Origin of the sequence: Amycolatopsis sp. NPDC049252, assembly GCF_043197175.1 — a bacterium.
Taxonomy (GTDB): domain Bacteria; phylum Actinomycetota; class Actinomycetes; order Mycobacteriales; family Pseudonocardiaceae; genus Amycolatopsis.
Map to the genome: position 1 here is coordinate 1 of NZ_JBICSQ010000053.1, position 56,348 is coordinate 56,348.

A 56,348-nucleotide genomic window follows, 5' to 3' on the forward strand; every position below is an offset into this window, starting at 1 on the left:
CGCACCGAACGCCGAGCCGACGTGCATCGAGCCATCCTCAGCCTGGCCTGCTCCATGATCTGCCTACGCAAACTCATTCTGAACTGACCCCTTAGTGCCGTGGCCACACTTCGTGATGGCTGCGTCGTCGGTAGTGGCTGGCACGCGCTCGGGCTTGGCTTATTCGCCGCCATCGCGACCAGTGCATCGCATGCTGGGTTGCGTGCCGGATCTGTGCGGTGACGCGGTTGAACAGCCTGCGGATTTCGCTGGAGGTGAGTGATATCAGGCCGGGTACGGACCCCCTTTTTTCGCGGCGTCTCGAGTGAGGACAAGGAATACCGCCGCTGCCATGGAGAAGGTGATCCTGTCTCGTTCTTCGCGGTTTGGAAACTTTCCTCGATCGCCCAGCGGCTTCCGGCGACGCGCACCAGTTCGCGAAGGTCGGTGCCGGCGGGGCCGAAGCAGATGTAGGCGATTTCTTTGGGGTGACTGACGGAGCGGCGGGCAAGTAGCCAGTGGCCAACGTCCGGTCGGCGCAGCGGGCGGATATCGACCGCGGCCCAATCGTAAATCCGCTGTCCGTGGGCGCCATCACCACAGGACAGGCGCCGCCAGGCGGCCGGCTCGACATCCGCGATGCCGGCGTGGGCGCGCCGTTGTCGCAGATCCATGGAAATCACCATTTGGGACTTGGGTACTGCGAGAACATGTGCGATGTCGTGCTCTTCCAGCCACAGCCGCAACCGCCCGACCTGCCCGTAGGCTTCGTCATCGGTGAACCATGCAAACGGGATCCTCGCGGCGAGCGCGCGTTCCACCATCCATTGTGCAAGTTCAGGTTTGGTCGCGAATCCGACGTCATCGGGAATGCCGGCCGCAGCGCACCGATCCCGATCCATGGCCCGCTCTTTCGGTAGATACAAATCCCGGTCAATCAAGGCCCTTCCTTGATCCGAAGCGTACGCCAAGAAAACGCCAACCTGTGAATTCTCGATTCGCCCGGCCGTACCCGAATGCTGGCGCGCCACGCCGGCGGATTTCGTGCCCTTCTTCACGACTCCGGTCTCGTCGGCGATCAACACGCCGCGTTCGGCGTCCGCCGGCGCTTCGACCACCGCGTCACGCACATCGTCACGCACGCCATCGGCGTCCCAGGCGTAGAAGTTCAGCAGCCGCTGCATGCCCTGCGGACCCGCCTCGCCGGCCGTCTCCGCCATGGTCCAGCCGTTCTGGCCTATGCCATCGCTATGAGGCTCAGCTACCGATGGTCCACTGTTGGCTGGGGTTGCCGGGTTGGGTGGTGGCGATGATGACGGTGGCGCCGGCGGCGTTGGTGCCGATGTCCATGGCGAGGCCGTTGTAGTTGCGGAGTGTGCCGTCGGGCAGGGCGCGCCACTGCTGGCTGATCCAGCCGCCCGGTTGGCACGTGGCGGTTTTGATAGCGGTGCCGGGGGTGTTGGAGCCGAGGTCGAGGCAGAGGCCGTTGGTATTGCGGATGGTGCCGTCGATCGTGGCGGTCCATTGCTGGCTGGCCAAGCCTGCCGGTTGGCAGGCGGCGGTGATCATTGAGGTGCCGGGGGTGTTGGAGGTCAGGTCGGCGCACAGGCCGTTGTGGTTGCGGATCTTGCCGGTGACTGGGCGCAGTTCGGCTGTTGTCCACTGCTGGCTGGCATTGCCGGGAACGCAGGTCGCCGTGCTGACCGGGGTGCCGGTGGCGTTGGCTCCGATGTCGGCGCAGAGGCCGTTGGCGTTGCGGATGGTGTCGTCGGCCGGTACTTGCCAGCGCTGAGTGGCGTTGCCCGGTTGCACGAGGGCGGTGATCACCAGGTCGCCGGGGTTGTTGGAGCTGGTGTCCATGGCGAGGCCGTTGTAGTTGCGGATCGTGCCGTCGGGCAGCACGTGCCACTGCTGGCTGGTGGCGCCGGCTTGGCAGGTGACGGTGATGACCTTGGTGCCGGGAGCGTTGGAGCCGAGATCCATGCAGAGACCGTTGGCGTTCCGCATGCTGACTGTCGCGATGGTGATCTGCTGGCGGATCCAGTCGGTGATGTTGTCGAGGCGAGTGTCGGTGCTGCCTTGGCGGGTTTCGTGGCTGACCAGGCAGCCGTGCTGCCAGGACGTGCTGTGCAGCGCGACAAGCTCCACGGCGTTCGAGCGCTGGCGCAGGGCGGGCCCGCCGGCGTCGCCCTGGCAGATATCGACGCCGTCGGCACCGGTCAGAGCTGTGGTGGTGTCGGTGGTGGCGTTCACGGTGAAGGGCGCGACGCGGGCCTGGTCGGGGACCCAGGTGTCGGCGGTGCGGCCGTAGCCGACGGCCAGCAGGTTTTCGCCTACGGCGGGCGCTGTGGCGCTGACCGCGGCCGGTGTGACGCCGGGGACCGGTGCGTTGAGCAATCCGAGGGTCACATCCCTGTCGGGTCTCGGTGCCAAGTAAGTCACCTGGGCTGCGTAGCCGGCGCTGGTTGCGGTGCGTCCCAGGGTGACTGTCGTCGGCTTGGGCGGTGCGCCTGCTTGCAGTCCTGTGCCGCCGAAACAGGAGGTGGCGGTGATGATCCAGAAGTTGTCGATCAGTGCGGCGCTGCACTCGTGGCCGTCGATGCCGGGAGGCCCGACGTCGAGGCGGCCGACGAAGGCGTAGGAGCTATCGGAAACCTGGTTGCCGCCGCTGAGCGCGGAGGCAGGGGCGCAGGTCAGCAAACCCGCGCCCAAGACCACAGCCAGGGTAGCCGTGACGGCTCTGCCCTGGTGTCAAAGAAATGACATGAAGATCCCCTGTGCAGAGTTGTACTATTGGCCGGTCGGTCGCAGAGTGGATCTGCCCGGCGCGATTTCTGCTCCGGGTTCGCACTGTCGTCAGGACTTGGCGACTAGTTCCAGCAAAGTGGTCGGGTTGCCGTTCGGATTGGCGTCGACGCTGCGCTAGCGGGGCAGGCGGCGGTAATGACGAGAATTATCCGATAAAGCGTTCGCATTATTACTTTTTCGATTATTCGAAAAAGTAATTACCTCACCGGCAATGCGGTCAATATCCGCTTCCAGGTGCCATCACGCAGCCACCGCCGAAGCAGCCCATACGCCGCCGCCCACGAGCCAGATCTGGCGGGGATGTCGTGCCACGGCGCACCAGCATGCACCCGCTGCCGGAGCGCGTCGATCAACCTGCCGCTTGGTCCATGTCGACGGTCGCCCAGGCCGCTTCGGCTCGGGCAGTACCGGCTCCGGCGCTGCCTGCTGAGCGTCGGTCAGTCACACCGCCCCGCTATCGCTAGGTGTCCACGAGGTCTGCGGTGTCCAGGTTCTTCTTGGTCGACGAAACAACTGCTGAAGACCTCACCTACTTCGACCGCCGACAGGCCCGGCGCACGTTCAACTCCAGCTCAGCCTGCCGAAGACAACTTCGAAAAGGCCCTAGGACGAGGCGTCCAGCTGCAACAGTGTGGTCGGATCTCCGGGCGGGGTCGTGGTGATCCCGACCTGTGTAGTGCCGCTCGGATTGACGTCGACTGTCGAGTGCTCCCCCGCGTCCGTGGTCAGGCCGGCTTTGAGCTTGTGCCCTTGCCCGGGGTTGAGGCCGTCTCCCTTGATCGAGTAGACACCCGGGATCTTCAACGTCAGGTGCCCGCTCGGGCCGGTGATCTGGAAGCAAGCCCACGTCGAGCGTGAACCGACCTCTTCTGTGGTGCGGACGATGATGAGACCGACCGTGTCCGGGCCCTGCGGGCAGGCGGTGTAGAGGATGTGGCCGTCGCCACTGATCAGCTGTACGTGGTCAGTAGCAAGAATTCTGTCGGCGCCCGGGTAGCTGAAGTCCTCCACCACGGACGGTTGACTGTCGTCCGTGGTTTCGGTGCCGCTGGCGGTCACGGCCGCTACCGTGCCGATCGTGGTGGCGCCGGCTATCGAGGCGATGACAAGTAACGTCCGATTGAGTAAGCGCATTGCTCCCCCTGCTGGATGACTCCCTGGAACGTCGCGAATGCGACATTCACGACAACGGTTCGTGTCGTGTTGCCTGCTGTTGACGCGGCGACCTGACAGTAGATCATCGAATCCCCGGTCGGTCCTGTGATTTCGGACACAGCTATTTGGGCGTTGACGGGACAACTGAGCGTTTGATACTTCTGAACCGGAAGGAATGTTCCGGTCGTCGACCATTTCCTTCCTGTGGTCCAAATGAGGGGGACTCCACGTGCTTGCGGCAGGTCTCAGATTTCGTGCTGTCCTGATTCTGGTTTTGACGGTGACGGTGGCCGCCGGCATGCTCACCGCTCCGCGGTCCGCTGCTGCGGCGTCCACGCACGTGGAGAGTGCCCGGATCGCTGCGGCGTCGGGCGTGGGTTCGGATCGTGCGAAGGTAGCGCTGCTGTGGCGATTCGGTGGCCCCGTGACCCGCCGCGACGCGGCGCTGGCGTTGGCGGGTACCGATGCGGACGTGGCGCGATTCTTGACTACGCAGAAGGATCCCGACGCGGCAGTCGACCGGGACATTCAGGTCAATCAACTGATGTCTGCCGGGGGCCCGGCCACTCGCAGTGCGGCGCAGCAGGCGTTGAACGCGGGGACCGACGACGCGTTGAGGGCGTTCCTGGACGCCGGGTGGGAGACGCCGCACGGCACCGACCTCGATGTTCGGGTCAACCAGGTGATGTCGGCCGGTGGTCCGCAGGTGAAGAAGGTGGCGCAGCAGGCGCTGAACGCGGGTACGCCAGAGGCGTTGCAGAACTTCCTGGATTCCGGGTGGCAGGTTTCGTTCGAGACCGACCAGACCGTAAAGGTCAACCAGGCGATGTCCAGCGGCGGACCCGAGGTACGGAAAGCCGCGCAGCAGGCGTTGGACGCGGGCACTCTCGACGCGCTGAACCAGTTCCTCGGTATCGATCTGCCTATCGCGCAGGCGCGGGACGCCGAAACTGCGTCGATCAGCCAGCTGGTGTCCACGGCGCAGGCGGCGTCGGCGCAGGCGGCGACCGAGACGCAGGCGGCGAAGCAGGAGTCGGACCGGGCGGTGGTCGAGGCGGCAGCGGCGCAGGCAGCGGCGCAGGCGGCCAAGGAAGCGGCGGCCGCAGCGCAGGGTCATGCGGGTCAGGCCACTGACGCTGCGAACCGCGCGGCCTACGCGGCGGATCAGGCGGCGTTTACCGCACGGCAGGCGATCGGCGCGGCGAACGCGGCTTCGAACGCGGCACACACGGCGGCGTTGGCGGCGTCGCGGGCGGCGGGCGCGGCGTCGCAGGCCGGCCGGGCCGCCTCGCGGGCCTACGATGCGGCCGCGGCGGCGATCGGTGACGGCACCAAGGCCAACGATGCGAAGGTCGCCGCGCAGACCGCGCGGGCCGCGGCGCTGGGTGCGGCCACGGCGGCGGATGCAGCGAGGTCTGCCAAGACCGCTTCACAGCAGGCCGAAGCAGCGGGATCGGCGGCCAAGGATGCTGCGACGCAGTCCCGTACCGCGGCTGTAGCCGCAGCCGACGCGGCGGACGCGGCAGGAGCCGCGGGAGCGGACGCGCGGCAGGCGAAGGCCGCCGCTGCGACCGCCCGGACACAAGCCGATCGCGCGACGGCCGCTGCGAACGCGAGCCAAGCGTGGGCGCATCAGGCCTCCGGCGCCGCCGGGCAGGCAGCCGACCTTGCTGCCGCTGCCGCGGCCGATGCGACGAACGCGGCGGCGGCGGCGGAAGACGCGTTCGTCCATGCCGGTCAGGCCGCGGACGCGGCGGCGCAAGCCACGGCGCACGCGAACGCGGCGACGGCGGCAGCGAACGCGGCGGTCACTGCGGCGAGCCAGGCTACACAGATCGCGCAAGCCGCACGTAAGGCCGACGACGACCGGATCACCCTGACCGGGCAAACCGCCGATGATGCCGCCAAAGCGGCGTTGGCCGCCTACGTGAACCGGCAGGTGCCGCTGCGCTGGGACCTGGATCAGGCCAGCACCTGGGACAGCGAAACCACCCGGTTGATCGGTGAGGCGACAGCGCCCGGGACGGTGCGCGCAACAGCGGTGAGCGATGCGCGCAAGGTCGCGCTCACACTGGCCGACAAGGGCGGGTCGTGGACGAAGACCGCCGCGGGTGCGGCGCTCTCGGCGAGCGACGACGAGGTTATCGACTTCATCACCACCGGTCTGGCCGCCGCCGCCGGCCAGGATGATCGGGTCGTCCTTGGTGAGCTCAGCGAAGCCGGCACCCCGGCGTTCAAGACTGCAGCGGACACGGCGCTGGCCGGGCCGGACACTGCGGTACGGGACTTCCTGCGCAATCGGAATTACCCCGCCCGGGAGCAGGACGACTCGATCCAGGTCAACCAGATCATGTCCGCTGCTCGCGGTTCCGGGCGGGCAGTGGTGGTGCAGCAGGCCCAGCACGCGCTGGACGCGAACAGCGACCAAGCACTGCGGACATTCCTGGACACCGGCCAGTACACCGCTCTCAGCACGGACGACAACGTCAAGGTCAACCAGGTCATGTCGGCCGCCCGCGCCGCCGGCACGCGCGAAGTCATGGCCGGCGCGCAAGCCGCGCTGGACGGGCCGCCGATCCTGGTGCGCGAGTTCTTGACCGTTGGGCAGTATTCTGCGGCACGGCGCGACCAGAACACGGCCGCGCACAACGCCGCGATCGACGCCCTGCTCGCCCAGGCGGCAAGCGCGGCCGCGAGCGCCACCCACGACGCCAACGAGGCCCAAGCTACCGCCGCCCGGGCACGCAACGCCGCCCAGGAAGCCCAGGGCTACGCCGACCAAGCTGCTGCTGCCGCCACTCAGGCCACTGACTACGCCAACCAGGCCCAGGCTGCCGCGGATCGCGCTGCAGTCTCAGCTCAGCAGGCACAGGTGTCGGCCAACACCGCCAGGGCTGCGGCGGCGTCCGCGGTCGTCTCCGCCGACAAGGCCAGCCGCTCCGCCGCCTGGGCGCAACGCTCCGCGCACGACGCTGCAGGCTTCGCCCAAGATGCGGCCTCCTCTGCGAAGAAGGCCTACGACACTGCTATCCAGGCCGGCTTGGACGCCCATGACGCCGCCCTGGCGGCACAGGACGCCTGGCAGAGCGTCGTCACCAAAGCCGAGGCCGAAAAGCAAAAGGCCGTTCAGCAGCGAACGGCGGACTGCGACGACAATGCCCGGGACCCTGAAGCAGTCAACCTGCTCAGTAACCAGGACTGTGTACTGCTGTTTGCCGGCAGCAAGACCGACCAAGAACGGGTGATCGCTCACCTGCAGGACATCTGCAGGCAGCACATTCCTCAGGGCGACCCCAACCTCGGCCGGTGTTTGGACCCGAGCAACCTCCTCAGCCCAGACTTCATGGCCGACCTCCGAGACGGGTTCACGAACTACGTGACGTCCGGCGATGGCTCGGGTCTCGCCTTGCTCCTCAACCTGCTGAGTGTTCTGGCCTGCCCGGAATGCGAACTGGCGGGCCTCCTCGGAAATGCCGGCGCCGAACTCGGTGAATCCGCAGGATCGGCCGAACTCGCGGGACTGGTCGACGCCGCGGCCGCGGGCAAGGGCCTGCTCGATGCCGCGGAGGCCAAGGTCGTCGCCGAACTCGGCGAAGCCCAGAGCCTGGCGCGCGAAGCCTATGTGATGGACGGCCGGCTGGCTGAACAAGCAGGAGGATTAGCCGGCCCCTCTCTCGAACGAGAGATGGAGATAGGGCGCATGCTCAACGACGCTGCCCGCAACAAGGGATATACTGGCATGGGAATCGCCACTCAAGAAGAGGCTGCTATGATGGGCGAAGCCTGGGTAGGGCCGGGGTATACTTTTGCCAGTGATGGGAAAATTATGATTAGCGCGAATAAGCTTCGGATGTACCGGCCTCCTACATTCAAGCCGCGTCGTCCTGCCAAGTTCGGCGGCCCAGGTTATCAGGCAAACTTCTCATGGCGAAATATTCCTGAAAAGGAGTGGCAAGCCAACGCTCACCTCGATATCGTCGACATGTCATGAGGGCTGTCGTCCGTCATTTCATCAGTCCGGACGTCGACCTCGACGACTTCCGGCCAGGGGATCCAGTCGACTTCTCCTTTCTTCTCCAAGTACTAGTCGGGCCAAGTGACTCAGAAGGTGAGGAGTCTCTCGAGTTGATTGTCTGCACGCCCCGTGCGCTGGAGCGACGGGTCGCGGCGGAGGGGGTTGTCTTCGGTCGCCCGCTGGTGATTGTCGAGTCGCCGGACATCTCTCGGGTATTGAAGGCGGTAAGGGCTGCGGTGGAGCGCGCTGAGGCTCCGTCTTGGGAGGCGTTGGCCAGACGCCTGGAGCGTCTGGGAATCTACGAGTTCGAAGACTGCTGATGAGTGATCCTACCTTGAGTTGTTACCGGTGACGTCCCATTCTCTATGCGGTGAGGGATACGGGCGACCGCGACCGATGATGTCGTTCCTAGGTGGGTCGGAACCGTGAAGGTGCGTCGGCGCTCGGTGTGAAGCCGTCGACGTGGCGGCGAAGGCCGCGAGGTTCGTAACGGCGCTCGACGCGGCCGCTACGCGACGGCATGACGCTCGAAGCGATGTCGTTGTCCATCCAGGTGAACTCGTCGGCCGCAAGCCCCCGGTGGCGTTGCCGGAGGCGTCGGAATCGACCTTTCGGCGGTCGCGATCGAGCATGCCAGCGCGTGTCCCGTGCAAACTATCAACCAGTGGTGGTGCTCGGCTGCGAAGACCTGCGCCGAGCCAGTTGTCGGCTGGTCACGCTGGTCGTTCAGGCCCGCACAGCGGTTTTCTTGTGAGCGCAATAGACGTGGCGATCGACGTTTCTGCGGCGCGTGTTCCGCCCCGCGGTCGAAGGCAGCGAGGCATCCGGGACGAAGGCGGGCTGTGCGGCGGTGCGGCCCGGGTTGACCTTCGACGGGCTGCGGCACAGCCACAAGACCTGGCTGATCGCGGGCGGCGCACCGGAGATCGCCCAGGCTCGCCGGCTCGGGCATCACCTGGACAACCGGGTCATCGAGACCTACTCCCACGTCGCCCTGGAGGTCCTCCAGCGGCTGCTGGAAGACCTCGAGCGCCACTGGCACGCGGCGGTCCCGCCGCCACTGACACCATCACCGAGTGTGGTCGATAGTAGGCTGGTGGCGCCGGTTGTCCCCTTTTCGCCACGGAGGGGGTCACCCGCCGGGAGACCCCGGGAGCAGCAGGAACACCGCGCCGACGCCGGATCGAGGGTGGGATACTGCTCCAGTTCTGCCCCAGCAGGGGCACAAGATCACGCCGCAAACCGATCACGGAAGATCGAACCCGGTACGCAGAAACCCCTCCGCCCAGCCCGAAGAGCTGAAACGAAGGGGTTCGTTGCACTGTGGAGCTAAGGGGACTCGAACCCCTGACCCCCTCACTGCCAGTGAGGGTCGATCATGGCCCTGACCTGCGACGATAGAGAATCGCCTAGTGAAATGATGCGCTTGGTCGCCGTTGCTTGCAACAGTGTGTTGTTGAGTGCAGTTGTGACAGGGGTTTTGCCCCAGCTGTGCCCCAGTGAAATTAGTGAGAGGACCGCCCGCATTCGTTTCGAACGAACGTGCGGTCGGCACACGACCCGGGTTCGGAGCCGTCGACCAGAGCTCAAGTCGAGCGGCGCCGTCCAGTCGGAACCTGCACTGATGAGCTATCTCGGTCGCGTAGTCGGTCCCCGCATTGAGCTGCCGAGCGCTGCTTGCCGAGGCGCACGGTCTGTGGCGTGAGCGAGCACTGGAGGTAAGCCATTTGCGGATGGGCAGACGTCCGGCCATAGAGGCGCCCTGTGGTCGGCCGGGTTAGTCGGGACGCGCTGGCACGTCCCTCTCCCATAGCCTGTTGCCATGGTGTCGAAGGCGTGGCCGTCCAGGTCGTGGAGCGGCATCTGGCCGGGTGGCCGGCAGCGGGCGGGCCGAAGATGGTGATCACGGACGTCTACCCACACCGGCTTGGCTGGGTGACCTGCAGTCAAAGCGAACGGTACGTGCGTACCCGCGACGTCTTCGACGTGGTGGTGGGCCACGGGCCGTTCTTGGTCGATGGGGTGGACGGTAGCTCGCATATGGTGCATGGGACCGCTGACCTTGAGGCCGGCGAGTGGATCGAGGGTTATCTCGAGCAGGTTCGCGGGCTTGAGCGGTTTGACCCACTTCGGTCGCGGATCGTTGAGCTGATCGAATCCGGTCAACGCCTGGACGCGATCCGGTTGGTGCGGGCGTCTGTGGCTGATCTCGGAGTACAGGGGCCAAGGAGTACGTCGAGGCCGCTGCAGCCGGCGTGCCGGTTCCGGAGCACGTACGCGCCTGCTTACCGCGACCACCGGCCGTACGCAGGGTGTGGAGGCGCTTGTCGGACCCTGACCAGGAGCCGCGACCCACAGGCTCTTGACTTGCGTGCTGCTCCTACCGGCAAGGGCGGGTGCTACGGCAGGTTGGCCACGCTCGGCGGCATGACAGCGCGTCTGCGATGTGTTCCGATCTGGCACTCGTCTCGTCCCGGAAGTCCTTCGACACGAGGTCTCAGCTGCAGCGGTATGCCTGGCGGGGATCGTGGTCGTAGCGCAGGCTGCTGCGTCCGACGGCGTGAATGAGGTTCCGCCAGAAGCGTTCGGGCGTCAGTGGCGCCCGCACGGACTCGAGCATTTCCCGATCAGGTGAGCAGGCGAAGATGCCGCGGATCGCTTCGATGCTGGTGTCCACGACGTCGCCGTAGACGGCCGGGCTCTGGGGCGCCGAAGAGGATCAGGCCGGTCCGTGTCGTCTGGCCGGCACAGCCTATTCAACCGTGAGTCAGTGACAAGCTGGAGCTACATACAACCGGGCTGATTTGCAGGCCGGACGTTAACGGGCGCGGAAACCCCAAGGCGTGGTTCCAGACCCGTCGCCGAGCAGGAGTGGCTCTGATGACCGAAAGTCGAAGCTGCCGCCTGCCGCGATATGTCCGCTACCTCGACGCCAACGAACTTGCCTCCGCGGCATGGTCGTGGAGGTCGGTTTTGTTCACATTCCGCAGTCGTATCAGCGTCGTTTGCTAGCAGTGCTCCAACCGGTTTTGGTGGAGGTAGCGCGTTGGGGCCGAGCATGCGATTGATGCTTCGAAGCCGGTGCCATCATCGGTTACTTGCCCCCTGCCTGCCTCACCAAGCTACATAACGCTCCGCTTCGCCCGGCGGTGTTAGGCCGTTCGGGGGAATGTGGTTGCTATTTGATGACCTTCGGTAACCGGACGGCCTGGGTTTGCGACCTTTAGGTGAGGTTGGGTTAGACGGGGATGGGGAACTATGGAGCGGCCGGTTGTCTTCGTGTACGGCACGGGAGTGCGCGCCAAGTCGCACAACGCAATCTTCGTGGTGGTGCGGGCTGCGATAGGCGAGCCAGGTCGTGAGGTGCGCGGCTGCTTCTGGAAGTTGGAGGAAGGCGCACTGTTCGTCTGCAGCGTGACTTCGGTTCCGGGCTACAGAGCGTCAGGTGGCGGGAAGGCCGAGACTGATGATCAGAACATCGCTGCGGTTACGGTGAATGAGAACGGTTACGAGCGTCGGCAGGCCGTGGCGCGTGCGATCGTGGCCGTGACTCTATCGGCGGCGTCCGAGCCTGGAGCTGACGCAGTGGACAGGCTTGCCCCCAACGCGTTGCTCGCCGCGCTCAGTTCCGAACTGCATTCGCAGAGCAGGGCTCTCACTGACAAGGTGTGGAAAGCTGCGGCCACGCCCGCCTTACGGATTCTGTCGCGCGTTATCGCGAATCGTCATGGTGCACTCAGTGATGGTATGTTGGCGATGGCCGGGGATATCTCTCGCTATCAGGTCCGCGGTGAGGCCGTGCGGCAGCTAGCCGTTACACGTATTTACCGGGAAGGGGAAGGGAGATGGACTTTACGAAGACGCGGGCACGTCGGCTCTCGAAACTCATGGTCGACCGCGTTCGAATGTGTGGAGGTAGGCTGGGATGAATCCCTCCGATGACGATGCGCACGAGTTCCTGGTCGAATGGGAGAAGTACGCCCACCTGCCTATCTTCGAGCACCTCAGCTCCATCAACTACTTCCAGTTGTCGGTGCAGTTCCCGCGGTTCCGGGCATGGTCGAGCGCGGATCAGATGCACGGGGTCGCCGATTGTCTCTACGAAGAGGCCTACGAACTGCTGACCCGGTCGAAGTTGTATCGATACGACGAACTCCGTCGTACCACAGGCTCCCACTTCGTCGGCGTGCACTACGAGGACGCGGACACCGACTTCCATCTCGAACTGACCACCGGTGCGGAGTTGATCCTGCGCCGGCAGGGCTCGTCGATGGAGCGCTTCTACCAGTGGTACATGCGGATCATGCCGGAGGTGCACAAGCTCTACGTCAAGGTACGTGAGTACCTCGAACGGCTCTCCGTGCCGCTGCGCGACATCGGGCCAGCGCGTGCGGGCTTCGTCTTCCGGTTTATCCTCTACGACTTCCGCACCGTGGGCCGCGCCAGTGAACCGGTGAAGAACTCCACCATCCTCGGTTCCAGCCTCGCGAAAGTTCCGGGCGTGGATGGAAAGCTGCTCGACCTGGGCAGCAGCCGACTCGGCGATCTCGGCCGCATCGATCTCGCGGTCAGCAGGTGGATCGACGCACCGGGCGGGAGTGTGCGCGAGATCTACAAAGTCGAGGCGCCGGGCAACCTCGACTACGGGGCGCTCTGGGTCGAGTTCACCTACATCGCGGAGACACGCGATGATTCATCAGGCAAGCGCCAGCAGCCCGATTTCTCAGAGTTCTTGAGACGTTACGACCATCCGGTTACCGATTTCCTACGTGATCGTGCCCTGAACGGCTTCTTGTCGGACCTGACCAGTCACGTCTCGTTCAATTCGACCCCAGGCCTACTGCCGTAGACGAGGAGAGCCGAACCATGGTGGCGCCGCCTAGGACCGCGTTTGTGATATCTCCGTTCGAGGAGCCGTACAATTCCTACTGGACTGATCTGTTCCGGCCGGCGCTGGTCGAGGTCGGTCTGTCGCCGAAGCGCGGCGACTCGATGTTCCGCGCGGGTAACGTCGTCCGCCAGATCTGGGAGCTGATCTCCGAGAGCGTGGTAGTGCTGGCCGAGGTCTCCGAGGAGAACGCCAACGTGTACTACGAGCTGGGGTTGGCGCACGCGATCGGTAAGCCTTGCGTGCTGGTCACCCGTGACGCGTCCTCAATCCCGTTCGATCTGCGCAGCCAGCGCCACATCATCTACAACACGCAACGGGTCCGGTGGAGCGAGGAGTTGCTCGCCGACATTGCCCGCTCAGTTGAGGAGACGCTCGCGGCGCCGGAGTTGTCGACCGTGTTCCCACAGCACGTGCGGGGACTCGTAGACGACGACCAATCTGTCACGACCGCTCACCTGCGGATGCTTCAAGCGTCCGTCGACTCCCTCCGCCGGCAACTGGAGCCAGCGGCGCCTCCGGGATATCAGGCCGACCAGGGCCTTGGCACGGCCGACGAATTGCGGTCGCTCGCCGAAGACCTCATCGAGTCGGGCTTCGGTTCGGAGTCGGTGGTCGAAGCCCTGAGGGCTCGTGGCGCGCCTCACGTGTGGGCATCGGAGATCGTCCGCGAACTGAGTGCCGGAGGTGGCCGACATGGATGAAGCGGCACGGCAGACTGGAAGCGTGGACGGGGCCGACGTCCTCGCCGTGACTTCGCTCGTGGCAGCTTGGAGCGAAAAGGACCAAACCCACCGCTCGGACTTCTCGATCAAGCTCTATGAGATGGCGGCCAGGTTGTCGGTCGACGAGCGCCTCGTCATCAGGATCCAGTCGGACAGCTCCAACACACTTGGCCTGATGTTCGCGATTACGCGAGCCGACGGCACGCCGTCATCCGGCATGTTGGGACTTCAACACCTACTTGGCGAGCCGGACAGCCCCGTCCTGGTGCGTCCCGCCGCACAACCGGCGCAACTTCCTGTCGAGCCGGGTCACCGGTACGTGATCCGCAGGTTCGTCTTCTCGGCGGACACGCCTTCCCGGCGCCGCCCGCTGGCGCTGGACTACAACCCGGCAGTGAACCTGCGAGGTCTGTGCGCTGCGCTGCTGGACCAGGTGTCTAGCAGCCTGGAGTTGACGGTGGCGCCGGTTGAGGCGAAGTACCGGAGCCTGGAGGAGGTGTTCCGTGAGGCCAGCGGTCCACAGAGCACGATTCCCGAGACGATCGGTCAGGCGCTGCGAGACGGCGGGAACTTCGTGCAGGCTTCCCTGGTCCTGACGTCGGTAGCCGCGCCGTCGGCACGGCTACTGTCGGAGATCTCGGCGATCTCCCGGCCCGTGGAGATCATCCAGTGGGCGGAGGGCCAACTGCCGCCGAGTGAGGTCGTCGGCACCCGCACGCTTGCCGCGATGTTCAGGATACCGGTCGCGCACAGTGCTTCGTTTCCCGGCTTCGCGGTTTCCTCAGCCCCGGTCATCCGAGCGCCGCAAGCGGTGTGCGCGGGGGAGCAGGACGACGGGTTGCGCCTCGGTCGCGCCAGCGATGCCCGCGGCGTGTCGGTCGACGTCCACCTCCCCTTAGCCGACTTCTCACGGCACATCTACGTGCCCGGTCAGACCGGCGCGGGCAAGTCAACTATCCTGCGCTCGATGGCCTGCGAGGTCGCGCGGTCAGGGCACGGAATGCTCTTCATCGACCCACACGGGGATGCGGCCCGCCAACTGCTCCGCGAACTGCCAGCGGAGCGAGTCCGGGACGTCCACTTCGTGAACGCCGCCGACCTGGAGGCGCCGGCGCCCATCAATCCGTTCAGTGTCACGGACCTGCTGCAGCGGGATACGGCCCTGGCGAACGTCACGGCCATGTTCCAGGACCTCTTCGACCCGACTCAACAAGGCATTGTCGGGCCGCGGTGGGAATCGTGGTTCCGGATGGGCATGCTGACCTTGATCGCCGCACGTGGGCGACACGCGTCGATCCTCGACGTACCTAGGCTGTTCATGGACAACGCGTTCATGAAGAAGCAGCGCGACACCGTCGTTGACGAGTACCTGGTCGACTTCTGGGATCAAGAGATGGCGCAGACGAATGCCCACACCCGCTCTGAAATCCTCGGCTGGTTCACCAGCAAGTTCACTGCCTTCCGGACCAACGCAGTACTCCGCGCCGTCCTGGGCAGCGGCCGGGACATGCTCGAAGCGAGCGATGTGATGGACCAGGGGAAGATCATCGTGGTCTCGCTGCAGAAGGGTGAGATAGGTGCGCCTATCGCGCAGTTGTTGGGTTACCTCTACCTGACCCGGTACTGGACCGCGGCGCTGAAGCGGAAGACTGCTCGACCGTTCGCGCTGTTCGTCGACGAGGCGCAGACGTTCTCGCGGGGTGCGCTGGCCGACATCCTGGCCGAGGGGCGGAAGTTCGGTTTATACGCGGTGCTGGCGAACCAGTACCTGGAACAACTTCCGGAACAGTTGCAGCACGCGTTGCTCGGGAACGTCGGCACCCTCGTCGCTTTCCGGATGGGCGATCGGGACGCCGACCAGTTCGCCGGACGGCTCGGGCCCGAGTTCTCCGCCGAGTCCCTGCGGCGCCTCCCGAACCACCAGGCAGCGTGCTCGTTGCTGCTGGACGGCGCGATCCAGCCGGCATTCAGCCTGGACGGGGACCACATCGAGCGGTTGGCGTCGCGGTCCGACCGACAGATGACGGACCAGGCCGAGTCCATCATCAAGGCCAGTCAGTCCTACTTCAGGCGTTCCGAGGAAATGCAGTTGCCGACCGGATCGGCTAACAGCACCGGTCCGGCCTCCATGCCGGGGCGACCACCTGACGCGCGCCCCTCGGTGGGTGCCACTTTCACGCAGGCCAACATTCCCTCCTTTGTGGAGGCGCTGCGGCAGAAGCGCAATGGTCGTCCCGGGGGAACGTCGTGATTACCCTGGACGATTCGCTGCTGCTGGAGCTTGGTCTCGGTGATCTGCCTGCCGAGGTGCGCAAGCTGGTACTCGCGACGATCTACGAGCAGATTGAGTTGAGGGTTGGTTACCGACTGGCCGGGCAGATGTCGTCCGGCCAGCTAGACGAGTTCGAAGGCTTCATCGACCGCAACGACGAGGCAGGCGCCCTCGAGTGGCTCCAGGAGAACGCCCCGGGATACCCGGTCGTAGTCCAGGAAACCTTCGACAACCTCAAACAGGAGATCCTCGACAATCGGATCGATGTCCGAGCCGTCCTGGTGCAGGCCGCACCGAAGTCGCTGGTCAACTTCCTGACTCGCGTCCAGGACACTCCGGACGAGCGGCTCGCGTGCGACATCTTCGTGTACGTGGGCGGCGTCGACGCGCTTTGTGGTGCCTCCGAGGATCTGCTCGGAGCCGTTCCCGGCATGACCGAGTCGTTGGTAGCAAAGATCGTCGAAGGATGCCGTGACGAGATGGACGTACGCGGCGTCCAAACGCCGAAAGGTCTGTCCGCGGCGGTCTCCAATCGGCTGCTAAGCGCCTTCGGCGACTGGGACGGCGTGCGCCGGGCAACGGACGTGGACATCCTCGGCATCGTCGGAGTGGGCCCCGCGACGCTGCGGAAGATCCGCGGCGCAAAGTGGTAACTATACGCTTTAGCAGAACGGCCGTCAGCCTCGAGCGCGACAACCAGATCGCCCGCTGATCTGTCGCGCTCGGCGAATGTCGACAAAGTTGACCGTGTTTGCCGCGGCGTGATGCCGGACTGGTGCCTGACGTTGGCGGCCGGGCCGCGATGCGTGCCCGGCAACCGATGCTCCCAACTCTCAGACTGAGCATGCCGACTTGCCGCGGCTGGCCAGTCTCCGGGGTGGTTCCGGGTGTCGGCCTAGACACGGGGGAGGACGCGAGCTCTGCCCGTGGTTCACCCGATTGCTTTGTGTAGGAAGACGATCGCGCCCCCGGTTGCCGTTAGGCTCGCGAGCAATGCGGCTGGGACGTTCCCGCTAGCGAGGTATGCCAGTGTCCCAACCGCGACGCCGCAGATGAAGCTGAGCAGCAGGACCACCGCGGCCACGATGCTCAGCAGCGGAGGCGGGACGGGGACGGCTTCGGCATCGGGACTGCGGGACGATGGGGCGGTTGTCTCGATGGCGTGCTCGCGCCAGCGATCCTGTTCTGCCTTACTGTGGCCGCGGTCAGCGTCGCGAAGGCATTGCGTCGAGAAGCCTTGGGCGATCCGTTGGTCGGGCAGCTGTCGCGCGCCCCTTGTGCCCCCGTTTCGTCGCCGTCCACGCGATGCGCCAGCCGCCGTTGTGCCGCGGGGGCACCAGTGCTGCACACCGTGGGTTTACGCGGTGCCCGTCGGCGTGCCCTCGAAGCGGGACTCTTCGTGTCCTAGCCTGCCTGGCCCCCGTATCGTCGTCGCCGTGACGGCTCGGTACGACTTCAGCGCGGTTGCACAACGACGACCCGCCGTAACATGTGTTGTCGCATCACCGATACTTCGTCGATGAACCACGAATTCGAAGCACCGTCCAACTCGGTGTCCGGGTCGGTGTCCGGCTCCGTGGTTCAAGTCGGAAACATAACCGGCCTCGTGGTCGTACACGGGGCCCCGAGCAGCTGCCCTATCGGTTCGGGTCGGTGCCCCCGTTGGCAGGCGCCTTCCAGGACCGCGGCGTGCGCTGATCCGCACCGACGTGAGCGGCTGGGACCTGACTTCCGAGCAGACAGCCCTCGCCGCGGTGCTGGGCGTCGCGACAGGTGCGCAGGAGACCAGCCACAGCAGTGCCTCCCGGCACGAGGTGGTAGCCGCGCTGCGCGAGGTGTCTCCGCTGGTCCTGGTGATCGACGAGGCAGACAAGGCCCTGCTTGCCCAGTGGGGCGCGGGTTTCTTCGGGTTCCTCCGCTGGCTGGACGACAGCCATCTGCGCCAAGGCATCGGCATCCTGTTGGTCGGAGGTCCGGTCCTCACCTCGTTCCGGGATCCTGACGACAAAGGATCGCCGCCGTTGAACACTGCGGAATCGCACTTCATCGACCCGCTGGACCGGGAAGCGGTCGAGAAGCTGGCAGCCCGGCGTGCCCGGCATCGACATCGACACGCTGATGGAACTGTGCGGCGGCCATGCCTGGCTGACGACACGGATGCTGGCCGCGCTGTATGCGGGGACGTCGTTCTAGGACGCGCAGGACGACGTCTTCGACATGGCGTCGAAGACGTTCCAGGTGTGGGAACGGCAGCTCGGTGAAGGTGGTCGAGCCCTGCTGCGCTGCCTGCCCCCGGAGGGTGTCACCCGTGACCAGCTCCGGCGGCGGCCCTGGGCGAAGCATCGCGAGGCCGCGCGCCTGAGCCGTAGCATCGGCACGTTGCGAATCGATGCCGACCGCCTGCGGCTCGGGCCGAAGCTGTTCAGCGACTGGTTCCTGGACCGCGACCCCGGCGAGCTGCAATGGGACCTCGCGATCTCCTACGCCTCGGAGGACGAGACACTGGCCCGCGAGATCCACCGGCGGCTGCGCACCGAGTTCAAGGTCTTCTACGCTCCCGAGGAAGACGCGGCACTCTGGGGCACCAACCTCAGCAAGGTACTGCCCAACACCTACGGCGTCAGCAGCCGCTACGTGCTGGTGATCAGCACCGAGATCTACGCGACGAAGTACTGGACGCAGATCGAGTACGAAGAAGCGGCGAGCAAGGCCTCGGATCGGATTCTGCTGCTGGACTGCGGGAAGTTGCCGGACCATATCCCCGACGGTGTCGTGTACCGAGGAAGTACGCCCGCACAGATGGTAGGTCTCGTTGACGCTCTGCGCGAGAAGCTTGCCTGTTGACTTCGGGGGCTGATCTCGACTAAACATCCTCGTCGATGCCGAGTTTTGCCATCCATCCCTCGTTCTCGATGGAGATGACGCGTTCGCACGCCTGCACGAAGGCGTCATCGTCTAGGCCGTTGGCGCTGGAACGGCGGGCCAGAAGCCGCTCCAGCTCGTCCGCCGTCCGGGTGAATTCGATTTGCTGGTGTTCGTAGCGAGCCGCGCTGACGTGCGCGGCGATCGCGGTCGCGACCGTGGTGACCACACCGATCCAGGCTGACACCGCGGTGGCGGGGAACACTGCCACGATGGCGCCCAGGGCGGCCGCGAACGCCCCGAGCCCGACCTCGAACCGGCGTCCCCACCGCACTCGTTCGGCCATCTTGCGCGCCTTCGGCCGGTAGTAGGTCTCGAGCTGGCTCAGCACGCGCTCTTCGGCGTACGAATCGGTGCCGTTCACGAGCGGCAGCTGCCGCCGGACGGGCTCGATCCCGGCGACGTGCTTGAGCAGGTCACCCGCTGAGGAGGTCAGCTCTTCCAGTCGCCGCTGCCCGATCGCCTCGCGGTTCCCGTCTCGGTAAGCCCCGGCCCCGGCGAGGTAGCAGTAGACATCGGCCTTGAGCGCTTCCGACACCGATCGCGCGCGCGTCCAATCCCGGACCACCTGCGGTCCGGCTCCGGCGATGACGTACGAGGCGAGCGCGAGGGCGATACAGGAACAGGCGGCGAGAACCCGCCCGGGAACGGCAGCGGCCTCGAGCAGCTCGGCTGACGCGGTTCCGAGTACCGCCCCGGTGATCGTGAGCGTGAGGGCGGTCGTCCGAGCACGAGAGACGCGCGCCTTCAGCTGGCCGGCCGCCTGGGACCAGACGCTCTGCCGGCGCCAGAGCAGGGTGACAGTGGGGTCGGTCATGGGATCATCGTGGCTGCCCGGAGGTCCCAGGCCAAGCTTCTTGTGGCCTCAGAAACTCGAGTCTGGACCCGACTGGCCGAAACGGTCGCGGACGGACTCGACCGCGGTCTCCGCCGATGCTTGCCGAGGGTGCGGAACTTCCGCGCAAGGTCGGTGAACGCGCAATCACCGTCACTGTGCGTTGCGGCAAGCACACCGATCGCAGGACGTCGCGGTGCGGCGGCATATTCGGCGGTTTTGTCGGCGGCTGGGTGCCGATGCGGGATCGCCGCAGTCGCCGTGTAGCCCCGGTCCGGCCTCCGAGAGATGAACTGGGACCTGGGATGCTGGATGACGTGAGTGGGGAGAACCCGGCGCGGCGGGTGTTCATCAGCCACACGTCGGAGCTGCGGCGGCTGCCGGCCGGGCGGTCGTTCGTCGCCGCGGCCGAGTTGGCTATCCACTGTGCGGGTGACACGCCGGCCGATATGAAGTACTTTCCGGCCAGGGACGAGACGTCCGCCCGGGTGTGCGAGGAAGCAGTGGCCGCGGCGGATGTTTCGTACTCATCGTGGGCTTTAGCTACGGCTCCCCGGTGCACGAACGCCCCGAGCTCTCCTACGCCGAATTGGAATTCGAAGCTGCGGCCGAAGCCTGTTTGCCGCGGCTGGTGTTCTTCCTCGATCCTGACACGGGTGACCGCCGAGCTGTTCCGCGACACCTAAGGGATGTCTCGTAACCCCGGCGCCGGGCTGGCGGGCCGGTAGTTGATCATGTTGTTGTGGTGCAGGTGATCACAGCGTCGCGGCCGGAGTGGTGCCCCGTTCACCGGCTTGGAACCGGGCCAGTTCCGCAAGCTGGTACGGCTGGTCGCGAAGCGCGGCGGGGACGAGATCGCGGATGGGCGCCCGGGCCGGCAGTGGGCATTGCCGCTGGCCGACCGGGTGCTGCTGGTCGCGACGTACTGGCGGAGGAACCTGACGATGCGCCAGATCGGGCCGTTGTTCGGGGTGTCGCATTCCGCAGCGCACCGGGTGATCGACACGATCGGGCCACTGCTGGCGCTGGCCCCGGTCCGCACACGCCGGGTGGATGCGGTCGCGATCGTGGACGGCACCCTGGTCCCGACCCGCGATCATCAGCTGGCGACCCCGTCGAAGAACTACCGCTACTCCACCAACGTGCAGGTCGTGATCGACGCCGAGACCAGACTGGTCATCGCCACCGGCGACCCGCAGCCGGGCAGCCGCAACGACTGCACCGTCTACCGCGACTCCGGCATCGCCGAGCAACTCGCTGGTCGGCCGGTGATGGCCGATGGCGGCTACCAGGGTAACCCCGAGGTCGTCATGCCCTACCACAAACCCCGCGACGGCAGCGAGTTACCGGACTGGAAGGAAGAACTCAACGCCACCCACCGCAAAGTCCGCGCCCGCGTCGAGCATGTCCTGTCCCGCATGAAGAACTTCAAGATCCTCCGCGACTACCGTCGCGCCGCCAGCACGTTGGCCGACACGGTGTCCGGAATCGCGAACCTGCACAACATCCTCCTTACCGACTGACCGCAACACCAGCCCCACCAACCACACCACCAGTTACGAGACATCTCTTAGTGCGGGAGCCGCAAGACGATTTCCGACGAAGGCTGAGGGACTGCGGGCTGACTGTGACGACGGTCTCGTCGCCGGATCAGCCCGGGAGCGCCGTTGCACGCGTTGACCGGTTTGCCGCGGCCGGGTTCGGCGGCGCAGTCCCCTCCTGTGTGGGGCGTGCCGGGCCGTTCCGTGCAGTTCGCCGGGGGTGAAGAACTGCTGGAGGCGCTGCGGACCGCGCTCGTAACCAGCCGCCGAGCGATCGTCCAGGCTGTCCATGGCATGGGCGGGGTCGACAAGACCAAAGCCGCGCTGGAGTATGGCGACGACCACGACGTGGTGTGGTGGATACCAGCTGACGTCGCGTTGATTCCGGACGGCTCGCCGAACTGGCCCGTGCCCTTGGCCTGGCTGGCACGACCGACAGTGGAGACGTGGCGCTCGCTCGGCTGCTCGGTGAGCTGCGGCGCCGAGAACGGTGGTTGCTGGTGTTGACAACGCAGACCAGCCGGCGACCGTGGGCAAGTTCCTGCCGTGCGGCCGCGGTCACGTCATCGTCACATCCCGCAACCCGGATTGGAACGGTACGGCCAAGCCCTTGGCCATGGGTGACTTCACCCGATCGGGATCGGTCCAGATTCTCTGCTCCCGAGCTGTCCAGCTGGCCCAGGACGACGCCGGCCGGATCGCGGCGGCCCTGGGGGATCTGCCGCTGGCCGTGGACCAGGCGGCCGCTCTGCTGGCCGAGACGGGCTGGACCGCACGGTAGGGCGATGTTCCGCAGCGAACTGCATCGAGTCCGGCCTGGAGGTGGTCGGCGCTTGCGGCCCACGTGCCGGGTTCCAGCCAACAACCTCATGTGTTGGGCTCAGTCAACCTCGCCTACCGCCGGTAGTTGGGCTTCTCATAGATGAACCTGGTCTGCAACTACGGACCCCACGGCAAGGCCGAGGTCAAGATCTGGTGCGCAACCAACGACACCGAGCTGGTCTGAACACCCACCCACGTGTTCTGGTGAACTGGATCGAGTGCGAGTTCACCGCGATCAGCTACTTCACCCTTCGACGGCAGTGACTACCCCAGCCACGCCGCGCAAGAGGCAGCGATCGCCGGCTACCTCCGCTGGCGCAGCCGCCACTGCGATCCCAAACGTCACTTCGCCGTCAACTCCAAGATCCGCCAACCGGATTACCAACCTAAAGGCGCTTAATGCGGTACTAGGAGAAATCGCGAAAGGACTCCGAAGCGCGCGGCCCTACGGAGCCCTGGTATTTGCCGTCGTACAGCTTGACTTCGCCTTCGGGTGTCCAGAACGTGACCTGTCCGATTCGCATGCCGGGATAGATGCGGAGCGGTTGGACTGCGTGGAACTGCAATGTCCACTGGTTGTGCGAACCGATGTCGATCAGGTCCGCTGTGATGTTTACGAAGAGCCCCAGCCGCCCCAAAGACGACTTTCCCCTGATGATGGGAACATAGTGATCGCTCCCCATTTTCTCCACCGTGGAGCCGAGGTACACCTTGTCAGGCGCCAGGACAAAACCGCTGTCAGGGAGGGCTATCTCGGCCGTCGGCTGTGGGGCGCGGGCGTCGAGCAGGTGGTTGCGGTACACCAGCAGCTTCGGGCCCAACCGGAAATCGTAGCTGTTGGGGTTGACCTGCCCGTGGCAAAACGGGGCGATCTCGATACGGCGGAGTGCAGTCTGGCGGCAGATCTCGGTTCCGGTGAGTATCATGCGTGGTCCTATTTTGACTAGGTCAGGCTAGCGGGCTCGAAAGGCATCGGCGCCATGCCGAGACCGTAGTTGCCGTCGTATTCGGTGATGTCTCCGCTGCTGCGCCAGAAGCTGACCTGTCCCAGTCGCATGCCGGCGTAGACGCGGAGCGGCTGAACCACGGTGAGTTCGAGAGTCCATCGGTGAATGGCGCCGTGATGCCCGAGGTCTGCGGTTACCTGCGTGAACAAGCCGAGACGCCCCAGCGATGACCGTCCGATCAGGCTGGTGACGAGGGAGGTGCTTCCGATGATTTCGACGGTGCCTGCCAGGTAGACCCGCCTGGGGTTGAGCACATACCCCTCAGTTGTTATGTCCAGCCTGCTCCACTTGGCCGGATGTCGAGCGTCCAAAATATCCGCGTCGGCAATCTTTATCTCGCGTCCGAGCCGGTAGTTGTAGCTGTTCGGGTTGAGCTGATCGTGCTCGAACGGCTCGATGGAGATCTCGCCGCGTCGAACGCAGGCGGCGATCTCCGGCCCTGTGAGTATCATGCAGTGACCGAATCGAGAAGTCTCCGGACGGACCTGGCGTACGCCGCCATTGACCCCTCGTTCTCAATGCGCATGTCCACCTGCTGAGAGTCGAGACCGGTTTCGGTACTGTGCTGGGTCGCTCCGAGTGAAAGGTCGCCGCGGGCAATGCGTCTTCTTGTAGACTTCTCGGGCGAAACCGAAATAAGGACGGTTCTGAAGTTTTCCCGTCGCAAGTAGGCGATGTCCAGAGGTCGGGCGTCCGGGCAGACAAGCAGTGCCCGGCGGTTGGCGGGTGATCTCACTTGGGAAAGCCGGTGGAGGAAGCGCTGCTGGAGTACATCGGGATTGACTTTCCGCATGTGCGCTCCGAGGAAGTTGAGCAGTTCGCCGTCCTGGGTGCCTTCCTTGAGGGGGACGTCGCATATCCGGTAGATTTCCGCCTGCGCCTCGTAAAGCGGGCTTGCGAGGATGATGGTCTGGGTTGTGAAACTGTGCTCCGCGGACCACTTCGACGCGATCTCGACAAAGGTGCTCTTGCCCGCGCCGGGCAGGCCGAGCAGTGCCAGCTTGACCAGGTGCCCGTCGTCGCCGGGAGAATTCACTGTTCTTCTTCCTTCTGTTCGGAATCTATTTTTCGGAGAGCTGCGTCGATGGTTGCACTGAAATCAGAGTCGGTTGCCTTTTCGAGCACGGTTCCGGTGAATGGGGGAGCGTTCATGTCCAGGAGTGCCCATGGCACGTTGGCTAGCTCGCGGTGGGGATGCACGGAAACCGGTACCACTGGGTAGTCGGCTGGTTTGTGGATCCGCCGGTCGTGCATGGTGCGGATCTCGTGCATGATGTTCCCGTTCAGCTGGGTTTGGCATCGATCCTGGTAAGAGCGGGAGGCGACCACGATCGCCGCGTCGGTCAGCAGGACCCCGTCGATGCTGTTTTGTGCGGTAGTGCCGCCGATTCCTTGATTTGGCTCGATGATCGCGTAGTACCTTCGCCGGCGGCGATGGAGTTCCGTTACGAGGCGTCGGACGGTCACGATGTCATCAACGCAATATGATACGAATATGGCTGGACCGTCGAAGCCTGCGGTTTTTCTGGTGTCGGCGGGAAGCCCGTTCCAGTCGCCGTGTGCCTTATTTAGGAGGGTGGCGCGCAGCGTCCTCTCGCCGAAAGCGCGCTTCAGTAAGGACAGGTCGCGGCCGCGCCCGTTGCCGGGGTAGAAGACCAGGATGTCCCCGGGTATCGGTAGCGTCGCTCGGCTGCTGGTCGCGACCTCAAAATAGGGTCCATTGACATCGGTGATTCCCACAAGGTCGGTCGTCCCGAGCGGGGTTGGCATGGAGAAACGGATCCCGCTCTTTTTGGGGTTGCTCGACTCAAACACCTCGAAGAACACGTCCTGCGGCACCGAGATTTGACCAGGCTGGCCTTCGCCCTCGTACGAGTGGTTGCTCTCGCGAAGCCAGAAGTGTTCGTAGGAGTTAGCCGACGCGGTGAATTCGGTGAGTGCGATCGAGGTCCGCTTGTTCATTCGTGCGCGGAGTGGACCGCGGGTGAGTGCGGTAATCTCCGCCTCGAGTGAGACGTCATCCAATTGCAGGAAGGGCTCGATGCCGATGTGCCGCCCCGCGAGCATGGGAAACTGTTCCGCTACCGGCGACTCGCGTACGCCTTGCAGGATGCACTTGAGCAGCATCACGCGGAACCGGTTGTGCGGTGCGAAGTACACACTGGAGTAGAGGTGGGCACGCATGGCGAGGAAGTTGCCCAGCTGAGCGGGGTCCGAGCAGATCGGGCCCAGTTCGTCGTACGACATGATGGCTGAGATGACATCACCCGATTTTCCCAGTACGCCGATGGTGTGCTGGGCGTCTCGGTGCACGTAATCCAGCCGATCCGCATCGATCTCCCCGTCCAGCATGTGCCGCAACGGTCGAAATCTCATTCGCCAGTCGCTGTCGTGCCAGTATTCTGCCGTGGTCAGAAATGCGATGAAGTGGATGTTCAACTGCTCGAGGATGCTTTGTATCTCGTCATCATACAGGCAGGCTAGTGTGAAAACAGGCTTCGCGGGCCAGAGCGACACGTCCTGCTCGATCTTCGAGCTCACCCACTCACGCAGATCGTCGTCAGGCACGAAGAAGTCACGGGTAGCGTTTTGATAGGGGAGTTCACCCAAGTCCTGTAGCAGTGCCGCGACGAGCAGGTGCTCGTGCAGAACTGCGACCGAGGCGGGTGATTCCGCTTCATAGGTTTCGGCGTACTCGGCTTCCAGCGCGGCGGCCAGGTCTGTTCGCGGGCCACCGACGTGGCCGAGGAGCTTGCGCATCACGTGCATGGTGCCTATCGAATGCGCGTACCGGCTGTGGTCGGCGGCGACATAGCTCTGCGAAGCGAAGCCTAGCTGCTTGATGCGTCGGAGACGTTGCACCGGTCGTGACTGGATGAGCCGGCCGAGGACCGGCGACGAGAAGCTCGCAGTATCGGACACGTCGATCGGGCCGTGGACGGCATCCCGGATCATGGGCTGAGACGCGGTCTGACCCCCGCTGACCGGTTCGGTCATCAATCCTCCGATCGGTGGATCACTTGAGCGGATCCTATGGTGTTTTCGCCTTCTGCGAGCACCCTTGGGGATCACAAGTCCGCTGCGGCAACCATTGGCCGATGGGCCGCGCTTCTCGTCGCAACCGGCACTGACTCTCTATCGGCACGCCACGCTGGTGCTGAACTGGTTCCGTGGACCTGGCCGGCGCGATCGGGGGGACTGGTAACCGGCGGGATCAACCGGCTGGCTGAGATCGCCACCCGGCCGATGGACACCCTGGCCAGTTTTCGGGATACCAAGGGGCTGATGAACGACCCTCGACTGACCGGCGGCAAGTGGCTACAGGCGGTCAACCTGTGGCCGCGCCGGCGAGGCGCCCGCCGGCCGCAAGCTGACCGAGGTCGCTGGATGACCCGCACGGCGTCACCGTCGCGCTCGAACCCGAGTGCCCGATGATCGACCCAGCCAGCGACGCGGTCCGCTCAGGGGCGCGCGGCGAGTTCGGCGGGCTGATTCCCGTCCGGCTGGCCACCGGCGCACTCGTCGTCTGCCTGCGCGGCCACCGGCTCGACGTGGACCTCTACAACAAGCTCAAGCCCTACAGCCACCGCTACCGCCTGCACGGCACGCTCTGTGAAGTCTGCCGCGCGCAGGAAGGCTGCGAGCCCTCGGCCCGGCGTCTCGTCGTGTGGGCGAACCTCGACGTCACCGTCCAGCACGCGCCCAGCGCGGCCCCGAGCAACGGGCTCGCCCTGGTCGCCTACCCACCGGCCGCGGGAACGCTGGCTGGCCGGATCGAACTCCATCTCGACGGCACCGAAGTCGGCGCCGTCACCGCAAGCCTGTGCGCCAGCTGTCGGCGGCGACCCTCGACTACGTCTACGTCGCCGCCGACTACCGGCGTCTCGGCTTCGGCCGCACGCTCGTGGCGGCCGCGGTAGCGCGGGCGCCGTCCTACAAGTGGACGGCGCCGCTGCCGGACGGACCGGTGGCTCAATCGTTCCGTGCCCGGATCGCCATGCGCCGGCCCGGTCAGCGATGTGTTCACGCCGGTGCAGTTGACCTCACGCAGTGAGTACCAGCGGAGCAATGGGGAGTCGGTTGTCGAGGAAGTCCTGCAGGAGGTTCGGGAGCTCGGCAGGCAGGAGCTTGTCGCGGCAGGTCGAGAGCGCCGCGGCTGACCACCAGCGGCGCTCGATGAGGCCGACGCGCTCGTTGGCGGAGTGCCGGAGGGCGACCTGCGGCGCGTCGTGGTCGGTGCGGGCGAGATAGACGTGGTCGAGGCGGTGGTGTGCGCGGCCGCGGTAGGTGAAGCGGCTTTCGCGGGTCCAGAGCTTGCGGCCGATCTGGTCGACGACGAGGCCGGTTTCCTCGGCGATCTCCCGGCGGGCGGTGTCCTCTAGTTTCTCGCCAGGGTCCTGACCGCCGCCGGGGAGTTCCCACCAGTGGTGGTCGGGGTCGTCGGGGTCGCGGGCGTGGATGAGCAGGACTTCGTCGGCGGGGTTGAGGAGCAGGACGCGGGCGCCGCCCCGCAGGGCCGGTTCGTTGGCGACGGTCATCCGGTGTCCTCGTGCTCGGCTACTTGGGTGGCGGCCGGGCACGAGCACCCGTCGGCTAGAACAGCGTTGCCTCGTGGTCCGCGGCCGGGTCGGACGTTATCAGCGGCGCGGTCGCGGTCAGCGCCAGCTCGACGGCGAGTCCCGAATGGTCCGTCAGCGCCGGATCGCCAATGCGGGTGTCGTGGACGTACGAGCAGCTGGTCAGGTGCTCGATCAGCGCGGTGGAGGCGTGGGCGTGGTCGTAGCGGTAGCCGAGCTCGGCGCGGCGGGCCCAGCTGTGCTCGACCGCGGTCGGCTGCAGCGCGCGGAAGGCGTCGGCGAGTCCGTGGCGCTGGGTCAGCTCGGTGTAGAACGCGGTCTCGAACGGAGCGAACTGCCCCGGATGCGGTGGCACGTGTCCGGGCTCGAGGACGTTGAGATCGCCCAGAAGAAGGACAGGCGCGTCGTCGGCGGTGGTCTCGTAGGCCTGGTGGAAGGCCTCGATCCACGCGCGCTTGCGGGTGGTTTTCGCTTCGGTGGCGTCGCGGGAGGGAACGTAGGCGCCGAGGATGCGCAGCGGACCGTCGGCCGTGTCCAGCGTGATGCCGGCCAGCCGGGCGGGTAGGAAGGACATCGCTGCGCCGATGGGGTCCACCGTGGACTTGAACCTGGACAGCAGCATGACGCCGCGTTCCTTGTCGGGGTGATCGGGGTAGGTGACTGACCAGCCGGCGTCGCGGTAGGACTCGGCGATCAGGTGGGTGCCGGGCCCGGAGCCGGTCTCGGTGAGCACGAAGACGTCCTCGCCGCGGTGGGCGAGCCAGTCGCGTTGGCGGCGGGCCCGCTCCAGAGCGGGGTTGCCGACGTTGAGGGTGAGGACGGTCAGGGGCATGCCGGGCTCTCCGTGAGGGTGCGGTGGATCAGGTCGACGATGGTGCCAGCCGTGGTCCGGGGATCGTCGGCACAGTCGACCACCTGGACCGGCCAGCCCTGGTCGCGCAGGAACGTCGTGGCCGCGAGGTAGCCGTAGGTTTCGCGGAAGCTGCTCCCGGGTGTGCGTTCGAAGCGGCTGTGCCCGCCACGCGCTCGCAGACGCTGTTCGACGTCGGCCGGTGCTGCGCTGAGCGTGCAGACGAGGTCGGGCCGGTACACGCCGTGGTTGAGCGCCCAGACGACATCGAGCGGGATGTCGTCGACCCCCTGCAGGACCAGCGACGACCCCACGTACCGGTCGCAGAGCACGACCTTGCCTTCGGCCAGCGCCGGCCGGATCTCGATGGCCAGCTGGTGGTGCCGGTCGGCCGCGCAGAGGCAGGCCAGAGCCATGTCCCGGTAGGTATCGGTGCCGTGCCGGGCCAGCTCACCCAGGGGAGAGCGGGACGGCTGAATAGCGGCGTGCACGGGAACGCCGTCGGCGTCGAGCAGCTCGGCAACCAGCTTGGCGATCGTCGTCTTTCCGACACCGCCGGGGCCCTCGAAGGTCACCAGCGTGCCGGGCAGGCGCGGCGCGCTCACGCGACGTCCAGCGGCAGCAGCCGGTGCCCCTCGGCGGTCACCGGGCACTGTTCGGTGTCGACGTCGCCGATGCGTCCGCCGCCGGCGACGACCGCGGCCGGGCAGCCCTTGCCGCAGGACGGTTCGAGGCTGCAGGAAGCGCAGGTCGAGTTAGCGCCGACCTTGAAGCGGTCGTGGAAGCGGTAGGCGTCGAGGCGGGCGGCGAGGTCGCGATCGGTGAAGACGTTGCCGACGATGAAGTCGGTATCGGGGTGACGGGAGATCGGCGTCCGTGCGGCGAAGACGAGATAGGGGCAGACGGTGACCTCGCCCGGGGTGAAGACATAGATGATCGTCCCGGCTTCGCAGCCGGCCAGGGGCTTTCGGTCGGTGTTGGGGAAGCGGATGTGGGCGATGTCGAGGTCGGGGCCGTCGAACGGGGCGGTCAGCTCGAAGATCTCCTGCATGTGCATGATGGTCTTCGCCAGTTTTCGCTGGGATTTGACGCCGCGGCCCATGCTGCCCAGCGGGTTGAGCAGGACGTAGCGGGCGCCGTTCTCGCAGGCGAACGTGCACAGCCGGACGTACTCGTCGTTGGCGGCCAGGGTGTTCGGCGTGCACAACAGGCCCTGCAGCAGACCGGCTGCGGCGAGCTTGCGGACGTTCGTCACGGTCACGTCGAAGGACGCACGGTCGCCGCGGAACAGGCCGTGGGAGTCGGCGGCGAACCCGTCGAGGGAGACGTTGACGTGGACTCCAGCCGTGGCGAGCTGCTGGATCAGCTTGTCGTTCAGCTCGGTGGCGTTGGTGCAGATGCCGACGTCGATCCCGGCGTTGCGGAAGGCGTGCACGATGCCGAGGAAGTCCGGGTGAATGGTCGGCTCGCCACCGGTCAGCGTCACCCGCCGAACCCGGGCGTCGGCCAGCCGGGGGACGACCTTCTTCACGACCTCGGTCAGCGGCATGTCCTTGCCGCGCTTGGTCGCGGAGACGAAACAGTGCGCACAACGCAGGTTGCACCGCTCGGTGATCTGGACGAGCGCCTTGCGGTACGGGGTGTCGACGGTGGTGCGGAAGTAGCAGCCTGAAGCCTGCTCGTCGACAGCAATCGGACGGATGGTCATCGTTACTCCTTTGAGGACGATGCGGATGGCTGGCTGTGGCCAGGAAAATCAACTGCGCCGGATTCTTTGTTGCCACAGCGGAATGCCCCGCTGTTGCCGGACGAGCGCGTCGCAACGTTCGCACTGACGGGGGATGGTGCGGTGCCGCCGCTGGCCCAGTGGTAGGAAGGCCGCGACGCCTGTGACGCCGCAAAGCATGGTGATCGCCTCGCCCGGGTCCGGGATGCCGACGAGACGTGCGTGGTGCCACACGCCATCGATCACCGGGTGGATCATGAGGGGGTCGATGTAGATCACCGCGTCGGTCATGAGGCCCGGCCCCATGTGAAACCGCCTGGCGTGTCGGACGTAGCCGACTCGCTGAGCGCCTGACGTTGAAGCGCTTCTACGGTGCTTGAGTACGCTTCGAGCAGCGACTTCTCGGTCAGGTATGCGGTGCAGTGGACGTTCTTGAACGTCACCGCCATCGGGGTGCGTCGGTCTTCGAAGAGGGTGAAGGCGGGAGGGGGGTTCGGTTCGGTTGCCGTCGTCGGCACGATCCGGATGGTGACGTGGTGCAGACTTGCCGCGGTTCGGAGGTGTCGAATCTGTTCCGTGTCAGCCTCATTGCTTGCCGCAGGTATGGCGTCCTCGCCGATCAGGAAGAGGTAGCGGCGAGGACCGTTGAGCATCGCTTGCTGGCGAACAGTTCGTTCAAGTGGTTCCAGTTCACCGCAACCTGAAGGTTCCTCGTCCGTACCGGGTTCGCGATCGAAGTATTGCCGAAGTCGAAGTAGATCGGGAAGGCAGAACGGAGACCATTCCACGACCCGGTCCGACAGATTCTCGTACGTCCACATCAGACTGAACGTCTGCGTGTCCTCATGTGCGATGAGGTTGTCGTCGCGGACGTGCTTGGCCAGCTTCATGAACTTCTCGTACTCGGCACCACTGATTCCGAGGAAACCGAGGATATGGGCGACGTCGGGAGAACGCGGAGTGTGGGTTGCCAGTTCCAGGCCGGACAGGCGCGCCGCTGACATGCTGAGCTTGTCGGCGAGACGGCGCAGCCCGATCTTTCGCCGTTCGCGTGCCTCACGGAGGCCAGTGCTGACGATCAATACGGCGGGTCGTCGAATGGATGGCAATGACATGGGCGGTCTCTCTGCAGGTGGTCGTGTGTTCTGCGGGATGCAGCCGAGGAACAGTGGCCTGTTATCGCCAGCGCTCCGGTAGCGGTCGCGCAGTGCCGAACTTCGGCCAGAAGGCATCGAGAAACAGCGTCGCCGCTTGGTAGTCCGTCTCGGTCAGCTGCTCACCGTGTTCGCGCGGTCGCTTGAGCTGCCGGAACGCGAGCTCCAAGGGGGTAGCACCCTTCGGCTGGGGAACCGTAGGCGATGAAGCCCGGACCGGCGGGGCAGCCCGGATTCCGGTCGAAGCACCTGAGTTGCGGTCGGTCCTGTTGTCACTGTGTGCTACCGCCGTTGCTTGCATGGGTTGATCGTGCAGCGGAAGGTTGCGGCCGCAAACGACGTCGACGTATGAGTTTCAGCAGGTAGAAGTCGTTTGCTGCCAAATTCCATACATCCGGAGGATGAAATCCGACGCTGTGTTGTGTTCGATCGAATACACTGCGTGTCAGGTAGTGGGTAGGAGGGGAACGACCGTGCAGATGCTGACGAGAAGGTGCGAGAAATGCGGCGCGCGCCTGGCTCGTGACCGCGTGAGCAACCACTGCGGACCCTGCATCCGCTTGTTGATCGCGAACGAGGCACCGCCCCAGCCGGACGCCTTCTGGGCTGCGGAAAGCATCAGCGCTGCGCTGAAGGCTCGTCATTTCGGCCGGCTCTTCGCCGCCTACCGCCAGGAATCCGACCCGCACGTGTCCCAGGCCGCGCTCGGCCGTTGGCTCGGCCTGACGCAAGCGCAAGTCAGCCGCCTGGAAGCGTCGGGCGCCCGCCCTCCGAGCAACCTGGTGAACCTCGAACGCTGGGCCAAGGCCCTTCAGGTTCCCCCGTCACTGCTGTGGTTCAACGTTTCCCATACCGTCGACGAATTGGCCGGCGCAGACGACGACCTTAGCCTCGGACCTGTGCAAAGGCGACAGTTCTTCAAGACCGCAGGTGTCGGTGCCACGGCGATCGGCGCGTCGTTACTCGGTGCCGGGCCTGCCGTCGCGGCCAGCCCGCCCAAGCCCCGCAGCACGGACGTCGAGATCGTGCGCGACATGACAGCGACGTTCCGGCGTTTGGACAATCGCTTCGGGGGCGGACACAGCCGCGCGACGACGACCATCACGAACTACCTGACATCGACCGTCACGCCGATGCTGAAGGATACGACCAGAAAAGCTGCGGCACGGGAAGAACTACTCGGTGCGGCCGCCGAGCTGCACCAGGTTGCCGGCTGGATCGCGTTCGACGTCGGTAACGCCGCCGAAGGACAGCGGCGTCTGCGCGATGCGTTGAAGCTGTCGCAGGATGCGGGCGACGACGCGCTCGAGGCGGAGATGCTCGCAGCGATGAGCCATCACGCCGCATTCAACGGCGCCCCCGAGGTCGCCGTCGACATGGCGCTTGCAGCAAGGCGTACTTCGAAGAGGTCCGGTCTGGCCGCGCTGCAGGCGGAGGCCGCAGTGCTCGAAGCCCACGGCCATGCTCTTCAACGAAACCCCTCGGCCTGCTTCGCGGCACTCCGCGAAGCAGAACGAGCCTTCGAACGGTTCTCGCCCGGTGCCGGACCGGCGTGGCTCAACTACTTCGACAGCGCGTACCTGTCGGCGAAGTTCGCTCATGTGTTCCGCGATCTCGGCTCCGCGGCCGAAGCCGAGCAGTTCGCTCGCCGGGCGCTCGGGATGGACGACGGGTACGAGCGAGGGCGGTTGTTCAACACCGCGTTGCTCGCGTCGACTTTGGCCGATCAAGGCCGGGTCGACGAAGCGTGCGTGGAGGCCGCGGCTGCGGTGACCATGAGCGAGCAGGTCCGGTCGATCCGGGGTGGTGCTTACCTCGCCGACGTCGGTCGTCGGCTCAGCCCCTACCGCGCGGATCGGCGGGTGCGTGCGCTCTACCTGCAGATGGACGATGCCGGCGTGCCGACCCCGGTTCAGCGGTAGAACGCGAGGACGTGGAGCAGCGCGACCTGTGACGCCGCGCCGATGATCTCACCCTTGGTGATGCGGTCACGGACCGTGTCGAGCGGTATCCAGGCAACCCGCTCGGCCTCGTTGATGTCTTCGGGCTCGCCGACGTACTCCGCTCCGCGGGCCACGAACAGCAGGTTCTCGGCGTCGGCGCTGCCGACGGTGGGCTGCATCGATCCGAGCGGCTTGACGTTCAGCGGCCGCCAACCGGTTTCTTCCTCGACTTCGCGGACAGCAGTCGTCGCGGGGTCCTCACCGGGGTCAACGTAGCCGCCAGGCAGCTCCCAGACCCACCGGTCGATGATGAACCGGTGCCGCCACATCATGAGCACGCGGTCCTGGTCGTCGAGAACCGCCATCATCGCGGCCTTGGGCATGCGGAGCACGTACTGTTCGAACTTCACGCCGTCGGGTAACTCGACCGAGGCGATGCTCAAGCGCAGGCGGCGGGTGTCGTCGACGACCCGCTCGCCGTGGATCTTCCAGCGCGTCAGCTCTTGCCCATTGGGTTCGGTGGCCACGTCACGAGATGCTACGACGTTTTCCCTAGGGTGCGCGCGCTGTCGGGTGTGGATCACGGTTTGTGCAGGTCACGCCCTCGCCAGCAACGTTGGCAGCTCGGCCGGCGAGTCGCTGATCCAGTCGGCTCCTTGAGCAGCTCGGGTCAGTGCGCGCGCAGCCCTCGCGAAAGCGCGAGGAGCTCCCTCAGGTCCGCGTCCATGCCAGGATCCGCCGGTCGAGCAACGACGTGTACGGCAGCCGTCGGCTCACCTTCGGTGCTTCGGAGAAGAGCTTCGCGTAGCCGTTCTGCGGACAACGTCGATGCGACGTTGGTGGCCTCGTCAGGTTCGAGATAAGGGCTCAAACAGACCAAACCATCCCTGCATTCGATGGCTCGCCGGTAGAAGTGCAATCGCATGTGGCGGACGCGGAGAGCCTCGCGTGCTTGCGGTGTCTTCCGCAGCAGCGTGATGTCCGGAAAGGCGTGGCACAGTGCAGCCCACAGCGGTCTGAGCTGGCGGTAGTGCTTGCGATCCACGAACCACAATCGGAGCTTCACGATCCCGGCGCGGACACCGGGGTATCCGACTCCGAAGAAGAAGATCGAGATACCCAGAGCCAGGAGGGGTGTGGTCCAGACGCTGGTTCCCGGAACGGCGTCCTGCTGAAGCACCAGTCGGCTGGCGGTCGAAGCGATCCGAGGTAGATGCGTTCCCAAGCAGCAGACAGCAAGCCCCGCACCGGCGACGCGCAAGCTGAGTCGTACCCGCGACTGAGCTTGGCCTCCGGCCCGCCAGGTCAGCGTCGCGCCGCGCGCCGTGGCGTAGGCCATGTAGACGTTGCCGATCAGGTAGAAGAGGAGCGGCATCGTCGCCGAGCCTGCTGCCTCGTAGCTGAAGCCGCCAGAAGGTTTGTCGGCGAGCACAAAGGTGGCTGCCAGACCGCAGCCGACCGCCAAAGCGATCGCGATCTCGATCAGGCCTCTTGACGCGACGTCCCGAGAATCCACTATGGACTCCAGTAGGACTATCAATAGGGCGAAGAAGAATGTCAGCATGACGTTCTGGAACAGCTTTGGGAGCTGACCCGAGGTTGCCGGCAGCGCGGAGCCGGGATCCGTCGCGAGCTGAGCGGTCAACGCGACGAAGACGAGAAAGGTGCATGCGGTGATCACCCGAAGGCCGCGGTCGAATGGAACGCGGACCAGTTGGGAGATCTTCCAACCGGAAGCGCCGGCGGCTGCTCCCCACATCGCGAGGTTGGGCAAGTTCATCACAGCCAGCCTTGATGGTCGTCGAAGGCTCCGTGCAGTCGGCGGCCTGATTTGCTCTTTTGGACAGGCGAAAACCTCAGGGCTTCGAGCAGAGTTGCCCACTCCTTGATGACCGTGGCCACCATCTCGGCCTCACGCTCCGCGACGAGGCTGTAGCCGTCGCGGCGCAACGCATCCCTGACGACTTCGGCTGGGATGTCGGGGAACAGTGCGGCGAGGCCGGTCGCGTCGCCTTCTGTGCTGTGACCACTGATCATGTGCCCGACCTCGTGCAGGATGATGTGGTCCTGATGTGCGGTCGTGGTGTGCTGCTGGTACAGGATCCGATCAGCATCCGCGAACGCGATCCAGAGTCCGAAAGCGCCTGGGACCGGCAACGGGTACGGCACGAGCTCTATCGGCCGCCCTCGGTGCTCGGCCAGCTTCAGGCACAGGTCGCGGACGTCGAGCGGCGTGTCGACGTCCAGATCTCGAAGCAGCTTCTTCACACCTCGGCGCAGCTGCAGATCGTTGCGCCAAGTGCCCTCGCGGGGACTACGACGTGAGCGCAACTCGATCGAGGATTCGCGTGAGGGCTGCCGCGGTCGCCTTGGGGTGGCTGACCAACCCGTTGTGGCCGCCCGGCAGCTCGGCGAACGGCACACCCAGATCGCTGGCGAGCTGTTCGGCGCAGCGGTACTCCCATTGACCTCGCGAAAGATCACCGCCAGTGAGAACGATGTTCGTCGACTTCGCGGAGTCGACGAGGTCGTCGGCAATCAGCGAGGAACTCCGGACGGCGGGGAAGTCGTGTTCGAAGAAGTGCTGCAGGTTCGCCGTCAGGTCACCCGTCGGCGGTGCGGGCCGGGCGCCGTCCTCCATCGACTCGCGCGCGCCCGTGAGCGACCCCATCTGGCGGATCGCAGATCGGACGTCCTCCTGAGCCGTTGCGGCGACCTGGTCCAGCGCAGCCTCTCGCGCCGGGTCGAAGACCACCGCGCTCATCGGCGGCTCGTGAGCCACCAGCGTCGCCACGCGATCCGGTTCCAAGGCGACCAGGTGGAGTCCGATCAGTGCTCCGATGCTGGCGCCGACGACGTGCGCGGGTTCCGACGTGGACGCCGCCAGCACTGCGCCGGCATCGGCGGCGTGACGGTCCATCGTGATGGGACCCGTCTCTGAAGAGCTTGTACTCCGCGAAAGGCCACGTCGGTCGTAGGAGATGACGCAGAAGCGGCCGGCCAAGGCGGTTGCGAGCTGTTCGGTCGCCCCGGCTTCGCCGATGCCGCCTTGGATCAGCAGGACGGGTGTGCCCTGTCCTCGGGATTCGACGTAGAGAAGCGCGCCATCGCACTCGACTTCGAGCTGCTCTACCTGCATCGGCCATCCCCGATCTCGTCGATGGGAGATTCTGCCGTCTCGGAAGCGGTGGCCGCGCTGATGAGCGAAGCTGTCACGACGGTCCTCCCAGCCCGTTGGTGATCAACTGCGGTCGATGGTGGCAGATCAGCACTGCGTGGCTGGGTCCTTCCGGTGCAAGTCACTCGGACGTGTGACCGTCGGGTGTCTGCCTGCTGGCTTGGAAGTCGATGAACGCTCGCACGTTGGACAGGGCGTCCGGCGAGAGGGCACTCGCCCGCAGTGCGACGTCGCGAACTCCTTGGGCCGTTAGCTTGGCGAGAAGGGCGTACTGCTCCTGGAGCTCGCGTGCCCGCTGGCTGGTGCCGAAATATTCGAGGTCGACCCCGAAGTAGGCCGCAAGTTGCTGCGCGAGCCTGAGCTTCGGTTCGTTCGTGCCGTTGATCAGGTTGTAGAGCTGGCTCTTTGAGATGCCGACGCCCTCGGCCACCTCGGCTACCGAGTAGGGCCGGCCATTCGAGTGCTTCTTGACGGTGATCAGCCGTTCGAGCAGCTTGCCGAACGGCTCGGTCTCCGCTGAGCGCAGATCTTCGGCCTCGGACACCTTGCCCCCTTCGATCGAGATTCCAATTTCTTGGAATTTTGATCTCGATGCGTCCGGAATGTTTGACTCCGCATCCAGCTTTTCGTACTGTCGGTGTTGATCATTCCAACATATCGGGCAGCATGACCTTCGGGAACCACTGAAGGCTGCAGTCGCTCGATCGGGGTCCCCGCCCAGCTAGACGCCCAGCAGGGTGCGTCTGATGCGCGGGGAGGCGCGATGAGGAAGATCGACAGCTTCGCAGCGGCGGTGCATCGCCGGCGGAGGCAGTGCGGGCTTTCCCTCGGCGAAGTGGCCGCGAAAGCCGGGTACAGCGCGAGCTACCTCTCGAAGCTGCTTCACGGCCACCGTCCACTCCTGCCGGCTGTCGTCCACGACCTCGACGCGGCGCTGGCGGCCGATGGTGAGCTGGACAAGATCGCTGCTGAGCAGCGTGGTGACGGACGGCCGGTCGCGCGTCCCAACCAGCTGCCACCGGCACCGGCTGAATTCGTCGGCCGCGACGAACAGCTGCAGGCCATGGATCACGCGCTGGTGACCCGGGGGCGTCCAGGTGCGACGGTCACCATCGTGATCGAAGGCGGGTTCTGGACCGGCAAGACCGCCCTAGCGGTGCATTGGGCAGCCCGGATGCAGGCTCGCTTCCCCGGCGGGTGCCTGTTCGCGGACCTTCGGGGCCTCGCACCCGGGGCGCCGGCCGATGCAGAGGAGGTCCTGGACGGATTTCTGCTGGCGCTCGGCGTGAGTCCCGCCGAGCTCGGTACCGCTACGCCGCAGGCCAGGGTCGCGCGCTACCGGTCCTTGCTCGCTGACCGGCCTGCGATCGTGATCCTCGACAACGTCGCCGACTATCGGCAAGCGGAGTGGCTGCTCCCCGGCGCAGGCAGCGTCGTGCTGGTGACCAGCCGTGAACGCCAGCCCGGCCTGTTGGCGCGCACCGGCGGCACGGTCGTTGACCTCCCACCGCTCTCTCCCGAGCAATCACTCAGCTTGCTCGGCCACCGTGTTGGGGAGACTCGCGTTCGAGCAGACGCGACGGCCTCAGAGCTGGTGGTTGAGCGCTGCGGCTGCCTGCCGATGACGGTTCTGATCGTGGCCGAGCACCTCCAGCGCCACCGTGACACGTCGTTGGCCGCTCTGGCCGAGCGCCTCGACTCCGAGAAGACGCGCCTCGACTTGTTCACGTCCAGCGATCCCGCCGTGAACATCCACGGCGTCGTCGACGTCTCGTACCTGGCGTTGCCACCGATGGTGAGGCGGGTATTCCGCTACCTCGGCATCGGCCCGGCGAATAACGTCACGGCCGAGTCCGTCGCGGTGCTGGCCGACCTGGACGTCGAACGTGCCCATGAGGCTCTTCGGCAGCTCGCCGAGGCGCATCTGCTGGAGCAACTACCGCACTGCCGTTACCGGCTCAGCTCGCTGCTGCGGGCGTACGCGCACCAGTGCGCTCTGGTTGAAGAATCCCTCGCCGAGGTTGAGCGAGCTCACGACCGCGCGCTGCGCTGGTACGCCGCGACGGCCTGGGAGGCGAACAACACGCTCATCCCCAGCTGGGCAGACAGCGGCATTACTGCGCAGAACGTCACCGGGATCGAGGCGATGTCGTTTCAGGCCGGGGGCTTCGACGCGGCAATGGCCTGGTGCGAGCAGGAGGTCGCGACCGCACTGCAGGTGGCTCGGAACGCCCGGACGTACGGGGCCAGGGACGTCTTGTGGCTGCTGCCCACCGCGTTCCTCCCGTACTTCGTGCTCACTCGCAGCTGGAACACCTGGCTCGTCGCCGCCCACGACGGGCTCGCCGTGGCGCGGGCGTCCCGCAGCGACGCAGGTATCGCCCGGAGCCTGGAAGCCCTCGGCTGGGTCGAGCACGAGCTCGGTCGTACCGACGACGGCATCGGCCACCTTGAAGAGGCGCTCCGCCGACATGAACAGCTTGGTGACGATCGATCCCGAGCCTGGACCGCGTACGGCCTCGGTCTGGCGTACACCGCCTCCGGCCGGACTGCTGAAGCGCGGGATCTGCACGAACTCGCCGACCGCCTGTTCGTCGCTTCGGGAGTCAAGATCGGGGTTGCGGTGAATCGCGCCGCCTTGGCCGAGGTCTGCGATCTGGTGGGCGCGGCGGACAAGGCGATGGAGTACGCACTCGACACCCTGAACCGCGCACAGATGTTCTCATCGAAAGCCGTTCTCGGCATTGCCCACCAACGGATCGGCACGCTGCTCGCCCGGCACGGCCACCACCGGATGGCCCTGAAGCACTTCGACGAGGCGCTGGCCGTGCGCGGCCGGAGCTGGCAACGCTGGAGCGCCGCGGAGACGCTGATCTCGCGCGCGGAGGTTCTGGGCGAACTTGGCGAAGTCGACCAAGCGCGGGCTGCGCTCGTTCGGAGCCTGGAAGTGCTCGAGGCCATCCGAGACGGGCGGGCATCGGAGGTTCGCGCTCGACTGGCGTCCCTGGAGGCCACGAATGCCGGCTGGCTACGGGGGACGCCCGCTACCGCCTGATACTCGCCCCTGACCCCGGGATCGGCGTAGTCTCGATCCTCGTGAGGCGTGCGAGGGTGGGGATTCTTGCGGTGGCGTGCATGGCGGGATTGGTCGCGTGCGCACCTGGAGATTCGCAGACGGACGAGACCGCACAACGGATCGCCGACGCGATCGACTCACCACCGCAGACCTCGGCGGCGAACTACGCGCGAAGGGCAGTCGAGGCCGCGCATGGCAGTTCGGAAGCCTTCGCTGTGGTCGAGATGCACGACAGCACCTCGGACGATCTGGACGCTGCGACGGCGCATCTCGTCTTCCGCGTGTACCACCCGGGAACGCAGGATGAGCTCTTCCCGCAGGAGCCGGTCACGGCCTGCTACACGGTGGGTTTCAATTTCCGTGGCCTCGTCGATGCTCCACGCCGAACAGACTGCCCGGCCAATGCGACACCTCTTGATCCGCCACCGATCCCGGTCTGGGAGGTGCCCGAAGGCTCCGATCCGGCTTTGCAGTCGGTCTTGACCAGTCTGCCGGCGTCCGTGACCGACCAAGATGTGTCAGCTGCTCTGTCTCGCTCGATGCCTTCTCCGCCGCTCGACCCTGAGACGCAGACCCGAGGGCGACCTCCCGTGCAAGATGTTGCCGTGCGAGGTAACGACGTTGGCGTCGCGTATCGGGCCGGCGACCGGTCCACCGGAGGCATCGACTGCCTTCTGGGATCACGGGTCGGCGGCTCGACGCTGGTTTGGCGTCCATCTTGGGCGCAGGTTCAACCGGGTGAACTTACTTGCACGGCGGAGACCGCGTTGGACCGACAAGGCATCACCCCTCCCCATTGACGCGTCGTTATTGACAACCGTTGGCGTCTTGACTCGATCGGCACAAATTCGGCACTAAATGAGCACAGCGCTGGGTTGATCGAGCAGTTCCATCGTCGCCACCATCGGTCCACAGTGGATTCAACAGAGCCACACGAATCACGTTGGCTCACCCTGAATCCCTGGAGGAACGATGAGTTCGCGTTCTTTGCGCGCAAAAGCCATTCCAGGCATGTGCGTCCCCGTCGCCGCGCTGATCGTATGCCTCGGCGTCGCGAGCCCCGCCGGCGCAAGCGTCACCGAGATTCAGCTCCGTGAGCAGTGCGGCTACCTCGGCTGGGGTGAGTACCGGCATTGCGACGGCGGCACCGGCTCGAGGGTCGACCTGGACGTCGAAGACGTCTGGGGCAATCTTTACCGCTACTGCGTCGGGCCCGGCACGACCGATCTCCAACCGGTGATCCGGTGGAGAGTCACCGGTGCGTGGTGGAACGGCGGCGTCGGGTGCTACCCGGGCTTCGAAGGCCCGGCGTAACTCGAGGACGACTCCCGGTCCTCGGCCAGTCGACGCGGCGGGTGTTCGTGCCCCCCGATAACGCCCGCCGCGTCGGCGATATCAGGCAGCGAGCAGGACCATCACTGTCATCCCGGCGAGGAGACACGGTCCGAAGGGCACGGCACGGCTCGGTCGGTTGCCCGGTACGAGCAGAAGCGCCAATGCGATGAGCGACGCGAGCACAACCGCGCCGGCCAGCTCGGCCCAGCCGGACCAACCGGTAACCAGTCCGACCACGGCCGCGAGGCCGACGTCTCCAGAGCCGACACCGCCTTCGACCAGAACCGCGAGCAGCAGGTAGAAGCCCGCTCCCGCGAGCATCGCCCACAGCGCGCGGAACCCGGGACCGGGGTCAGAACGTGCCACGCACAGCAATGTGAGGCCGAGTGCGGTGCCCACCAGCTGCGGCACGACGACAATTCGAGGTAACCGATGTTCGAGCAAGTCGATGATCGACAAGGGAATTCCGAGCGCCAGTACGTACGCGTAGATCGGCAACTCACCGTGGGCGCCGACGCGCCAGGCGAGGATCGCGAATGCCAGTGCGGTGACGATCGCGCCAAGCCACCACGACGACGCGATCGGCGCCGGTCGATCCGAGAGCCGTTTGGTGATGAGGCTTCCGGCGGCCCCCAAACCGAAGCCCGCTACCGCGCCGATGATGGCCTGCCAACCGTTCACAGCCGCGCCGCCGAGTTGTCGCTGATGCCCTTCCCCATGAAGCAATGCTGGCCAGCTCGTAAGACGAGCGCAGTGCTCGTCCTACCAACGAGTGAACTTCAAGGGATGTGGTGTCCGGGGCGTGACGGTCAGCTGATCATTCCAACGGGAGGGGACCTCATGAATCTGCGTCACGGCGCCATCGGTGTCTCTTTGGTCTTGCTGCTCGGAGCATGCAGTTCCACCGAGCCGAGTGAACCGACGACATCTTCGAGCACTACGGCGACGATGAGCGTGCTGCCGCAGCCGGCAGACCAAGCGAAGGAGCGCGCGGTTACGGCGTATCTCGGCATGTGGAGGGACATGGCCGACGCCGCCGTGACGTCGGACTGGCAATCGCCGAAGCTCGCGCTGAACGCCACGGCCGATGCGCTGTCGAGGATCTCCCGTGGTCTCTACGCCGACCACTACAACGGTCTCGTCACCAAGGGAAAACCGGTCAACCATCCGACGGTCGAATCGGTCGAGCCTGCTGCGGATCCGACGACGATCAACATCGTGGACTGCGGCGATGACAGCCAGTGGCTGAAGTACCGCGCCGATACCGGCCAGCAGGCCGACGACGGGCCGAGCGGACGTCGCCATATCGACGCGAAGGTCAAGAAGGCCGTGGACGGCTCCTGGAAGGTCGTCGACTTCGCGATTCAGGACGTGGGGACATGCTGACGCGAGCTCCGGCTGTCGGCGGAGTGATCGTCACCCTGCTACTGAGTTCGGCGGCTAGCGCGTTGGCGGGTGGCTGGGGTTCTGTCGACTGTGCCCAAGAGTCGTCTCCCTACTGCGAACTCGGAGCCGGGAAGACCGGAAGGGCGCCGGGAGACAACGGCCGGGTGCCGGACGAGCCGAGCCGGAAAGGTGGCGGTGGAAAGGCCACTCCGCTTCCCGGTGACCGGATCGTCGGCGGTAACTCGCCTGTGGCGAACTGCTCGTACGTCCGGAGCAATTTCCAGCCTCCGGCCAACGGCGTCCAGACCGTGGCGTTCCGCCGTGCTGCGCGAGCTGTTCCACCAGTCGTTCTCGCGTCCGCGCCGCTTCCACGCGCAAGCGACCTCGCCGCGCAGCAGGGCGGCGCGTGGTACGTCTACCGGTGTACCGGTCCGGGTTTTCGCGATGGTCTGTACCGAGCGCCGATCTGGCTCCCCGACGGGGCGGCTCCTGCTGGAGCGGCGTTGCCCTCTCCGCAGGAACTGGCCGAACAGGCTCGAACTCAGCTGCGCTTGCCGTCTCCGCATATCGAAGCCAACCCGGCCGGCGACAAACTGGTGAGCCTGCCAACCTGGCTGTGGCTGGACCGCGGCAGCTGGGGAACGCGACAGGCTACGGCGGCCGTCCCCGGCGTATCGGTGACGGCGGTGGCGACACCGAAGTCCGTCTCCTGGTCAACGGGCGACGGGGACGCCGTGACCTGCTCCGGCCCGGGAACGCCGTTCGAGGCCGGGGGAGATGCCTCGGCGGCGTCCCCCGATTGCGGTCACACCTACCGCCGGTCGTCGGCGACAGCACCGGACCAGCAGTTTCCGGTCACGGCGACGGTCCATTGGAAGGTGACTTGGTCCGGAGCCGGAGCGAGCGGCACGTTCCCCGATTTGACCACGTCGGCAGCGGCAGCATTCCGGGTGGCCGAGGTCCAAGCGCTCGGTACGGGGCGCCGCTGATCAATTGAACCGGCTGCCGACAGCCGGTCCGCACATCCACATTCTCCGATTCGACTGTGCACCAGCGTCCACGAGGTGCACGGCGCGGTCGAACCATGCCTGGGAGGCACGTCGTGACCAGCATCCGTACCGGTGACCACGACACGGGAACCGAACCCGGTTCCTTGTCGTGGGTGGGGAAGAAAGGCCAGCTGGCCGCGGTGCCAGCCGGGCGTCGGACGCGACGCCGTTTGCCACACTTGCTCGTCGGCGTCCTGCTCGTGCTCGCGTGCGTCGGCGGCGCACTGTGGTGGACCACCAGCGCGCAAGGCCGGGTCCCGGTGCTCGCGGTCACCCGGCCGCTGAGTGTCGGACACGTTCTCGAGCGGACGGACGTCCGCGAGGTCGAGATCTCTGCCGCCGACACGGTCGCGACTGTGCCGGCGGAACAGGCGACCACCGTGTTCGGCCGGCCGATGGCGACGAGCCTCGGCCCGGGTGCGTTGCTCACCCCGGACAGCGTCGGCCCGGCCGCGATCCCTGCCGCAGGTCACGCCATCGTGGCGGTCGCGCTGAAGCCGGGGCAGTTCCCGCTCGAGGTCGCAGCCGGGTCGCCCACCCTCGTCGTGGTCACCGCGCCGTCGTCGCCCTCCGGTGCGTCAGTCGCGCCGGAGAGCGGGCAGACGTGGCCGGCCACCGTGACCGGTCTGGTCAAAGCGGAGTCCGACCAGACCACGGTGATCTCCCTGCAACTCGTGGGCGATGCCGCGCTTGCGCTCGCCCAGGTGCCGGTCGGCCAGGTGTCGCTGGTCATGCTCGCGGGTGGTGAGCGCTGATGTTGATCGCTCTTGCCAGCGTGAAGGGCTCGCCGGGCGTCACCACGTTCGCCCTCGCCCTGGCCGCGAGCTGGCCGGCCGACGTCCGTCGCCTGGTCGTCGAGTGCGATCCCGCCGGCGGTGACCTCGCGCAGCGATTCGGCCTGGCCACATCGCCGGGACTGCTCAGCCTCGCCGCGGTAGCTCGACAGCCAGTGGATCCCGACGTCGTCTGGAGCCACACCCAACCGCTCCCCGGTGGCATCCAAGTCATGCCGGGCCCACCGGGAGGCCAGCAAGCGCGCGCAGCGCTGAGCACTCTGACCTCGCCGGCCTCGCCGCTCTACGCCACCGCGGGCTGGCCGGCGGTGGCCATGTTCGCCGACTGCGGACGCCTGGACCCGGGGTCACCTGGTGAAGCGGTGATCCGCCGCGCGGACGTCGTGCTGGTGATCTCCGGAACGTACAGCGACGAGCTCGCGCACCTTGCCACCCGCGTTCACGAGCTGGGCCGGACCGCTGCCCGGGCATGCCTGGTACTGGCCGGCCGCGGACACCCGACCCACGCCGTCGAGCGGGACCTGGGCATCCCGGTCTTGGCAAGGGTTCCCGACGACCCGAGCGGTGCTGCGCGCTACACCGGGCGAGCGGCGAGCGGTCGACGGCGAACGGGCGGGCTCGCCCGGGTCGCCAGCGTCGTCGCCCAGGCCCTGTCTGGTGGGCCCTCTCGCGAGCCGTCCCCGCCGATCTCGGACTTCGTGCAGCAGGTGCCGGGCGTACCAGCCCAGCCCACGGCGGAGTCCGGCGTTCGCGTTCTCCAGCCGCCGGCTCTGTACAACGGCCACCCCCAAGCCAGCGCATCCGGGAAGGAGCTCCGGTCATGACCGTGCTCGACGAACACCGCCGGCCCGATCCGGGAGCTGACTCCGGCCCTGAGGCACGCTTGCGGGAGTTCCTGCGGCGCACGCTCGCCGACGAGCTGCCGAACCGGACCGCCGAGCCGATGGCTCCGGCGCGGCGCCGCGAGTGGGCCCGTGACTTTCTCCACGCCGCGTTGACCGCGCACAGCGAGGCCGAGCTGCAAGCGGGCCGGATTTTGCTGTCTCCGGACGCCGAGGCGCCGCTCGTCGAGGCGGTCCTGGACGAGGTCTTCGGACTGGGCGGGCTGCAGCCGCTGCTGGACGACCCCGCGGTCGAGACGATCAACGTCAACAGCTTCGACCGAGTCTTCGTCCAGTACGCCGACGGCCGTCGCGCCCAAGTGGACCCCATAGCGGCCTCGAACGACGAGCTGACCGACCTGGTCCGGACTCTCGCCGCGCGGGCGTCGTCGGAGGAACGTCGCTTCGACCGGGGCTCGCCCGCGCTGAACCTGCAGCTGCCCGGCGGCGAGCGCCTGTTCGCGGTGCTCGGGCTCACCGCCGGCGGGGTCACGGCGTGCTCGATCCGCCGCCACGGCCACCTCACTACCAGCCTCGCCCAGCTGCGCCGCCGCGGCACCCTCGACGTCGGCTTGGAGCGCTTCTTGCGCGCGCTCGTGCGCGCTCGGAAGAACGTCCTGATCACCGGTGGCGCCGGGTTCGGCAAGACGACGTTGCTGCGGGCGATGGCGGCCGAGATGGATCCGCTGGAGCGCATCGTCACCATCGAGGACGCCTTCGAGCTCGGCCTCGGGCTCGATCCGCAGCTGCACGCCGACGTCACGGCACTGCAAGCCCGCCAGGCCAACGTCGAAGGCGTAGGCGCGATCAGCCAAGCCGAGCTGGTCCGCTGGGGCCTGCGGATGTCGCCGGACCGCGTGATCGTCGGTGAGATCCGCGGGCCCGAGGTCATCCCGATGTGCAACGCGATGTCCCAGGGCAACGACGGCTCGATGGCGACGCTGCACGCGAGCAGCTCGAAGATCGCCTTCACCCGGCTGGCGTCCTACGCGGCCCAAGGCGCCGAGCGGCTCTCACTGGAGGCGACCGCGCTGCTGGTGGCCTCCAGCGTGCACTTCGTCGTGCACCTGGCCAAGGCCGCCGACCGCACGACCCGGGTCGTCTCCTCGATCCGCGAGGTCGTCGACGCCGACGGCGGAACCGTCGTCTCCAACGAGGTCTACCGCCCCGGCCCCGACCTGCGAGCGCGTCCGGTCGCCGGCGCGCTGCGCACGGACACGCTCGACGACCTCGTCGAGGCTGGGTTCGACCCGGATCTCCTGACCGCACCGGAGGGGTGGTGGACGGCATGACCAGCACCCTCATCGGCTGCATCACTGGACTCGGCACCGCCGCGGGCCTGCTGCTCGTCATCGTCGGCTTCCGCCGGCCGCAGCTGCCGTCCCGTCCGCGGACCTCCCGGCGACCGAGGTGGCAAGCCGATCGAACCTGCGCGCTCCGGTCGGGCGTGGCGCTCGGCATCGGCCTGCTGGCGGGCGCGGCGACCGGCTGGGGCGTCGGAGGAATCCTTGCCGCGGCTGCGGCGTGGTCTTTGCCCGCCGTGGTCGGGCCCGACCGCGCACACGTCCGCCGGGTCGCGCGGATCGAGGCCGTGGCGTCGTGGACGGAGATGCTGCGCGACACCCTCGCGGCAGCGGCCGGGCTCGAGCAGGCGATCCTCGCGACGGCACCGCTCGCACCCACGGTGATCCGCGAGGACGTCAGCCGCCTCGCGGCACGGCTGCAAAGCGGACATCGGCTGGCCCCTGCGCTGCGACGTCTGGCCGCAGATCTGGCCGACCCGACTGCGGACCTGGTCATCGCCTCGCTGGTCCTAGCGGCCGAACACCACGCTCGCCAGCTCGGCGACCTGCTCGGCTCGCTGGCTGAGACCGCGCGAGCGCAAGCGGCGATGCGGATGCGCGTGGAAACCGGCCGCGCCCGCACCCGCACCTCGGTGCGGGTCGTCGTCGCCACCACGATCGCGTTCGCCATCGGCGTCGTCGTGCTCAACCGCGGCTATCTCACCGCGTACGACAGCCCGCTCGGTCAGGCGGTCCTTCTTGTCATTGGCGCGCTGTTCGCCAGCGGGTTCGCCTGGTTGACCCGGATCGCCGTCGGCCGCCCCACGGCCCGGGTGCTCTCGCTGGGCGACCAGCCCGAACCGACCGTTGCCGCTGCGTGGGGCGGTGAGCGCGCATGACCGCGGCGGTCCTCTTCGGGCTCGGAGCCGGCCTCGGCCTTTGGCTGGTGTTGACCTGGGCTATCCCGCCTGCGGCCCCGCTGAGAAGCAGTCTTGCCGATGCGAAGGACGGCGTCCCGATCTCGGCGGTCACCGACGTGTCGTGGGCGGTCGCCTTGGCTCGGCCTGTCATTCCCAGCTTGCGCGCACTTGGTCTGCCCGGACACCGCTCGGCTCGCGACCTCCGTGTCGTCGGCCGTGGCGCCGACACCCACCTGGCCATGAAAGTGCTGCTGGCCTGCACCGGCCTGCTGACACCCCTGCTCGTGCAGGGCCTCCTCACGGTCGTCGACGTGCCCCTCGGCTTCGAAATACCGCTGGCGTTCGCGCTCGTGAGCGCGGCAGCCGGGTTCCTCGGACCCGACCTCGAGGTCCGCGGCAAGGCCACACGTGCACGTGCAGAGTTCCGCGCCGCGCTGTCAGCGTTCCTGGACCTCGTCTGGATCGCCCTCGCCGGCGGAGCCGGTGTCGAAGCAGCCTTGCTGGCAGCTGCGGACGTGGGCCGCGGTAGCGCGTTCGGCCAGCTGCGCCGCGCCCTCGACGCAGCCCAAGTGACCCGCGCCGCGCCGTGGTCAACGTTGCGCCGACTCGGGGAAGAACTGGACATCTCCGAGCTCGCCGAGCTCGCAGCGTCCATCTCTTTGGCCGGCACCGAAGGCGCCAAGGTCAGAACCTCACTGGCTGCGAAAGCTGCAACTCTGCGCACCCACCTGGTCGCCGACGCCGAAGCGGAGGCCCAAGCCGCGACCGAACGTATGGCGCTGCCGGTCACCCTGCTGTTCCTCGGCTTCCTCGGATTCATCGCCTACCCGGCCGTCACCCAGGTCCTCAACGGACTCTGACCATCCACAGGAGACACAATGCTGACCTGCTGCCGGTCCCTCTGGGGCCTGATCTCCGCGCGAATCATCCTGCTGCGAAAAGACAACAGCCGTGGCGAGATCACCACCACGGTCATCGTCACCGCGCTGATGGCGGTGCTCGCCATCGCGTTGATCGCGATCATCGCCGCCAAGCTGACCGCCAAGGCCAACAGCATCGACCTCGGCGGCTGACGTGCAATCGACACTGGCCGGCTGCGGCTGGCGGCGAGTCCGGCGAGCTCTGGCAGGAGACCGTGGAGCGGTCACTGCCGAGCTGGTGATCGCGACGCCGCTGCTGTTGCTGGCGTTGCTGGCGATAGTCCAGTTCGCCCTTTGGTCCCACGCGACCCACGTCGCGCAGGCGGCGGCCGCTGAGGGGCTTGCCACTGCCCGTGCCCAGGACGGCACCGCCGCAGCCGGCCACGACGCCGCCCAGCGACTGCTCGACGACCTCGCACGCGGGCCGCTGCGGTCGTCGCGCGTCGACGTGGCCCGGACGGCGACCTCGGCGTCGGTGCGCGTTGAGGGCGAGGCCGCTGCTGTCTTGCCCGGTGTGCACCTGCACGTGCACGCCGAAACCGCAGGCGAGGTAGAAAGGTTCGTTCCCGATGTCTCGGCGGCCTCTTTTGTTGCGGGGGCTGAGCTGTGGTTGGTGTCAGCCGAGGGCTTGGACGAAGTACATGATGGCCAGAACGATGGCGAGCGCTCCGAGCACCACACGCAGCGCAGCCTCGGGCATGCGTGGCTGAAGCCGGGCACCGAGGTACCCACCGAGCAGGCCGCCCACACCACGGAGCAGGCCGAGCGGCCAGTCGGGTGCGATGTCACCAGCGGTGATCAGGGACAGGAGGCCATAGGTTGCTGCGCCCGCGATCGACGTGAGAAAGGTCGAGGTCAGTGCTGCGGGGGCAATCGCGGCGATGGGAAGACCCAAACCGGCGAGCACGGGGCCAAGGATCGAGCCGCCGCCGATGCCGTAGATGCCTCCGACTGTTCCCGCGATCAAGCCCAGCAAGAAAATCGTCCTTGGTGCTGGTGGCCGGTGCGTGTGACGGCGGGCCGGACGACGACGCAAAGTCTTGACGCACAGCCAGGTTCCCAGAGGCAGCAGGACTGCCGCGACGATGAGCCCGAACTCGCGTGGACCGGGAATGGTGAAGACCCTGATCAGCGCGCCGAGGATGACGCCGGGCAAGGTGCCTGCGACAAGTTGGCGGGCCAGCGGGCTGTTGAGCTGGCCGTGCTGTCGGTAACGCAGCAAGGCGCCAGGTGTGGCCACGATGTTGAACATCAAATTGGTGGGTGTCACCGCCGGGCTGGGGACGTGCAGCACGCTGAGTTGAACCGGCAGCAAGAACACTGCCCCGGACACCCCGACCGGCGCGGTGACCAGGGCGATAAGCAGCCCGGCGGTGAACCCCATGACATCCTGAAGCCAGGTCACCGCTGCCTCCTCATAGTGCAGTCATCGGTCGTCGGCGCCCGAGATCAAGTCCGGGTGGCCAAGGATGGCGGTGTCGTGGGGCGCGCCTGCGACCGACATGCCGAACAGCGCGCAGGTGCGGGGCAAGTCACCGCCTGTCGAGCGGACTTCGTCCTCTGGCTGCCCTTGCTGAAGCGCATAGGGCAGGTTGCCCGGTCCCCCGGGATCTGCCCGCCAGCCGCGGTTGCCCAACCTCGTCGATCGAAGGAGGAGAAATCATGTCACTGCTGAAAAGTCCGGGCGCGGTGACGGTGGGAGAGTTCGCCGACGGACCAGACATCATGCTGTGGAACCCCGCTATCACAGAGAAACGTTGGCGTCGCTGTGTACGTCACGCGTGCTTGGCGCGAGTCATCTCGATTCGTTTCGTGGCGGGGCTGCTGGCCGTCGCCTCGGTGGTGGGCATCGACCACGCGAAGACCATCGCAGGCGCGCTGACGATCGGCGGTGCCATCGCGCTCGTGCTGAGCGGCCTGATCGACATGGTCGTCGCGGCGACGTGCTTGGCGATCGATCACCAGCACCGGTACGGCCGTCGCTGCCGTCTGGAGCGGTCGCCCGGCGAATTCTTCCTCCGCAGCCACGACTTCATCGACCTTGGCGAGGCAGCTGTCCAGACAGCCGGGCTCTTGATCGAACTCACCGGCGAACTGCACGACACAGCGGCACGCGACTGGCTGAACCCGGAGCTGCCCGGTCGAGTTCACCAGGTCGTCTGGGACGCGTTGAGCCGTTTGTCCCGGACAGGAGGTGCTCGCCGGCACGCCGCGTGCCTCGCGGAGACCCCGGGGGAGAGCGATCTCGCGGCGACGACCGCGTCGGCGATCGCCGAGTTCGACGCCTCGCTCGGCGAGCTGGTCTTTCACCTGCAGGGGTGCGTCACGCTTACCCGGGCGTGGGAAGCCAAGCTCCGCCACGCTGCGTTGATCGAGCGCACCAGCACGATCTGCTCCGAGCTGGAACTCGCGTCGATCCACCGAGTAGCCGACGCCGCCGCTGAGCTGCCGCCCTCCGTCTTCGCGCACGTCACGGCGGCCCGAGACTTGACCGGAGCCGGCCCGTTCCCGTGGGAACCACAGCGGCCGGAGCCGGTCCGGTGACCGCCACCCGGGCCCGCCGGATAGCGAGCTGGTGGGGCTCCGAGTGCGGGTCGGTGACCGCCGAGGCGGTCCTGCTCGCACCCATCCTGGTCATGCTGCTGGTGTTCGTCGCCGTGGTCGTCCACCGCGGTGTAGACGCGCGGCTGCGCCTCGACGACGTCGCGCACCAGGCCGCGCGCGCCGCGAGCCTGCAGCGCACGCCAGCCGCGGCCGTCGCGGCGGCGCGAGCGACCGCCACCTCGGCGCTGGCGCACGCCGGACTGGCCTGTCGTGACGCCGCGGTCAACGTGACGACCTCGTCGAGCCCGGGCAGCACCGTCGTCGTCGGCGTCCGCTGCACCGTCGACTTCGGCCAGGCGCTCGTCCTCGGCGTGCCCGGCACCCGGGCGCTCAGCGCCACCGCCAGCGAGGTCATCGACACCTTCCGCTCCCAGCCGGCCACCGGAGGTACGTGATGGACATCCGCCACGTGGAGTGGTGGCGAGCCGAGGAAGGCCAAGTTTCGGCGTTCGTCGTGGTGCTGATGCTCGGACTCCTGGCCTTAGCCGGCCTGGGACTCGACGGAGGCCTCGCGCTCGCTGCGAAGGTCCGAGCGACCGGCCAGGCCGAATCCGCTGCCCGCGCCGGCGCGCAAGCGATCGACTTAGCTGCGTACCGGGCGACCGGCGCACTCCGGCTGGTGCCCGCGGACGCCGACGAACTCGCGCGTCGCTACCTCGCCGTAGTCGGCGCCACGGGCACGGTGACCGCGAACGCCGACACCGTGACCGTCACGGTCACGACCAGCCAGCGCACCCAGCTGCTGTCGCTCATCGGCATCCCAGCGATCGGCGCCCACGGCAGCGGCGCCGCACACCCCCAGCGCGGCGTCGCCGCACTCGAGCCCTGACCACCGGAGGACGAGACCAATGATCACGACCGACGAGATCGAACGGCGCGTCGAGAAGGCCGACGCGGAGAAGAGCGCCAGGCGGACAGCCGCAGCCCGCGAGGTCGGCGAGCTCGCGCACCGCCGGGCCGCTCTGGCCGAAGAGCTGGCCGACGTCGAACGCAAACTCGGCACCGTGCTCGCCACGGCGGCGGACGTCATCGGCGTTGACGAGCTGGCCGAGTTCACCGACGTCCCGAGCGCCGACCTCACCACGTGGCTCACTGCAGGCAAACCCCGCCGGCGCGGCCGGCCGCCCGGAAGCCGTCGGCCGAAACCAGACCTCAAGCTCGGGACGACACCAGCAGCGCCGCCGGAACCTCGGCCAGGGCCGCACGCGCCCAACACGCAGCCCGCGGTTGTCCAAGCCCAGCGAAGCTGAGCCAAGGACGCTGTTGTGCCCACAGAACGGGAGGCTGGACTGCGGCGAGCTCGTCATGCTGTCCTGCACGGCGCGCCTCGGCTGCTGCAGGCGGGTGTGGCGTTCGCGCTGCTGTCCGGGTTGTGTGCCGGGCTGCCGTGGGCGTTGGTGCGGTTCATCGGCTGGCCCCTGCCGGATCACCTGCCCACGCCAGCAGAGCTCGGCGAGGTCCTGACGGCCCCGCTGTCGACCAGTCTGCTGCTGGACGTCCTCGCGTGCGGCGCGTGGCTGCTCTGGGCGGCGTTCCTCGTCGAGCTGGCCGGGTGCGTACGCGACCTCGTCCTCACTGCCGGCCGACCGGACTTCGCCCGTCGCGGCGGCCCGCTTCGCCGGGCAGCCGTCGTGCTCATCTCCGCCGTCATCGTGTCGCTCGTCAGCCGCAGTGCCCTCGCCGCGCCCGGTGGAAGCAGTACGGTCCTGTCCAACGTGACCTCGTCGGTCGCCGCGCCCTCGGCTGTCGACGGCTTAGCGGAGGACGTCGAGCTGGTGCGTCCGCCATGCGACGGCGTCCACGATTCGTTGTACCGGATCGCGCAACGCCGCCTCGGAGACGGCGACCGGTGGCCGGAGATCTGGCGGCTGAACAACCTGAGCGCCCAGCCGGGCGGACGCCGGCTCACCTCGCCCAGCCTGATCCACCCCGGCGACCAGATCCACCTACCGCCGACGACCAAGCCCGCCCCGCCGAAACCACCGCACCCGCAGCCTCCGTCGGCGAAGCCCACGACCGTCACCCCGCCAAGTCCGACCGCGCCTGTCGCCGCTTCTTCGAATTCGGGCTTGTCGTGGGAGCCTGAGGTCTACGTCGGCCTCGGGCTGGCAGGCGCGATCAGCGCTGCGCTGCTGGTCGCCCGCCGACGTCAGCGAGCCAGCTACCGGCCTGGCAGCGGCCAGCGCGACGACGCCCTGCCCGTCGCCCCGGTCGTCTACCAACTGCACCTGGAACACCAGCACGCCCAGACCGACCTCGACGAAGCCGAGGTCGCCGACGCGGAAGGCAGCGCCGCCGAGCCCGGTACGGCGCCCGAGCTGGGCGGACCCGCCGATGAAGATGCCGCGGAACTGGCGCTGGACCTCGCGGCAACGCACGGTCTCGGTCTCATCGGACCCGGCAGTCACGCCGCTGCCCGCGCGCTGCTGCTCACGGCCATGACCTCCGCCCGCGACCCGGAGGTCGTGGCGCCGGCCGCGGATCTACGTGGCTTGCTCGGCGCCCCGGACCACATCGCCGAACTGCCGAGATGCATCCACGTCGTCGATGACCTCGCCGCCGCGCTCACACGTCTCGCCAGCCAGAGCCCGACCGCGGGCACTCCCCGAATTCTCCTGGCGAGCGCGCCGGCAGGCGAGGCCGATCGCAACCGTCTGCAGCACGCCCTCGCCGGAAGCCTCGCGCGCACGTTCGTGCTGCTGCTCGGCCAGTGGCATCCCGGGGTCACGGTCTACGTGGACGCTGCCGGTGTCGTCACCGCGACGTCGCCGGGGCTGGGGGAGCCGTTACGTGGCCGGCGAGCCTTCTCCCTCCCCGAATCCGCGACCCGCGAGCTGTTCGCACTCTTCGATGCGGCACGCGGCGTTCCCGACGACCATCACGGGCCTGCGACCGAGTCCTCTTACGGGTTGGAGATTGCAATCCCTCCGGCCGTCGACCAAGCCCAAGCTATGCCGGAGTCGGTCACCGCGCTTACCGTCAAATCCCAGCACGACGTGGCCACGCCGCTGGTGCTGTCGGTGTTCGGGCAGCCGACGTTGTCATGGCGACCGGACGTCACCAGCCCGGACCGCGCCGTCGAAGTCACCGGCAGCCTGTCCCGACGACTGTGGGAGCTGCTGATCTACCTCGCTCTCCATCCCGAGGGAGTTTCGCGGGCCGCGATCATCGACAGCCTCTGGGCCCACCGCCAAGCGCGGGACCCGGCTGCCGTGCTGCGCACCGTCCTATCCCGCCTCCGCACCGCCATCGACAAGGCCACCTCGCCCGATATCGGCGATCTCGTCGTTGCCAAGCACGGCCGGTACCGCCTCGAACCCACCGTCGTCGAGGTCGACTACTGGACGTTCGCCGGTGCACTCGCGCGCCGCCGCACCACGACCGACGGCCGGCAACGTTCCGCGGCCAACGCCGAGATCGTCGCAAACTACGGCGGCGAGCTGGCGGCCGGCGTCGAAACCGAATGGCTCACCGCGCTGCGGGAAGGCGTCCGCCGCGATGCCCTCGACGCCGTCGCCGCCCTTGCACGAGACCAGGTGCAAAGCGATCCCGAGTCCACGCTGGAGTTGCTGGAGTCCGCGCGGGACTTCGACCCGCACAACGAGCTGCTCTACCGCGACATCATGCGTCTGGAACACAACCTCGGCCGGCACGACGCGATAGCCAGAACGCTGCGCCTGCTCGAAGCGCGCCTCGCCGAGATCGACGAAACACCAACCAGCGCCACAATCGAGCTCGCCGAGCGCCTACGAGAACTCCACGCCGGTATCGCAATCCCGAAGACCTGAATCGTTCTGCAGGCGACTCTATAAAATACCTCGACGGTGAAATGGCTGAGCAGTCGCGACCGATGTTAGTGTCAACCTGCTGATAGTCGTCGCGTAGAAAAGTCCCTCGGTGTTTCCGTTCGAAGTTGCTGTCGTTTGGCGCGTCGCCGCCGGACTCTTGCGGTGCTTCTCCTCCACGGGCACGGCGCTACGCCGGCCATGTGAGCACCCCATTCGCTGGAGTCATTGGGGCTGGGGTTTCATCCGTCGAGTGCTCGACGGCCGCCGGGGGTGCCCCCGTGGGTACCGATCGCACTGGTGTTCCGTGGACCGCCTAAGACGGATCCTCCGCGTACACGCATTCGCGCAGGTCAGCGCCTGTACGCAGGGATCCGCTGGTATCCCAGACTCGCTTGGCGACAAGCAGGTAAGCACATCAGGCCCGCCTCGTCGATCCAACCGCTGTGATCATCCATCCACGGTCCTGCTCCGATGGTCATCTCGCCTTGAGTTGGTGCTTCCCATCCCTTTCTTGTTTCTCTTGAATAGAATGCATATTTCCTCTTTCTGTGGGAGCTTAGCCGGCTGCTCTCCGCCTGCGACCTGCGCAAACGGTTCGATGAAATGGTCAATATCCTTTTTCGGTGGAGGCGGCAATTCGTCACCCGAATGGGTTGCAGAAAAAGCATTGTGCGCGACTGCTTTGTCGAGTTACTTTTGTTGGGTCACCGGGAAATCCGGAAATCAAATCAAGAACTGTTCTGGTTCGCCGTGTCGCCCGTGCCATTCACTTGGAAAGGAATTACCCGCGATGACCACGCCCACCACGCCAGCACCGGCACCCGCCACCGGGCCGACCACCCCGGCGGGTGGGACGGCGACCCGGCTTCGCAACGGTGAACTCCGCGCGATGGTCGCCAAGGTTCTGGCCGACGACGCCGCGAACACTCACACCCCGGGCGGCATCGCGCACACCTTGAACCGCTCATCCGGCGCCGTAGGCAACGCCTGCAAAGCGTTGACCGACAGGGGAGAAGCCGAACTCGCCACCACCGCGCCACTGGCCTACCGGGCGACTGCAACGACAGCGGCCGCCGCCGCATCCGCGATCACTCCAGCCGCGCCCCGCGCACCCCGCACGCCGCGCCGCAAGCCTGCTGCGACGGCACCCGCCGCTCCTCCGACCACACCCGCGCCGTCCGGCGCTGGCAGTGCCACCACGCGACCGGTCCGCAAGGTCACCGGCCCGGTGAAACGTCCGAACGGGATGGACTATCATCCCCGGCTGCTGTCCGGGATGCCCGACGTGACCGCGCTGCAGCGGCTGCGCGACGCCGGGGTGGCTGCCCTGCTGTACGGGCCGCCCGGTACCGGGAAGACCTCGGTGGTGGAGGCGGCGTTCAACGACTGCCTCACCGTGCAGGGCGACGGCGACACTGTGGTGGCCGACCTGGTGGGCGACTACACCAAAACCCCCGACGGCGACTTCGTGTTCGTCCACGGCCCGCTGGTCCGCGCCATGCGTGCCGGTGTCCCGCTGTTCATCGACGACGCGACCCTGATCCCGCCGACCGTGCTCGCCGTGGTCTACCCCGCGATGGATGGACGCCGCGAAATTGTGGTCAAGGCCAACGGCGGCGAAGTCGTCAAGGCCGCCCCGGGGTTCTACGTCGTGGCCGGACACAACCCCGGCGTCCACGGCGCCATCCTCACCGACGCCCTGTCCTCCCGGTTCTCCGTGCACATCCAGGTCTCCAGCGACTACGCCCTCGCCGAACAACTCGGGGTCGACAAGAAAGCCGTGCGGGTGGCACGCAACCTCGCGACCCGGCAGGAAAAAGGCGAGATCGGCTGGGCGCCCCAGCTACGCGAATTGCTGGCATTCAAGAAACTCGCCGACGCATGGGACCTCGACGCCGCCGCCGCAAACCTGGTC

56 protein-coding genes and 3 pseudogenes (1 of these 59 running past the window's edge) are annotated in these 56,348 nt (G+C 66.7%); 35 read left to right on the top strand and 24 right to left on the bottom strand.

Annotated elements, in window-relative coordinates:
* Positions 1-264: 264 nt before the first annotated feature.
* From ACGFMK_RS34885 to ACGFMK_RS34900, 4 genes and pseudogenes are all read right to left on the bottom strand, one after another.
* Positions 265-1,214: pseudogene (locus ACGFMK_RS34885) on the bottom strand (IS701 family transposase); the annotation flags it as partial.
* Between the two features lie 22 nt (positions 1,215-1,236).
* On the bottom strand, positions 1,237-2,691 hold the full coding sequence (locus ACGFMK_RS34890; protein ID WP_392772498.1) for a ricin-type beta-trefoil lectin domain protein: 1,455 nt from the start codon (positions 2,689-2,691) through the stop codon (positions 1,237-1,239).
* Positions 2,692-2,984: 293 nt separating this feature from the next.
* A complete protein-coding gene (locus ACGFMK_RS34895) occupies positions 2,985-3,173 on the bottom strand; it encodes a transposase (protein WP_392772649.1) in 189 nt (62 codons plus the stop codon).
* A 217-nt stretch (positions 3,174-3,390) separates the two neighbouring features.
* A complete protein-coding gene (locus ACGFMK_RS34900; protein ID WP_392772501.1) occupies positions 3,391-3,921 on the bottom strand; it encodes a hypothetical protein in 531 nt (176 codons plus the stop codon).
* Positions 3,922-4,171: 250 nt separating this feature from the next.
* Between ACGFMK_RS34900 and ACGFMK_RS34905 the strand changes: the two genes are divergently transcribed.
* The 3 genes from ACGFMK_RS34905 to ACGFMK_RS34915 all read left to right on the top strand — a co-directional run bounded on the left by ACGFMK_RS34905 (position 4,172) and on the right by ACGFMK_RS34915 (position 10,525).
* Positions 4,172-7,933 carry an ALF repeat-containing protein gene (locus ACGFMK_RS34905; RefSeq protein WP_392772503.1) on the top strand — a complete coding sequence of 1,254 codons (3,762 nt, stop codon included), beginning with the start codon at positions 4,172-4,174 and terminating at the stop codon, positions 7,931-7,933.
* Positions 7,930-8,277, top strand: a complete 348-nt coding sequence (locus ACGFMK_RS34910) for an Imm8 family immunity protein (protein WP_392772506.1) — start codon at positions 7,930-7,932, stop codon at positions 8,275-8,277. Before ACGFMK_RS34905 ends, ACGFMK_RS34910 begins: the two co-directional genes overlap by 4 nt.
* Before the next feature lie 1,531 nt (positions 8,278-9,808).
* A complete protein-coding gene (locus ACGFMK_RS34915) occupies positions 9,809-10,525 on the top strand; it encodes a YrhB domain-containing protein (protein ID WP_392772652.1) in 717 nt (238 codons plus the stop codon).
* On the opposite strand, the gene ACGFMK_RS34920 is transcribed toward ACGFMK_RS34915, so the two are convergent.
* Positions 10,455-10,634 (bottom strand): hypothetical protein, encoded by a 180-nt coding sequence (locus ACGFMK_RS34920; protein ID WP_392772660.1) that lies wholly within the window; start codon positions 10,632-10,634, stop codon positions 10,455-10,457. The two genes, ACGFMK_RS34915 and ACGFMK_RS34920, sit on opposite strands and share 71 nt — an antisense overlap.
* Positions 10,635-11,215: 581 nt before the next feature.
* Between ACGFMK_RS34920 and ACGFMK_RS34925 the strand changes: the two genes are divergently transcribed.
* From ACGFMK_RS34925 to ACGFMK_RS34955, 7 genes are all read left to right on the top strand, one after another.
* A complete protein-coding gene (locus ACGFMK_RS34925; RefSeq protein ID WP_392772509.1) occupies positions 11,216-11,899 on the top strand; it encodes a hypothetical protein in 684 nt (227 codons plus the stop codon).
* Entirely contained in the window at positions 11,883-12,806 is a 924-nt protein-coding gene (locus ACGFMK_RS34930) for a hypothetical protein (protein ID WP_392772512.1), read from the top strand. The genes ACGFMK_RS34925 and ACGFMK_RS34930 overlap by 17 nt, the downstream gene beginning before the upstream one ends.
* Positions 12,807-12,823: 17 nt before the next feature.
* Complete coding sequence (locus ACGFMK_RS34935) at positions 12,824-13,549, top strand: hypothetical protein (protein WP_392772515.1); 726 nt, start codon at positions 12,824-12,826, stop codon at positions 13,547-13,549.
* A complete protein-coding gene (locus tag ACGFMK_RS34940) occupies positions 13,542-15,821 on the top strand; it encodes a type IV secretory system conjugative DNA transfer family protein (RefSeq protein ID WP_392772518.1) in 2,280 nt (759 codons plus the stop codon). The genes ACGFMK_RS34935 and ACGFMK_RS34940 overlap by 8 nt, the downstream gene beginning before the upstream one ends.
* Positions 15,818-16,495, top strand: a complete 678-nt coding sequence (locus tag ACGFMK_RS34945) for a DUF5663 domain-containing protein (RefSeq protein WP_392772521.1) — start codon at positions 15,818-15,820, stop codon at positions 16,493-16,495. The genes ACGFMK_RS34940 and ACGFMK_RS34945 overlap by 4 nt, the downstream gene beginning before the upstream one ends.
* Positions 16,496-17,551: 1,056 nt before the next feature.
* Entirely contained in the window at positions 17,552-18,103 is a 552-nt protein-coding gene (locus tag ACGFMK_RS34950; protein WP_392772524.1) for a hypothetical protein, read from the top strand.
* Positions 18,060-18,686 (top strand): TIR domain-containing protein, encoded by a 627-nt coding sequence (locus tag ACGFMK_RS34955; RefSeq protein ID WP_392772527.1) that lies wholly within the window; start codon positions 18,060-18,062, stop codon positions 18,684-18,686. The genes ACGFMK_RS34950 and ACGFMK_RS34955 overlap by 44 nt, the downstream gene beginning before the upstream one ends.
* Before the next feature lie 19 nt (positions 18,687-18,705).
* On the opposite strand, the gene ACGFMK_RS34960 is transcribed toward ACGFMK_RS34955, so the two are convergent.
* The gene (locus tag ACGFMK_RS34960) at positions 18,706-19,581 is read right to left on the bottom strand and encodes a DUF4231 domain-containing protein (protein ID WP_392772529.1); all 876 of its coding nucleotides are present in this window, start codon (positions 19,579-19,581) and stop codon (positions 18,706-18,708) included.
* A gap of 323 nt (positions 19,582-19,904) precedes the next feature.
* On the opposite strand from ACGFMK_RS34960, the gene ACGFMK_RS34965 reads away from it, so the two are divergent.
* The 4 genes and pseudogenes from ACGFMK_RS34965 (at position 19,905) to ACGFMK_RS34980 (ending at position 21,921) form a co-directional block, all read left to right on the top strand.
* Positions 19,905-20,285, top strand: a complete 381-nt coding sequence (locus tag ACGFMK_RS34965; protein ID WP_392772532.1) for a hypothetical protein — start codon at positions 19,905-19,907, stop codon at positions 20,283-20,285.
* Between the two features lie 59 nt (positions 20,286-20,344).
* Positions 20,345-21,122: pseudogene (locus tag ACGFMK_RS34970) on the top strand (transposase family protein).
* A gap of 144 nt (positions 21,123-21,266) precedes the next feature.
* A complete protein-coding gene (locus ACGFMK_RS34975) occupies positions 21,267-21,647 on the top strand; it encodes a hypothetical protein (protein WP_392772535.1) in 381 nt (126 codons plus the stop codon).
* 22 nt (positions 21,648-21,669) lie between these two features.
* Positions 21,670-21,921, top strand: coding sequence for a hypothetical protein (locus ACGFMK_RS34980; protein WP_392772538.1), 252 nt, complete (start codon positions 21,670-21,672; stop codon positions 21,919-21,921).
* A gap of 448 nt (positions 21,922-22,369) precedes the next feature.
* On the opposite strand, the gene dcd is transcribed toward ACGFMK_RS34980, so the two are convergent.
* From dcd to ACGFMK_RS35000, 4 genes are read right to left on the bottom strand one after another with little or no spacing between them, the layout of a single operon-like run.
* A complete protein-coding gene (gene dcd, locus ACGFMK_RS34985) occupies positions 22,370-22,888 on the bottom strand; it encodes a dCTP deaminase (protein ID WP_392772541.1) in 519 nt (172 codons plus the stop codon).
* A gap of 17 nt (positions 22,889-22,905) precedes the next feature.
* Entirely contained in the window at positions 22,906-23,421 is a 516-nt protein-coding gene (locus ACGFMK_RS34990) for a 2'-deoxycytidine 5'-triphosphate deaminase domain-containing protein (RefSeq protein WP_392772544.1), read from the bottom strand.
* Positions 23,418-24,005, bottom strand: coding sequence for a hypothetical protein (locus tag ACGFMK_RS34995; RefSeq protein WP_392772547.1), 588 nt, complete (start codon positions 24,003-24,005; stop codon positions 23,418-23,420). Before ACGFMK_RS34995 ends, ACGFMK_RS34990 begins: the two co-directional genes overlap by 4 nt.
* Positions 24,002-25,966 carry a hypothetical protein gene (locus tag ACGFMK_RS35000; protein ID WP_392772549.1) on the bottom strand — a complete coding sequence of 655 codons (1,965 nt, stop codon included), beginning with the start codon at positions 25,964-25,966 and terminating at the stop codon, positions 24,002-24,004. The genes ACGFMK_RS34995 and ACGFMK_RS35000 overlap by 4 nt, the downstream gene beginning before the upstream one ends.
* Before the next feature lie 434 nt (positions 25,967-26,400).
* Between ACGFMK_RS35000 and ACGFMK_RS35005 the strand changes: the two genes are divergently transcribed.
* Positions 26,401-26,889: a hypothetical protein gene (locus ACGFMK_RS35005; RefSeq protein WP_392772662.1), complete on the top strand. Its 489-nt coding sequence runs from the start codon at positions 26,401-26,403 to the stop codon at positions 26,887-26,889.
* On the top strand, positions 26,793-27,023 hold the full coding sequence (locus tag ACGFMK_RS35010) for a GNAT family N-acetyltransferase (RefSeq protein WP_392772552.1): 231 nt from the start codon (positions 26,793-26,795) through the stop codon (positions 27,021-27,023). Before ACGFMK_RS35005 ends, ACGFMK_RS35010 begins: the two co-directional genes overlap by 97 nt.
* Here the strand turns inward: ACGFMK_RS35010 and ACGFMK_RS35015 are convergent.
* The 7 genes from ACGFMK_RS35015 to ACGFMK_RS35045 form a co-directional block, all read right to left on the bottom strand.
* Positions 27,013-27,507 (bottom strand): NUDIX hydrolase, encoded by a 495-nt coding sequence (locus tag ACGFMK_RS35015; protein ID WP_392772555.1) that lies wholly within the window; start codon positions 27,505-27,507, stop codon positions 27,013-27,015. The two genes, ACGFMK_RS35010 and ACGFMK_RS35015, sit on opposite strands and share 11 nt — an antisense overlap.
* 55 nt (positions 27,508-27,562) lie before the next feature.
* Positions 27,563-28,378, bottom strand: a complete 816-nt coding sequence (locus tag ACGFMK_RS35020; RefSeq protein WP_392772558.1) for an endonuclease/exonuclease/phosphatase family protein — start codon at positions 28,376-28,378, stop codon at positions 27,563-27,565.
* Complete coding sequence (gene tmk / locus ACGFMK_RS35025) at positions 28,369-29,001, bottom strand: dTMP kinase (protein WP_392772561.1); 633 nt, start codon at positions 28,999-29,001, stop codon at positions 28,369-28,371. Before tmk ends, ACGFMK_RS35020 begins: the two co-directional genes overlap by 10 nt.
* On the bottom strand, positions 28,998-30,104 hold the full coding sequence (locus ACGFMK_RS35030) for a radical SAM protein (protein WP_392772564.1): 1,107 nt from the start codon (positions 30,102-30,104) through the stop codon (positions 28,998-29,000). Before ACGFMK_RS35030 ends, tmk begins: the two co-directional genes overlap by 4 nt.
* A 48-nt stretch (positions 30,105-30,152) precedes the next feature.
* On the bottom strand, positions 30,153-30,413 hold the full coding sequence (locus ACGFMK_RS35035) for a hypothetical protein (protein WP_392772567.1): 261 nt from the start codon (positions 30,411-30,413) through the stop codon (positions 30,153-30,155).
* Positions 30,410-31,237, bottom strand: coding sequence for a Scr1 family TA system antitoxin-like transcriptional regulator (locus ACGFMK_RS35040; RefSeq protein WP_392772568.1), 828 nt, complete (start codon positions 31,235-31,237; stop codon positions 30,410-30,412). The genes ACGFMK_RS35035 and ACGFMK_RS35040 overlap by 4 nt, the downstream gene beginning before the upstream one ends.
* A 61-nt stretch (positions 31,238-31,298) precedes the next feature.
* A complete protein-coding gene (locus ACGFMK_RS35045) occupies positions 31,299-31,445 on the bottom strand; it encodes a hypothetical protein (RefSeq protein ID WP_392772571.1) in 147 nt (48 codons plus the stop codon).
* Positions 31,446-31,755: 310 nt separating this feature from the next.
* Here ACGFMK_RS35045 and ACGFMK_RS35050 point away from each other — a divergent pair, with 310 nt between their 5' ends.
* Complete coding sequence (locus ACGFMK_RS35050; protein WP_392772654.1) at positions 31,756-33,198, top strand: helix-turn-helix domain-containing protein; 1,443 nt, start codon at positions 31,756-31,758, stop codon at positions 33,196-33,198.
* On the opposite strand, the gene ACGFMK_RS35055 is transcribed toward ACGFMK_RS35050, so the two are convergent.
* From ACGFMK_RS35055 to ACGFMK_RS35075, 5 genes are all read right to left on the bottom strand, one after another.
* A complete protein-coding gene (locus ACGFMK_RS35055; protein WP_392772574.1) occupies positions 33,189-33,746 on the bottom strand; it encodes an NUDIX hydrolase in 558 nt (185 codons plus the stop codon). The genes ACGFMK_RS35050 and ACGFMK_RS35055 overlap by 10 nt on opposite strands.
* A 143-nt stretch (positions 33,747-33,889) precedes the next feature.
* Positions 33,890-34,999 carry an MAB_1171c family putative transporter gene (locus ACGFMK_RS35060; RefSeq protein ID WP_392772576.1) on the bottom strand — a complete coding sequence of 370 codons (1,110 nt, stop codon included), beginning with the start codon at positions 34,997-34,999 and terminating at the stop codon, positions 33,890-33,892.
* Positions 34,999-35,487, bottom strand: a complete 489-nt coding sequence (locus ACGFMK_RS35065) for a hypothetical protein (protein WP_392772579.1) — start codon at positions 35,485-35,487, stop codon at positions 34,999-35,001. Before ACGFMK_RS35065 ends, ACGFMK_RS35060 begins: the two co-directional genes overlap by 1 nt.
* A 46-nt stretch (positions 35,488-35,533) precedes the next feature.
* The gene (locus ACGFMK_RS35070) at positions 35,534-36,358 is read right to left on the bottom strand and encodes an alpha/beta fold hydrolase (RefSeq protein WP_392772581.1); all 825 of its coding nucleotides are present in this window, start codon (positions 36,356-36,358) and stop codon (positions 35,534-35,536) included.
* A 160-nt stretch (positions 36,359-36,518) separates the two neighbouring features.
* Positions 36,519-36,941 (bottom strand): helix-turn-helix domain-containing protein, encoded by a 423-nt coding sequence (locus ACGFMK_RS35075; protein ID WP_392772584.1) that lies wholly within the window; start codon positions 36,939-36,941, stop codon positions 36,519-36,521.
* 219 nt (positions 36,942-37,160) lie between these two features.
* Between ACGFMK_RS35075 and ACGFMK_RS35080 the strand changes: the two genes are divergently transcribed.
* The 3 genes from ACGFMK_RS35080 (at position 37,161) to ACGFMK_RS35090 (ending at position 40,787) form a co-directional block, all read left to right on the top strand.
* Positions 37,161-39,452 carry a tetratricopeptide repeat protein gene (locus tag ACGFMK_RS35080; protein WP_392772587.1) on the top strand — a complete coding sequence of 764 codons (2,292 nt, stop codon included), beginning with the start codon at positions 37,161-37,163 and terminating at the stop codon, positions 39,450-39,452.
* A gap of 80 nt (positions 39,453-39,532) precedes the next feature.
* Entirely contained in the window at positions 39,533-40,273 is a 741-nt protein-coding gene (locus tag ACGFMK_RS35085) for a hypothetical protein (protein WP_392772590.1), read from the top strand.
* Positions 40,274-40,484: 211 nt separating this feature from the next.
* Positions 40,485-40,787, top strand: coding sequence for a DUF6355 family natural product biosynthesis protein (locus tag ACGFMK_RS35090; protein ID WP_392772593.1), 303 nt, complete (start codon positions 40,485-40,487; stop codon positions 40,785-40,787).
* 81 nt (positions 40,788-40,868) lie between these two features.
* Here the strand turns inward: ACGFMK_RS35090 and ACGFMK_RS35095 are convergent, their stop codons facing one another.
* Positions 40,869-41,489 carry a prepilin peptidase gene (locus ACGFMK_RS35095; RefSeq protein ID WP_392772596.1) on the bottom strand — a complete coding sequence of 207 codons (621 nt, stop codon included), beginning with the start codon at positions 41,487-41,489 and terminating at the stop codon, positions 40,869-40,871.
* 159 nt (positions 41,490-41,648) lie between these two features.
* On the opposite strand from ACGFMK_RS35095, the gene ACGFMK_RS35100 reads away from it, so the two are divergent.
* The 9 genes and pseudogenes from ACGFMK_RS35100 to ACGFMK_RS35140 all read left to right on the top strand — a co-directional run.
* On the top strand, positions 41,649-42,194 hold the full coding sequence (locus ACGFMK_RS35100; protein WP_392772599.1) for a hypothetical protein: 546 nt from the start codon (positions 41,649-41,651) through the stop codon (positions 42,192-42,194).
* Positions 42,195-42,358: 164 nt separating this feature from the next.
* Positions 42,359-43,183: a hypothetical protein gene (locus ACGFMK_RS35105; protein WP_392772602.1), complete on the top strand. Its 825-nt coding sequence runs from the start codon at positions 42,359-42,361 to the stop codon at positions 43,181-43,183.
* A gap of 230 nt (positions 43,184-43,413) precedes the next feature.
* Positions 43,414-43,998, top strand: a complete 585-nt coding sequence (locus ACGFMK_RS35110) for an SAF domain-containing protein (RefSeq protein WP_392772605.1) — start codon at positions 43,414-43,416, stop codon at positions 43,996-43,998.
* Positions 43,998-44,861, top strand: a complete 864-nt coding sequence (locus ACGFMK_RS35115) for a carbon monoxide dehydrogenase maturation protein (protein WP_392772608.1) — start codon at positions 43,998-44,000, stop codon at positions 44,859-44,861. The genes ACGFMK_RS35110 and ACGFMK_RS35115 overlap by 1 nt, the downstream gene beginning before the upstream one ends.
* On the top strand, positions 44,858-46,210 hold the full coding sequence (locus ACGFMK_RS35120; protein WP_392772611.1) for a CpaF family protein: 1,353 nt from the start codon (positions 44,858-44,860) through the stop codon (positions 46,208-46,210). The genes ACGFMK_RS35115 and ACGFMK_RS35120 overlap by 4 nt, the downstream gene beginning before the upstream one ends.
* A complete protein-coding gene (locus ACGFMK_RS35125) occupies positions 46,207-47,100 on the top strand; it encodes a type II secretion system F family protein (RefSeq protein ID WP_392772613.1) in 894 nt (297 codons plus the stop codon). The genes ACGFMK_RS35120 and ACGFMK_RS35125 overlap by 4 nt, the downstream gene beginning before the upstream one ends.
* Positions 47,097-47,981, top strand: a complete 885-nt coding sequence (locus ACGFMK_RS35130; RefSeq protein WP_392772616.1) for a secretion system protein — start codon at positions 47,097-47,099, stop codon at positions 47,979-47,981. The genes ACGFMK_RS35125 and ACGFMK_RS35130 overlap by 4 nt, the downstream gene beginning before the upstream one ends.
* Positions 47,982-47,999: 18 nt before the next feature.
* The gene (locus ACGFMK_RS35135; protein ID WP_392772619.1) at positions 48,000-48,194 is read left to right on the top strand and encodes a hypothetical protein; all 195 of its coding nucleotides are present in this window, start codon (positions 48,000-48,002) and stop codon (positions 48,192-48,194) included.
* Between the two features lies 1 nt (position 48,195).
* Positions 48,196-48,369: pseudogene (locus ACGFMK_RS35140) on the top strand (TadE/TadG family type IV pilus assembly protein); the annotation flags it as partial.
* A gap of 288 nt (positions 48,370-48,657) precedes the next feature.
* Here ACGFMK_RS35140 and ACGFMK_RS35145 read toward each other — a convergent pair.
* Positions 48,658-49,446: a sulfite exporter TauE/SafE family protein gene (locus ACGFMK_RS35145; protein WP_392772622.1), complete on the bottom strand. Its 789-nt coding sequence runs from the start codon at positions 49,444-49,446 to the stop codon at positions 48,658-48,660.
* A gap of 257 nt (positions 49,447-49,703) precedes the next feature.
* On the opposite strand from ACGFMK_RS35145, the gene ACGFMK_RS35150 reads away from it, so the two are divergent.
* The 6 genes from ACGFMK_RS35150 to ACGFMK_RS35175 form a co-directional block, all read left to right on the top strand.
* A complete protein-coding gene (locus ACGFMK_RS35150; protein WP_392772625.1) occupies positions 49,704-50,585 on the top strand; it encodes a hypothetical protein in 882 nt (293 codons plus the stop codon).
* Positions 50,582-51,040: a TadE/TadG family type IV pilus assembly protein gene (locus tag ACGFMK_RS35155; protein ID WP_392772628.1), complete on the top strand. Its 459-nt coding sequence runs from the start codon at positions 50,582-50,584 to the stop codon at positions 51,038-51,040. The genes ACGFMK_RS35150 and ACGFMK_RS35155 overlap by 4 nt, the downstream gene beginning before the upstream one ends.
* The gene (locus ACGFMK_RS35160; RefSeq protein WP_392772634.1) at positions 51,040-51,474 is read left to right on the top strand and encodes a pilus assembly protein TadG-related protein; all 435 of its coding nucleotides are present in this window, start codon (positions 51,040-51,042) and stop codon (positions 51,472-51,474) included. Before ACGFMK_RS35155 ends, ACGFMK_RS35160 begins: the two co-directional genes overlap by 1 nt.
* Positions 51,475-51,493: 19 nt before the next feature.
* Positions 51,494-51,895: a hypothetical protein gene (locus ACGFMK_RS35165; RefSeq protein ID WP_392772637.1), complete on the top strand. Its 402-nt coding sequence runs from the start codon at positions 51,494-51,496 to the stop codon at positions 51,893-51,895.
* Between the two features lie 96 nt (positions 51,896-51,991).
* The gene (locus ACGFMK_RS35170) at positions 51,992-54,433 is read left to right on the top strand and encodes a transcriptional regulator (protein ID WP_392772640.1); all 2,442 of its coding nucleotides are present in this window, start codon (positions 51,992-51,994) and stop codon (positions 54,431-54,433) included.
* Positions 54,434-55,223: 790 nt separating this feature from the next.
* Positions 55,224-56,348, top strand: partial view of an AAA family ATPase gene (locus tag ACGFMK_RS35175; RefSeq protein WP_392772657.1) — the 5' portion only. 111 nt of this gene lie beyond the right edge of the window; 1,125 of the gene's 1,236 nt are visible here — the first part of the coding sequence; it begins with the start codon at positions 55,224-55,226; the stop codon falls past the right edge of the window.

Bases quoted from the DNA above. Each gene is read 5' to 3' on its own strand.
- ACGFMK_RS35120 (WP_392772611.1), top strand. From the start codon at position 44,858: ATGACCGTGCTCGACGAACACCGCCGGCCCGATCCGGGAGCTGACTCC.
- ACGFMK_RS35115 (WP_392772608.1), top strand. From the start codon at position 43,998: ATGTTGATCGCTCTTGCCAGCGTGAAGGGCTCGCCGGGCGTCACCACG.
- ACGFMK_RS35015 (WP_392772555.1), bottom strand. From the start codon at position 27,507: ATGACCGTCGCCAACGAACCGGCCCTGCGGGGCGGCGCCCGCGTCCTG.
- ACGFMK_RS35080 (WP_392772587.1), top strand. From the start codon at position 37,161: ATGAGGAAGATCGACAGCTTCGCAGCGGCGGTGCATCGCCGGCGGAGG.
- ACGFMK_RS34910 (WP_392772506.1), top strand. From the start codon at position 7,930: ATGAGGGCTGTCGTCCGTCATTTCATCAGTCCGGACGTCGACCTCGAC.
- ACGFMK_RS34935 (WP_392772515.1), top strand. From the start codon at position 12,824: ATGGTGGCGCCGCCTAGGACCGCGTTTGTGATATCTCCGTTCGAGGAG.
- ACGFMK_RS35135 (WP_392772619.1), top strand. From the start codon at position 48,000: ATGCTGACCTGCTGCCGGTCCCTCTGGGGCCTGATCTCCGCGCGAATC.
- dcd (WP_392772541.1), bottom strand. From the start codon at position 22,888: ATGATACTCACCGGAACCGAGATCTGCCGCCAGACTGCACTCCGCCGT.
- ACGFMK_RS35020 (WP_392772558.1), bottom strand. From the start codon at position 28,378: ATGCCCCTGACCGTCCTCACCCTCAACGTCGGCAACCCCGCTCTGGAG.
- ACGFMK_RS35130 (WP_392772616.1), top strand. From the start codon at position 47,097: ATGACCGCGGCGGTCCTCTTCGGGCTCGGAGCCGGCCTCGGCCTTTGG.
- ACGFMK_RS34955 (WP_392772527.1), top strand. From the start codon at position 18,060: ATGGCGTCGAAGACGTTCCAGGTGTGGGAACGGCAGCTCGGTGAAGGT.
- ACGFMK_RS35085 (WP_392772590.1), top strand. From the start codon at position 39,533: ATGGCGGGATTGGTCGCGTGCGCACCTGGAGATTCGCAGACGGACGAG.
- ACGFMK_RS35150 (WP_392772625.1), top strand. From the start codon at position 49,704: ATGTCACTGCTGAAAAGTCCGGGCGCGGTGACGGTGGGAGAGTTCGCC.
- ACGFMK_RS35050 (WP_392772654.1), top strand. From the start codon at position 31,756: ATGCTGACGAGAAGGTGCGAGAAATGCGGCGCGCGCCTGGCTCGTGAC.
- ACGFMK_RS35070 (WP_392772581.1), bottom strand. From the start codon at position 36,358: ATGCAGGTAGAGCAGCTCGAAGTCGAGTGCGATGGCGCGCTTCTCTAC.
- ACGFMK_RS34930 (WP_392772512.1), top strand. From the start codon at position 11,883: ATGAATCCCTCCGATGACGATGCGCACGAGTTCCTGGTCGAATGGGAG.
- ACGFMK_RS35160 (WP_392772634.1), top strand. From the start codon at position 51,040: ATGGACATCCGCCACGTGGAGTGGTGGCGAGCCGAGGAAGGCCAAGTT.
- ACGFMK_RS34965 (WP_392772532.1), top strand. From the start codon at position 19,905: ATGCTGGATGACGTGAGTGGGGAGAACCCGGCGCGGCGGGTGTTCATC.
- ACGFMK_RS35040 (WP_392772568.1), bottom strand. From the start codon at position 31,237: ATGTCATTGCCATCCATTCGACGACCCGCCGTATTGATCGTCAGCACT.
- ACGFMK_RS34925 (WP_392772509.1), top strand. From the start codon at position 11,216: ATGGAGCGGCCGGTTGTCTTCGTGTACGGCACGGGAGTGCGCGCCAAG.
- ACGFMK_RS35035 (WP_392772567.1), bottom strand. From the start codon at position 30,413: ATGACCGACGCGGTGATCTACATCGACCCCCTCATGATCCACCCGGTG.
- ACGFMK_RS35060 (WP_392772576.1), bottom strand. From the start codon at position 34,999: ATGAACTTGCCCAACCTCGCGATGTGGGGAGCAGCCGCCGGCGCTTCC.
- ACGFMK_RS35005 (WP_392772662.1), top strand. From the start codon at position 26,401: ATGATCGACCCAGCCAGCGACGCGGTCCGCTCAGGGGCGCGCGGCGAG.
- ACGFMK_RS34900 (WP_392772501.1), bottom strand. From the start codon at position 3,921: ATGCGCTTACTCAATCGGACGTTACTTGTCATCGCCTCGATAGCCGGC.
- ACGFMK_RS35125 (WP_392772613.1), top strand. From the start codon at position 46,207: ATGACCAGCACCCTCATCGGCTGCATCACTGGACTCGGCACCGCCGCG.
- ACGFMK_RS35000 (WP_392772549.1), bottom strand. From the start codon at position 25,966: ATGACCGAACCGGTCAGCGGGGGTCAGACCGCGTCTCAGCCCATGATC.
- ACGFMK_RS35165 (WP_392772637.1), top strand. From the start codon at position 51,494: ATGATCACGACCGACGAGATCGAACGGCGCGTCGAGAAGGCCGACGCG.
- ACGFMK_RS35030 (WP_392772564.1), bottom strand. From the start codon at position 30,104: ATGACCATCCGTCCGATTGCTGTCGACGAGCAGGCTTCAGGCTGCTAC.
- ACGFMK_RS35100 (WP_392772599.1), top strand. From the start codon at position 41,649: ATGAATCTGCGTCACGGCGCCATCGGTGTCTCTTTGGTCTTGCTGCTC.
- ACGFMK_RS35090 (WP_392772593.1), top strand. From the start codon at position 40,485: ATGTGCGTCCCCGTCGCCGCGCTGATCGTATGCCTCGGCGTCGCGAGC.
- ACGFMK_RS34960 (WP_392772529.1), bottom strand. From the start codon at position 19,581: ATGACCGACCCCACTGTCACCCTGCTCTGGCGCCGGCAGAGCGTCTGG.
- ACGFMK_RS34940 (WP_392772518.1), top strand. From the start codon at position 13,542: ATGGATGAAGCGGCACGGCAGACTGGAAGCGTGGACGGGGCCGACGTC.
- ACGFMK_RS34990 (WP_392772544.1), bottom strand. From the start codon at position 23,421: ATGATACTCACAGGGCCGGAGATCGCCGCCTGCGTTCGACGCGGCGAG.